This is a genomic window from Tissierella sp., assembly GCF_031460495.1.
In the GTDB taxonomy this organism is placed as follows: Bacteria; Bacillota; Clostridia; order Tissierellales; family Tissierellaceae; genus JAVKTS01.
Genome location: NZ_JAVKTS010000002.1, coordinates 346029 through 401911 on the forward strand (window position 1 = coordinate 346029; position 55883 = coordinate 401911).

Genomic DNA, 55883 nt, shown 5'->3' on the forward strand with positions numbered 1-55883 from the left:
TGCGAGACTAATATTTGAATGTGAAAAAGACGAAGAAATGAATTTAGAAATAAGAATTAGCAAATGGGAAAATAGCAAAGATGAGGGTTGGAATATTAGTTATGAAAACACTCATAATATTTCATCATTAAGACGATTAGATGCACTTGAAATATTCTTAATGAGATTAGATCAAGCAAGTACAAAGATAATTATTGATATGGTATATGAAAATGATGAAGTGGAAGTTGAAGCACAGCCAGAAGCATCATTTGATTAAAGGAGAGCGATATCGATGTTTGGTAGATATGTAACTATAAATTGCTTATATGTAGAAGACCCCATCAAGGTTTGGGTTATATGTACTCCTGATACACCTTTACACGAGTTGCAAAATAGGGCAAGAGAGATTGTTTTAAGAGAAATGGAAAAGCAGTTAAATGAGTGTAACCTTCAACCAAGTAAATAAAGGGGTGAGGACAATTAATAGAGATACCAAGTCTTATATTTTATATTTCTTAATATTAGTAATATCCATAGGAGCATTAAAAACAGTAATCAATGAGCATAAGGTGGAAATAGTAAAGATGGAGATTGAAATAGAAGAATTAAATGCACAAAAGGAAAACTTGTTAAGACAGAAACAACTATATGAAGAAATATTGGAACTAAAAGAAGAGTTAGAGTTAAACCTCACTCAGCAAATAGACATATTAGAGAAAGATACTCTAGAGCTTCAGGAAGAAAATGAGCAACTAAGAACTATTAGAGCCAAATTGACGGCTTATTCACCACTAGATAATAGAGATGGTCAACAAGCCGAAGGAAATCCGACTAGGACAAGTATAGGTCGTAGAGTGGGGAGAAATATTGCAGCTGCAGATCCTAAAAAACTTCCATATGGAACGAAGTTAGAAGTACCTGGATATGGAATTGTAGAGATAGGAGATACAGGCGGAGCATTAAGAAATGATGATAATAATATCAGGATTGACTTGTTTCACAACACATATCCTGAGGCTATGAATTTTGGGGTTAAGAATCAAGAAATCAAGATACTAGAATGGGGTGGTGATTAATGCCAAACCGAATACTTAAAGAATCTATTTGTACTAGCTCAACAATTGAAAGTTTATCTTCCAAAGAAGAAATCTTCTTTTATAGACTAATTGTAAACTGTGATGATTATGGAAGATTTGATGCTAGACCCACAATTTTAAGAGCCAAATGCTTTCCATTAAAAATTGATGAAGTGACTGATGATGAAATTAGCAATTGGTTAAAAAAATTGAGTCAATTACATTTAATAATTGTATATGAATTTGAAGGTTCTGAATACTTACAAATGAAAACATGGGAAAAACATCAGCAAGTAAGGTCAAAGAGAAGTAAGTTTCCTTCACTTGATGACAAAGGAGTTAAGATTATATCGTTTGACGAAAATGGAAATCAAATGATATCAGATGATATCAAGGGAAATCATTTGAAAGCAAATGTCCCCGTAATCCAATCCAATCCAATCCAATCCAATCCGAATCCGAATCCGAATCCGAATCCAATCCTAATCCAATAGGGGGAAATGAGGAGGAAGAAAACGAAGAAGAGTTAGAAGAAATTTTAGAAGAAAAAACACCTTCTATGCAAATTAGAAATTTGCGACTTAGGTATTCAGATTCACATTTAAAAATATTAGATGAATATTTTGACATCCTTAGATGGACTAGAAAAAACGGCAGAATCGCTGATAGTGTAATCCTAAAAATCTATACAGAGTGGGAGAAGTTCAAGCCAGATACAGTTATATATGGGTTAAATGTCTATATCAATAATCCTAAATATCACGATAAAAGAGAGAATTACTGTTATGGCATTATGAGAAATGCTAAGGATGAAGAAGTTTATAAAGGGGTGAATGAAAGTGGAGAGCATAAAGGACATAATGGGAAATCCGAAAAGTGCGGAGGACCTTCAGAAGAAAGTCTTAGACTTGAAAGAATCGCTAGAGAAGAAGGGCTTATTGGACCAGATGGAAGTGTCGGAACAATCGGAGAAGTTGACTTTTAATTGTCCTTATGAAAATTGTGATGGTTCTGGACTGATATTGAATATAGAACTAAACACAGCTACAATGTGTAAATGTTATTATGACCAGATTATGGATAAGAAACTTCAATTTGCTAATATTCCTGAGGAATTCAAAGAATTAACAGTAAATAGTTTTGAAATCGATTGCTATTCAACGGATGTAAATAGATCTAAAGCTGCAACAGCTAAAAAAGTAGCAGTCAATTTTATTAAAAACTATAACAGATTCAAAGATGAGGGCAAGGGCTTATACTTCTACAGTGAAATTAAGGGTAGTGGGAAAACAAGATTAATGGCAAGTATAGGAAATGCACTAATAAAGACAAAAAGAATAGGAGTTAAATATATCACAACAATAGATTTATTAAATGAAATCAAGAAAACATTTAATAAGGATAGCAAAATTACAGAAAGTGATTTAATAAATTCTATTAAAGAAGTTGAAGTTTTAATCCTAGATGATGTAGGGGTAGAGGACCCAAGTGCATGGGTAAAAACAACATTTTACTCTATCTTAAATGGCAGGATGATAGGTAAAAAAGTTACATTATTTACTTCTAACTCCACAATAGATGAATTAAGACATGACGACAGGATAAGAAATAGAATTGAGAAAATGGCAATACCAGTGCATTTCCCAGAGGAAAGCATAAGAACTAAGATAGCAAAGTCAGAAAATGAAGAATTACAAAGATTGTTATTAGAATAGGGGGTGACTTTGTGAAGAGCAGGAATAAAGCTCTTATAGAGCAAAGAGTAATAGATTCAGCAAATTACCTTATAGAAAATAATTCCACCGTAAGAGAAACGGCTAGAAAATTTGGAGTATCTAAATCAACAACTCATAAGGATTTAGTAGTTAGGCTTAAAGATATAAATCTCAACTTGTATGAGGATGTTAGTGTGATTTTAGAGGTAAATTGGGAGGAGAAAAACCTTAGGGGGGGATTAGCCACAAAGGAAAAATTTGAGAGCATGAAATGATAGGAGGGATGACTTGAAAGATTACCAAGTGATGAATTTCACTAAAACATTTAGTGGTATTAATTTAGCTCTAAAGAAATCAGATGAAAAAAGTTTTGACTATGCTGCTTTGTTAATCTATATAAATGAGTGTAATAAAGGTTTCAAGGTCAACAGAATTAATAAGACTACAAAAGGTGGAACATCAGTAGTGTATGAGTTAATTAAAGATGAAGCAGATATGAGTGAATATAAAAAACTTGTAGGTAATAAAGTTAAAGAATTTAATAACAAATGGAATGAAGAATTAACATTGATTTAATGATGTTTTACAGAGTAAAGGAGGGATTAATTGAAAACTAAAATTAGATTTGGATTTAAAGGAAAATATCAATTGCCACTGTTTATGATTTGGAGAGAGTACCAAGATGAAGATGGTGAAGTTGAATTTGCAGAAGTAATATTTTCAACTGATGACCTTTTCCGAAAATCCTGCTAGAGCAGGTTACGAGCCTAAGACTAGTATCATCATAGTCAATGGTGTTGGCAACATCTTAAAAGGCGTGTTTGCTGTAGAAACGAAGTATAAAATTTGCATATGACTTGCGTGAGTATTTAGCCAATACAAGCATGGGAAGGCTTTGCGAGTTCCTACTTGAAGATGAAATATATCTCAAGTAGGTGGAAAGGTTGAAGCACATATTAATGTTTAGTGGTGGAGCAAGCAGCTCATACCTAGCATATTTAGTAATAAAAGAATACGGAAAAGAGAACACAATTCTACTTCATACTCCAACATATGCAGAAGATCCAGATGCAGATAGATTTAGAAATGAAGTAGCCAAATATTTAGGAATGCAAATCTCAGTAGAAGAAGATGGCAGAGATTTATGGCAGCTGATAGAAGATAACAATTGTTTACCAAGTTTTCATATACAATTTTGCACAACAGATTTAAAGATAAAGCCAGGTAGAAAATACCTAAAGAGATTGGCAGAGCAAGGAATTGACTACACAGTTCACTATGGATATGGGATGGACGAATGGCGGAGAGTTCAAAAGCAATCTGTTAGATTTGAGAAAGAAGGAATCAAAAGCCAGTATCTCATTTTTGAAAGAAGAATACCAGATACAGAAATAAAAAGAATTATTCAAGAAGATTGGAAAATAGAATTGCCTAGTCCATACAAATACCTGAAACATAATAATTGCATACCGTGTTTTAAGGCAGGTAAGGGGCATTTTAAACAAGTAGCCATGTATTACCCTAAACAATTTGAAAAAGCAATGGAAATGGAAAGAGAAATAGGACATACAGTATTCAAAGATTGCACATTGCAAGATATCAAAGATGAAGTAATAGCAAATAAAAACCAACTCACATTTTTAGATGATGAATTTAATATACCTTGTGATTGTTGGGATTAAGAAAAGGAGTGAATCATGAAGTTAATAAATAAATTTTTATTAAAAATTATCAATTTCATCTTAAATAATTTCTATACTGAAGAAGAAATAAGACAGATAGAAAAAGAAATATTATAAATGGAGGAATGCAAAATGAATAATGTTGTATTGATTGGAAGATTAACGAGGGACCCAGAATTAAGATATTTACCAGCAGGAACCGCAGTTTGCAAATTTAGTTTAGCAGTAGAGAAAGGATTATCCAAAGAGAAAAAACAAGAGATGGAGAGCAGAAACCAGCCAACAGCGGACTTTATAAACATAGTTGTCTGGGGGAAAATGGGAGAGAATTGTGCAAACTTCTTAGCCAAAGGTAGATTAGTAGGAATTCAAGGTAGAATCCAATCAGGCTCATACGATAAAGATGGAGTTAAGTATTACACAACTGATGTTGTAGCTACTAATGTTGAGTTTCTGGAGTGGGGAGATAAGCAACAATCAAATAATGCACCAAGTACAGATTTTGGAGGAATAGAAGGGTTCAATCCAACGAGTAACGATGATATTCCTTTTTAGGTGGTGTGTAATTTGAATACTAAACTAAAACCAAAGGTTAAAGAATGGACATTTGAAGAAGATTCCTATATTTTAACCAAAAAGAACATAAATTTAATGGCTAAAAAACTAGACAGAATAAGTTCAACAGTGATTAAAAGACTTGAATATTTGAAAAAAAATGAAATAGATGAAGAACAGCTTAAACGCCATAAAAGATTTATACAAGAAGCGTATCACTATATGAGTGCAACTAAGATAGCAATATATTTAGAAGTTCCGTATCAATATGTTCATAAAAGAATCAAGACACTTTTGACACAAAATGACTTAGAAAAAACATACTTTAGCTACACAAGTGAAGAAGAAAAATATCTTCTTGAGAATAGAGATAAGCTAACAGTTATGGATTTTTCAAGAGATTTAAAGCTTTCCGAGGCACAAATATTTATCTGGCTAACGAGGATTAAAACCAAAGAAGAAAAAGATAAACCTAAGGAAGAAACAATAGAACCTATGCCTAAGGAAATGGAGATAGTTATTCCAGAAAATGCACTATTAGTTAGTAAGGTTAAAGGTCCTTCCAATTTAATTGAAGGTAAGATGTATGAAATAAAAATCTTACGATCAAATAATGAAAAAACGGATAGTTACTTTGTAGGAACATTCATTGAAGAAACGGACAATCATATTACATTTCAAAGCAAATCAGGATATAGGGAAAGTTTCTCAAAGGTCAATTTCAGCATAGGAGAATACAAAATTAGAGAAGTGGATTAACAGTTAAAAGAATAAAAAGCAAAAGAAAATGTATAGGGGGTACTTATGGAGGGAGTGGATAGAGACACTTTTATAAAGCAGAACATGGGGCTAGTAGGTATGGTAGTAAATAAACATGCAAATAGGATAGCAGAACATCCATCTATAGACAGGGAAGATTTGAAATCTATCGGTACCATAGGACTTATAAAAGCATATGACAAATTTGACCCATCTTATGAGGTGCAATTTTCAACCTATGCATTCCATATGATACAGGGAGAGATTAGAAGATTTCTGAGAGATAACCTAGATACAGTAAAATTTACAAGACAATCTAAAATAGACTATTACGCAATATCAGAAGCTAAACTTCTAAATGACAATCCAGAAACCATAGCAGAAATATTAGAAATGCCAATACAAAGAGTAAATAATGCACTAGAGTACTATAGGTGTAAAGGAATGGATTCATTAGATAGAGAGATAGTTGATGATGAAGGAAGTTCAACTACAATGGCAGATAAATTAGGCATGGAAGTGGATTACGACTCTAATTTAGAGATTGAAATGTTTCTGAGTCAACTAGACAATATGGAAGGTTTGAATAAAAGAACTAGAAAAATAGTTGAACTTAGATTACAGGAAAAAACTCAAGTAGAAATAGGACAAGAATTAGGGATTACTCAAGTCCAAGTAAGTAGAATCTTAGTAGCTTTACAAGAAAAATTAAAAGGAGGTAATGAGGTGACTGAAAAGAAAGAAATGGTTAGAGCAAAAGATGCTATTGAAATGGTGAAAAAACTAGCAATTGAAACAGTACTAACTCCAGCTCAAATACAAGAACAAACTGGAGTATCATATCCAACAGCTAAGAAATATATAGATGAACATAGGAAAATAGACCTATCAAAGACACCAAATTATATCTTAGCAAAGAAGTTATCAGAGGAAACTGAATTGAAAGCAAACCAAATAAGTAAGCAGACGGGAGTATCTTACACGACAGCACGCAACTATATAGAATATTACAGAGCTGCAAAGGGAGAAAAAATAATAGAAACTTCAGTAGAAAAAGTATCACCAGTAGAAAATGTAACTCCAGATCCAGTAATAAAAAATAGATTAGATGTTCCAGTAGAAGTAATAAATAAGCCTGAAATAAAACAAGCGGATGGATTCATGACAATGACATTTAAATTAACAGTGGAAAATGCTACAAGCCAATTAGAGAATATTTTAAACGCAATGAAGGTATTAGGGTTCAAGGACTTTAATCTGACGATACAGAGTCAACAGGTAGCTTAATAGATAGAAATTTGATGTATCTAGTAGAACAATGTAGAACTATTGTAATTTCCAAGGAAATCAAAGGAGGGGAAATTTGGAAGAGCAATTACTGAATAGAAAGATTTTCAAAGCAATTAAGAAGTATGATAGGCAGGAAATGGAGGATTTCTTTAGGACAATCTATGAAGAAGGCTTCAAAGATGGTTTTCAAGAAGGAGCAAAGACAGGGCAACAAGTAGATGTTCAGATAGAATTAGTACAGTTTTTAGAGGGATTAGAAATCAAAGGTGTAGGCGAAAAGACCAAAGAGAAGATATTGCAGGCATATAAGGAAAGGGGAGAAAATAATGAAAAATAAAAAAACAATATTAATCACATTATTAATTGTGTTGATGGTATCACTTGCAAGTTGTAGACAATCAGATAGAGTGTCTCATAACATATCAAAAGAAGCTGATAACTTTAATGTAGTAAGAAGATTGACAGTTATAAATGCAAGAACAGATAAACCTATGTTTGAATTAATTGGAGCCTTTTCATTTGAATTACAAAGCAGTCGAATTATAGCAACTGTACAAACAGGCAGAAATGAATATAAAAAGCACTCAGTAGGTCTAACAGACTGGACACTATGGGTTGTTGAAGATTTAGAAGGTGCAGATGTAGATAGTTTCAAATATGAAGTTAATTTCTTACCAGAGATGATACAACCAATAAAATTTACAAATAGTTATTAGGAGGGCCACCAATGAAAACCAACTATAAAATAGCTACAAGATTTAAATATATCGGAGAAAAGGAAGTAGTAAAACCTGGTGATGTTTTCAAGAAGGATTCAACTGTAGGATATGAATCTTTTGAAGGTGATGAAGTTACATTGGAGGATTTAGGGAAACTCTATGTTGCAGTAGATAAAATGCTATACGACTTTAGCAATCAATGGGAAAAAGGGATTGACCCATACGAGTTTATGAAGGATGTAGGAGATATTATGCACAATATAGCAAAAAATAACTTAGGGAAGGGAGATAAGTAGATGGAAATGAAAGTAGTATGTAATGGTGAAAAGCCTTCATATGCAAATGAACACGCAGCTGGATTAGATTTAAGGAGCAATAACGAAGTTACTATATATCCTAACACATTGAAAAATAAGATTAAAAGGTTAATAGATAGAAAAAACAAATATCCTTATATAGTTGATATAGACACTAGGCTATCAATGGAAATACCAAAAGGTTACTGTGGGTTCGTAATACCAAGAAGTGGGCTAGGGTTCAATCGTAGAATTACTCTTATTAATGATATCGGGTTGATAGATGAAGATTATAGAGGGAATATAGGGGTTAGATTACTAAATGAGGGAAAAGAGCCTTATACAATATGCCAAGGGGATAGAGTAGCACAAATGGTAATAGTACCTTACATTCAACCAAAACTATTATTTGTAGATGAATTAAGCGAAACACAGAGGGGCAAAGGTGGATTTGGACATACAGGAAGATAAAGGGGTGACTACATGGCAGTAGAATACATTAGTTATATTCAAACAGAGAATTTATTCAAATCATGGCCAACGATTCAAGGAATAAAAGAAAGTCTATCATTAGAGCTTAAAGCACTCGAAGTTAAAAGCTCAGAAGAAATAGATGATTACATTTATACACAAGTCGTAGGCAATAAAGTATTAAGTGACACACCACCATCTGGGAAAATATCCGATTCGACAGGGAATACATCTACAAGTTACCATCAAGTTGTAAATCGTGATTATTACAGTACATTAGAGGCTATCAAGAAGGAGAAGTTCTGTATAGAGCTAGTGGACGACAAGTTAGAAATAGCATATAGGAGATTAAACCTACTACAACAAAAGATATTGAGACTATTTTACCTAGAGAAAAAAGTCTGGGCAGAGGTAGTGGAAGAATTGAATAAAGAAAAATACTTTCTTAGTAAGCAACAAGCACAATGTCAAAGAAGAGAAAGCATCTACAAGATACAGAGCATATCTAAAATCACAGTTGAGACTTACATGCAAGTAATGAGATTGGTGGAGGTGGAGTAATGCAAAATAACAAGGTTATCCATCTAGATAACTATAAAAATAAAAAATTATTAGATGCATTAGGACAATTAAAGACCGACCATCGAGGAAAAATACTTACAGCAGAAGAAGTAAAAGAAGAGATGGAAGTCATATCGGAAATAATAGAAAATAAATTTACAAATCAATGGGAGGTGGAGTAGATGGATGATATATTCGATTTGCTTAATCTGTTACCAAGAAATATCCGAAGGAAACCAATGTGTAATACATGCAAATATCGGAAGTTAGGGTTATTAACTATATGTGAGGAATACAAAAGAATACCTTCAGATGTTCAGCATGGTAAGTATTGCAGAAAATATGTGAAAGATGAGGTGGAGTAGGTGAAAGAACAAGATGTCATAGAAGAATTAAAAAGAGATCCATCAAAAGTTTTTATTACAAAACGAGACTCTAATATTAAGCTAGAAGTCATAGACGGTCAAATAAATTTATCTAAATTAGCTTATACTTTCCCTGATGAAGAATGGGAAGAAGTAAATCAATATAGCGAGGTGGAGTAAATGTCAAAAGCAATAGAAGTCCAAATATGTAGAGTGAGTTTATTAAGTGATATGGTAGATGAAGAATTAACCAGACACCTTGAATTTCAGAGGAAAATGACTGAATGGGAGAAAGTTGAACCTTTAGATTGGAGAACTAGACCATACCCAGAAGTACCTAAATCAGAATTGAAAGACAGAATGAAACTCTTGCGACAAGAAATGATTAAGCTAGATAAAATGCTATAGGAGGTATTGGGAGGTGGAGTTAGACCAATGAGAGAGATTGAATTTAGAGCATGGATAAAAAAGTGTAGGAGAATGGAGAATTTATAGATGTAAATCCGTTTTATATAGGCGATTGTGATAGATTACACTGGAAACATGAAGAAGTTGAGCTAATGCAATACATCGGCATAAAAGATATTCACAAAAAGAAAGTATTCCAAGGGGATATCGTAAAAGTAAAAGTAATTGCATATACCGACTGTATCAAAGATGAAATACAAGAAATAAGAGAGTTCACAGGTGAAGTGATATGGCATCAATTTGCATGGTATGTAGCAGAAAAGTTAGAACATGGCATAAGATATCACTCATTATGGCTATGGAATGTCAAAGAAGATGAATTAGAGCTAGATACTCACTTCATGGATATTATTGGTAAAAGATGGGACAATCCTGAAATGAAGGTGATTCAATGAAAGCAGAATATAAAAACTCATTTTGCATGGATAGTAAGTGTATGAATTTCTTTGAAGATTCTTGTATGATTTGCCTTGAAGAAAGAGGAACAGAAATATCACCTTATAACCTTGAATATATTGAAAAGCATGGCAGGGGTAAAAGTAAAGATTGCCCAGAGTTTAGAGCAGGTACCCATATAGGATATGTTGTTCATTTAAAAGAAGGTGACCTTGAATGAAAGCACAATTTGACAACGCAACAATAAAAGTATGGTTCAATAGTCAGCATACATCAAGGAATTTTCATGATGTTAAAGAAATTCGCCAAGAGGGCAATTCGGCACTAATCAGAACATCAGATGGCGACCAACATTTAATAAATTTTGCAAATGTAAATTTAATATAGGAAATTGATACTAGCAAAAGACAATTGTGGTATGTTTGGAAATACCAAATTCGAGACATGTTGTATATTTTGTGAGATTAAAGATGATTGTGAAGGAGTCTGTTATAAGGTATCAAGCTTCACGGATGGGGAAGAGGTATTGGGTTATTGTGATAAGGTTGGAGTTAATGGATAAAGTGTTATTTGTGCGATGTAACTATTAAAACGAGGGTGCAAATATTGAACATTGAAAACAGAATAATATAGTATTAAAAAGTTAAATATTTCCATAAATATATTGGTGTTATATGATATGTATGCTACAATTATCATATGAGTAGATCGTAGTTGCATAAAAATGTGTAACCCAAACTTAGGCAAATAAATAGGAATTTCCAGTAGTAAAAGATTTTTCTCTAAGGAGTGATTATTATGGATAACAAAGAAATATATGAGAATTTAGCTTTTCAATTACTATCATCTCTATCAAAAGTATATTGGCAAAAAATGTATAGTTATATCAAAGAAAATAACATTAATCACAAAGATGTAAATTGTTTTTTACTTAATCCAGAATCCATGGTAATCTACTTTGGCCAAAAATTCATTGCTATCGAATACTGCGGGAATCCTTACAAAACAAGCTTTGAAACAGTTTTTCAATATGAAGTAATGGTTAGAGATTTCACAAGAGAAAAACTAACCACGAAACAATTTATTGAAAAGATTATAGGGTTTAGATATGATGGGACAAGCGACTTTAGCATTCCCTTGTTTTCTGATATTTATGAAGATCTTATTATTCCCACAAATGCTGGTATGGACAAATTAATTGACTTAAAATGGAATTTTACAGCTCAAAGTAGTGTAATGAGCCTTAATTCAACAGGTCTTGATATTACAGATAATCATTTTGTTCGTCTTATTAATTGTAGATTTTTTGATGAGCAAAAAGGAGATTTGAAAACTAGAATAATAAAGTGGATTGACTTTCTGCCATATTATTATAACGAACCAGATGAAGGCGAGTTTGATGAAATGATAATCAATTTAGATATATATGATAGATTGTGGTATCAAGATATATTTTATGAGTATCCAAAACCAAATGATTTTAAATTTAGCAAATTGCCGCAAATTAATAGGTTTATTGAGTTTTTCGGAGATTCAAATTATTCAGAGCCTGAAATTACATCCTTTTTAGCCCGTGATGAGAATAAGTTTATTTTGAATATGGGATTTATGGGAACAGGTATATATGACGAAGTTCTTTGTGAATGGCAAAGTGAGAAAAAAGATAATATTAAACCTGACTTTTTTATTCTGCGTGCGAATGGATATGCTGATATCATAGAATTTAAGCTCCCGCGTATGAAATCTAAGTTAATTGTAGGTAAGAATAATCGTGAGCATTTTAATTCTGAACTCAACACATATATAGCACAAACCAGAGTATATGCAACCTATTTTGATGACCCTAATAATAGAAAATGGTTTGAAGACAGATATGGTTTTAAAGTATATAAACCAAAACGATATTTAGTAATAGGTAGACGTAATGATTTTCAATCTGATGAATGGATAGAAATAAAGGCTGATTATAATAATTTAGAAATAATAACATACGATGACTTAGTTGATACTGTTATTTCACAATTTTATCAATAACCATTCTATCCAGTTTTGAAATTTAAAAAGCTTCGTATCCCATAATTTAGTGGAGAGTACTCCTTCAAATTCTAGAGCATAGGAAAGTGATAAAGTTAAGAAGATGCTAGGAGATATATGATAAGTATAAGGTTCACCTAATTATGGTGAGCCTTTATTTTTACATTCTGTGGACAAGTATGGTATAATTTGGGTAATGAAATAGATGGAGGGGGGTAACAATGAACAATGGATTTAATAATGATGACTTTAAGGAAGTGATTGCTAAGTTTAACGAAACAATGAATGGATTCTATAAAAACATAAATGAAAATATTGTAGAATCGATAAAGCCACTTCTTGAGTTGTCTAAAATTGAAATTCCTAATACTATTTTTTTAAATAACATTTCAGATATGCTTAAAGAGTTTGGTCGGAAAATTTCGGAAGGCTTAAAAGACACCATAGAATCAATAGAAGACTACAAACAACTATGTTTATTATTAGGCTATCCACCACATGAAGATATATCTATTCCTGATATAAAAGGGATAGTAGATCTTTATAATGAGTTAAATGGTGATATGGATAAAATTAAGCCAATAATAGATGAGTTTTATATAAGTACATTCGATGTTCAAGCTATTAGAGAAATTTTTATTGCAAAATGGTCTGATTCAGATTTATTAGATAAAAGGATAGAGCTTATAGAGGAATCTATAAGTTGCTTTGAACAAGGATTGTATTTTTCAGCTATACCAATTTTATTCTCTCAACTTGAGGGGATGGTCGCCGATGCCAATAATCATTGTGGACAAATGGGGGGCAAAAAATTAGGAAATTATATAAGTGAAATATTCAATAATGAAAATAAATATTCATTTGATAATGAGTTGCTTAAGTTTTATGGAAATGTTTTATTCGTACCATTTGAACATGGAAAAGAATTAGAATCATTTTTAAGCAGACATGCTATCATGCACGGTGGAGATGTTGAGTATGGGACTCAAGCGAATTATATTAAGTTAATTTTGTTTTTTGATTCTGTATATGAAGGATTAATCAAAAATCAAGAAGATAACGATTCAGAAACAGAGAATTAGAAGATTAGGAGCAAGTGGAAAAAAGGGATTGTCCCTTCTTTTTCTATGTGTTCATAAGAATATTGTCGAAATTTGCGATAAACAAAAGAAGGATTTTGAAGATTTGTGTAGAAGTATATAAAAGAAGGGAGGGGTATTTTGGATGAGCTAGAATTATACAAAGAGCTGTATTACCATGAATTACAAATCAGAGAAAACATTGATTCAAGATTCACAAACCCATTCAGTGTATATGTAATATTAATTGGAGGGATGGGTTATTTAATTGGACAAGTTAGCTCTCTGCCTGATGAAACAAAGACTGGAATAGTCATTATGATGTTATTAGCTTATGGGGTAAGTTTAGTATTTACAGGTTATTGGCTATACAGAGCATATCATAGACATACTTATGCATATGTAGAAAATCCTCTGTTGTTGAGAAAACTTAGATTAGAGTTAGAAGGTTATTATGAAGATAACTTTGAAAAGTATTTTTCTGAACAATCTTCAACAAAGGAAGAGTTAATAAAAAAAGACTTCGATAAAAATCTATTAGAGAAATTTGCAGTAGTATCTACTAAAAATCAAGATGCTAATCATCTTAAGTATCGCCTATTCCTTAAAGTAGGTAATAGTTTGGTATTAAACGCTATTTTATGGGCACTAAATTTTATTTTAATAACTATTTTATAAATATTAATGGAAAGGAGATTAATATGTCAGAAAATGAAAAAGAAAAAATAATTCCACCACCAAAACCTGAACCTGCACCAATAAAATTAGTACAAGGTAGCTATGACCCTACAAAAAAAAGCAAACCTAATAAAAAAAACTAATCCATTTAATTTAAATTAAAGAAGAATTTTTAAAACTTTTGTAGAATATATCCTTATGGGGTGTATCATAAATGGGGGATAAGCTATTAAAAGGTTATACTCTTATGAAAATTGATGGTCTACTATTATATAATAAGAAATAAGGCTGGTAATAATATGGTATATGAAGATAAGTCATTATTTAATACTAGAGATTATTGTAGAAAACAGATTTTGAGATATTTAGATTATTATAAAAAAGAGAATTTTAATGTAATAGGTGCATCTTTTACTAACTCAATAGCACAGTATGTTGGCAGAATTGTATACGATGTTCATGGACCACACTATTTTTGTGATGAAATAGATGTTGAAATTTTATTTGCTAAATATGTGGAATATAAGAATCTAGATTTGTCGCAGCATTCAGATGACTTTATAAAGATGTTAATGGGAGATATGTCAAAGAGATTACAAACTAGGGTTAATGGATTTTATAGAGATTTGAGAAATGGGAAGTCTACAATTAAAATTGCGAATGCCTCATCAGACAAGGATATAAAATTATTTATAAGAAGATGGAATAATCTATATGAAGAGAATCCTAAACTTATTAGAAAAGATAAAAGATTAGATTAGTATTATGGGTAATATGAAAATGAAACCCAAATTAAAAATATATTAATCCTGGTATTATTCTTCATAGTAGGATTTGGAGTAGGAATGACATTAACTTTTCAAACTGTTTTCAAGAAATTAGAAGCTTATGGGGTAAATCCATGGAAATAAAACCATCATAAATTGTAAAACTAATCTAAGGCTATTATTAGATGGATATAGCAATTTTACACTAGCCATATACCTATTATATTAATATGTGGCCAATAACCTCATACAAGCCAAAAGAAAAGCCAGTTTTTTACTGGTTTTTCTTTGTCTATATAAATGGAAATATTTGACAAGATTTGTTGATAAAACTTTATCGTTAGGATAGAATTATGGAAAAGGGGGACGGGTAATATGCATTGGGTAACACTAATTTCATTATGGGGATTGATTTATTTTTTACTTTCGGGAGTCAAAGACCAATCTCCATATTATAATATATTCTGGTATGGAATGGGAATCATTTTATTAGTTTGGGGAATCAAGATTGACCAAAGAAATCACGAAAGACAAAAGAATGCAGAAATAATAGAAAAGAAAAACAAAGAAATACTTATAGAAAAATAAAAAATTCCAGAGGAATATAATTCTTTTAGATATACTAAAGGATTAAGCACATTCAAAGAAAATACTAATATAGGTTTATGGATAGCGGTAGATGAATTGCATTTATTGTATATAGGGGAAACGGAACATAAGAAAACTATCCCAATAAAAGATATTCATTTTTATGCTATCAAGGGAGACTTAAAGCAAGAGATGGAAGATAGGAATAAACCTAAATCAAATATTGATACAATGATGGCTGAAAATTTATTAGGCACAGCTGCAGCAATGAAGCAAAATCAAGTATTGCAAAATATAAAAACCATAGATGAAAGGAAAGTTATAATCAAAGCTATGATTGGCAATAAAAATACTTATATATTTTTTGAAGGTGCAGGTCTATATAATTATCTCTTAGAGAATCTTCCAGAGAAGGAGCAATCATTTGTTGCTATGAATAGATAGACTAACAGTCTTAAAATTCATAGAAAATAAGGAACTGACTATGTCTTAAGAGCAAGAAAGAAGTTACAAGATTCTTTAATATTCAATTTAATAAAATAATATAATTACAGAAACTAAATGGAGGTTCATAAATGAAAATAATAGATTTCCTTTCTGGAAAGACGACACAACAAATTGAAGAATTGAATCAAAGGATAACCAGTATTTCACATGAGAAAGATATGCTTAATGATACTATATCTTCATTAAAGGCACAATATGACAATATTAAAACTCAAAAGCACCAACTGATAACTGAAAAAAGAAATATAGAAGGTGAATTGAAAGTTACTACGGAAGAATATGAGCAGTTACAGTTGACTATAAAGAATTTAAATAAAGAAATTGATAAGTATAAAAAAGCAAACAACCAATTATTAGAGAGATCTCATTTGCTCACAAATTATGAAGAAAGATTTGGAAATATAGCTATGCCAAACGAATCAAATGTGGATGGAGAAGTAACAGAGTATGATAGGGATAAAAGTTTTTTTGATATACTTGCAAAGCAGAAGGGAAATTCATTTAGCTCTGACCAAGTTAAGGCAATTAGATATCCATGTACCAAACATATGAGATTAATTGCTGGAGCTGGTAGCGGTAAAACTGAAACAATATGTGCAAAAGCAGCATATTTAGTAAATATGGATGGTGTTGATGAATCTAAAATATGCATGATTACTTTTACAAGAGATGCTGCAAAAGAAATGGGGGATCGAATTCATGAGTTCCTTGGTAAAGAAAAATCAAATATTATGATCGGTACTTTCCATAGCGTATTTATAAGATTGCTTAATACATTAACTAAACAATATCCTGCATTAAAGAGCTTTGGTATATATGGTGATAATCCTGTAGAAGGAGAAAAGAAATACAGTAGAACTCTTAGCAAACTAATTACTAAACACCAGTTGCATAATTTTAATAAATTCAATGATAAAAATATACAGGAGAGAATTTCATATTGGAAAAACATGAGTTATACCCAAGACGAAATGGTTGAATATGTTGCAAATCATTTTGACCAGATATTATCTGATAAAGAAATAAAGCTGAGTGAAAAGTTTCGTGCAATGATGAAAGAGTTCGAATCAATTAGAAAGGAAAATAACATAGCTGTTTATGATGATTATTTGTTGAACTTATATAATGTACTTAAAGAAAATGATGAAGCAAGAAATTATTTACAAGAAAAATTTGAGTATATCTTTATTGATGAATTCCAAGATACTAATTTACTTCAAGTTAATATTATGAAGCTTCTATGTCCACCAGATAACAGTACAAAGTGTAAGTTAATTATTGTAGGGGATGATGATCAGAGTATATATATGTTTAGAGCTTCTGATCCAATCTATATAAAGAATTTTAATAAAGAATATGAAACTGAAACTTTTGAGTTGATGACAAACTACCGCTCAAAGTCGGATATTGTAAAATCGGCAAATAGACTTATATCCCACAATAAGCACGACAGAATAGAAAAATCTATGACAGCTTTTCATGATAATGACGGAGAAACCTATATGGTAGTTATTGATGATAATTGTAAAGAAGCAGAATGGGTTATTGATAAAGCCCAAGAACTTGGAAAAGATAAGTATTTTGAATTCAAAGAAGATGATAAGGTAATAAGATCTGAATCTCCAAATTATACAATCAGTGTTGTAATATATCGGTCAGTTGGACAACTACAAGGTATGATTAGGACACTGGACTCAAGAGACATCCAGTATGTCATTGAGAATAAAGATGACATATTAGGTATCTTTAATATAAAAGGGTTTAGAAATGCTTTTGACACATGGCAAAAGCTAATTGATGAAATAGAGCCAGAGCAGGAGCTAAAGGCTTGGAAGTCAGTATTTTATAACATAGCATCCAATTATTATATTAAGTCTAATATAATAAATAATTATATAGAAGCAGATGAAATAACTGATTTGAATAGTCTTATTGACGGTTTCGGTAAGTTAATTGCTGAGAATGTAAAATCTTTCAATAATACAGATTGTATCAATCCTTATTTTAAATTTATACATCATATAAAGCAAAAGAAAACTGTTAAGATTACACACCTACTTAATAATTTATTTGAGTTTCCTAAAATAAAGTCCGAGTTATCAAAAGAAGATTTAGACTATATCTATAAAGAATGTGAAAGTTATAATGACATGGAAAAATTATGCGGTTACTACAGAAGGCTTGATGAAAAGAAAAAAGAGATGAGCAAGAAATTAGAACTATATAAAGAAAAAAAGTGGAATGCTTTATACCTTCTAACCATACATAGGAGTAAAGGTCTCGCCTTTGACAATGTATTTGTTATTGGATGCTATGATAAGGGCATTCCAGCATATCAAGCAGTTAATCTTAGTTCTATAAATAATATGGAAGAGTGTAAGCAAAAAGCAGAACCTCCGACAATTATTGAGGAAGAAAGAAGATTAATGTATGTTGCAGTGACAAGGGCGAGAAAAAACTTATATGTTACTTTGCCAGCAACACTGCAAGGGAAACCTTGTGCTCGATCACCATTTTTAAAAGAATTAGAACTACCTATTTTAAAAATAGATGAGTAATTACTATATTTAATAATCATATTGTTGAAACTAAAGATAAGGTTCACCTAGAATAACGGTGAGCCTTTATCATTATATTAGGTGGACATACATGGTATAATTTGGGTAAAAGATTGAGGCAATGCAAAATAGGGGGATATAAGAATGAATAATAATTTTAAAGAACTAATCTATCAGTTTAACGAAATTCTATTACCAAAGATTAATATTTACATTGAATATTTTAATGCTATTAATAAAATGAAAAAGATGGCAGAAGATATAAAATATGTTAGCGAATCTATAGAAAACTTTCAAACAACTTGCACCTTATTGGGATACCCTCCTCATTACAGCTTATTTATAACTAAAAGTCAATTATCTGCATTATTTGAAGACTTTCAAGGGAATGAAAATGAAGTTAAGCAGATAATAGATAATTTTTATATGACAAAGTTTGATGAGGTATATATAGATGAGAAGTTTCTAAAAAGGTGGGAACAAGCACACATATTAAATAAAAGGATAAAGATTATAAAGGAATCAGTATCATGTTTTAAGCAAGAATTATATTTTACAGCTATTCCAGTTTTATTCTCCCAACTTGAAGGAATGGTCGCCGATGGATATAACCATAGAGGTAGAATGAGTGGTAAGCAATTAAAGCAATATATATTGGATTTATTTAATGGAGAGAATTCTTCATTTGAAACACAATTAATCCAATTTTACACTAATATTATATTAGTAGGATTTGAACATAATGAGACTGTTGACTCATTTCTAAGCAGACATGCTATCATGCATGGTGGAGATGTTGAATATGGTACTCCACATAACTATATAAAATTAATTTTGTTCTTTGATTTAGTATATGATAAATTAGCAAAAAAGCAGGAAAGTATTGATTCAATAATAACGAATTAGAAGTTTAGAAATATCGGAAAGAAGAGATTGTCCCTTCTTTTCCAATATGGTATGGTAGAGATATAAAATAACAGGGGGAATTACCAATGGATAAATTTAATTTGGATAAATTGAGTGAGAGTATTGGTTTAGCGAGTAATAAAGTAAATACAATTCAGCAACATAATAAAGATACGGTAGAAGCAATAAGTAAAGCCAATAGAGAAAGAGTAGAACGAGAAAAAAGAAATATTGAATTACAAGAAACTATTGTAGATCAAAACAATCAAACTATTAGAATGAAAGAAATGGAGTTAGACTTCTTAAAAGGTATGAGTGAAGATACTAGTCAAATAGTAAATTTAATTAAAAACTTAGAAGCTATAAATTTAGAAAATGGAAAAATTTCAGAAGAAAATTTATTGGAGATTCAACAAAAATTAGAGAAGATAGTAAAAAATACTGATAGTGAAAGTATATATGAATTGTTTATTAATGAAGTAAAATCACAATTAGTAGAAAAAGGAGTAAATTATGGTTTACAGTTTATATTCACTGGATTAAAGACTATGTTTGTCAAAGAAGAATAACTTGTTAATCATATTTTGAAATTTATTCAAGAAATCGGGAGATTATGGATAAATCTATTATAGGAAAATGGCAACAAATGGAAAACCTAATTTAAGACATATGTTAGCCAATTATAGCTACTTCACGCACATAATAGACTATTAATATGAATACACATATAAAACCCTTACACAAGCCAAAATGAAAGCTAGTTTTATACTGGTTTTTTATTTACCCATTGTGATGGAAGAACTTGTCATAATTTATTGATAAAAACTTATTAATAGTGTAATATTATGACTAAGGGGGAAATCTTATGACAATGTTAGGGATATTATTTATATTAAGTTCAGTTGTGCCATTTTATTTAGGATTTGATAAGTTATTGAATTATTCCAATAACTACAATTCATCTTTAGATGCTAGCACAAGTTATTTAACAGCTGTGGAATCTGTAAATGCTTATGTAGGGGGAGACGCATACAATTATATAATTAATGCTAACTACTTCACGGGTTATATGGTATTGGGTTTGGCTTTAATTTTGATTGGTGGGATTATTTTAATTTGCAATCAAATTAAACAATCAAAAAATAATAACCATAATCACTATACTCCTGAAGGAACAAGAATAATAGAAGGAAGATCTATTCAAGAATAATCTGGAGAAAGGAGGAGATGCATTATAGTAGGAAGTAGAAAAAATATAAGATACAATGAAGAAGAGACTAAACAATGGTTAGAGGAAAAGGCAAAAAATAAATAAGACCGTTGCAAGTTTGGCGACTGTACGGACTTATTTATCACAACCCTTATTGTAGAGTTATATATGACACAATATATATGTTGTGTACTATAGTTTATATTGTAATACATATGATTGCAAATTGCAACGAATTTATGACAAAATGCATTTTTTTGTAATACAGTATAGATAATTCAATATAACTTCTTTCGATTAAGGGGATTTAAAATTGAAAGGAGATTTTTATGAACAATTTGATGAGAAAAGAATTAAATTTATATAGTCAAGAAGTGGCTAAAATGTTGAAAAGCAATCATTGTGAGATATTAAGAAAGTTAGAAGGTAGTAAAGATAGAACTAATAATATGAACTATCAAGAAAAAGCTAAAGAATTGGCTAGAATAACTAGTAAAACTTTAGTGGATGAGTTTGTGCATAGTGCGATAATAGCACTTGAGATTTTCTCAATAGAAATAGAAAAAACCGATGATATTACTTGTACATTAGCATTTATCTTTCAAGCGGGAAAAATTGAAGGCACAAGAAAAGAGCGTGCTAGGAGGAAAGTTAAAAAAGAGTGATAATAGGGTGAGATGCTCTTTATCTTCTCTCTAAAAACAAACTTATTTGTAAAAATATGGCATTGAGGTATAATATAAGTGAATACACTCGGGGAGGAGATATTATGTTTAAGAAACATAAGCAATTAATAATAGGATTCTTACTAGGAGCATTGGTATTTGGAATAGTTCCAGTAGGGGCAACAGTACAAGATTACTTACTAAAAAAATCAGAAGTTAAACTTATGGTAGATGGTCAAGAATTTACCAATAAAGATTTGCCAGTTTTATTAATGGAACCAGGATATAATTATATTCCTGCAGCAACTTTCAGGGAGATATGTGATAAATTAGGAGTAGGGTTTGAATATGTAGCAGATAAGAAAGAAATACAGATTATTACTACTACTACTGAGAAAACGGATGAGATTGAAGGGAAGGTCGATATCGTGGAAAATGTTGTAAGAGATGGATACAATATAGTAGTTGAAAATGGAATTGAATATGTACTACTAAGGGAAGTATTTGAAAAATTGTCTAAAGAGTATATGTTTCATGTTTTGTCGGACAAAACTATTAATTTTGAATATTTAGAAGAAATTTTAATTGAAAACATGCCATATAAAATAGTTGATAACAAAACATATGTGGAATATGAATATCTTACTAACAACATATTACCTTTAGTAAAATAAAATTAACGGGAGCGATTAGCTCCCATTTTTAATTAATTAGTGTTATAATACCACCCGATACATATACAATTTTCCCATCTGCGGTTTCAAAGGAATCATAAGCTGCACCACTAACCTCAAGTCCTCCCCTAACAAGTATTCCACCGTTAGGATCCAGTACAGTCAAACTTGTTTCATCCCATGTGTTAAAGAAAATTCCCTGGTCAAAAGTGGTTGCATTCATGTAAAGATTTTTTCCAATATTTGCATTAGTAGTAACATCAATAGTAGAATCAGAAATAATTCTACCTCCAGTAATTGTTCCACCAATAATATTAGGACTTTCAATCCTAGTAGAATCAATATAAGTAGATTTAATATATCCAGGTACATAAGGGATATCATCTAAATAAGCTAAGTCATTAGGCTTTCCATTAACATTACCCCAACTAATGTAAGCATTAGGCCCCATAGTAACATTAGTGCCTACAATTAATTCTTCTATTTTAGCGGTAGTAATCGTAGCATTCGCAATCTTACCACCAGTGATAGTCAAGTTAGCAATATGACTATTGGTAATAGCAAGGTTATCAATTTTTGCACCACTAATAGCTAGGTTGGCAATCTTATCTGAAGTTATGGACAAATTTTCAATGTGATTGCTCTTAATAGCTAAATTAGCAATCTTATCAGAAGTTATAGAAAGCTTTTGAATATGATTGGTACCAATAGTTAAATCCTCAATACTGTGTCCACTGAACTTACCGTTGCCATTGAATTTCCCATCAATAAATTGGGTAGTACCAAACGAAGCTTTCAATTGTTCAATTAATCTTTCCTCAGGATCCCCAATATCTAGTTCGCATTCCCAAGGCTTAAACAAGTTATATTTATGTCTAATAATACGAGGTCTAGGGCTATCAGGAGCAATATCTGGGTCAATAATATCAATCATATCCCCAAGGGAGTAATTCTCATGAGAATATTCAGGAAGAACACGAATATCAACTAACTGTACCTTGTATAAATATCTAGGTCTACAAATTAATGATAATTCAGCTTGGGCCTTTTCCAACAGTTCAGATTGATTGTATATATCTTGATTCTTATAGATTCCTACATATTCCCTAGATGTATAACTATTGTTGGTTATATATTTAATACCACCATTTACTGCAGCTATATCCAAATCATCATGACCAAAGGAGTAGAGTTTAGTTACAATCTTATTTGATTGAGTTCTGGTAATATGCTTTAAGTTCTTTTTATATCTAACTTGGAATCCAGTATAATTTTGCCACTTGCCAGCATCCCTCAAATGGACAATTTTATTTACACTATCAAATAGAAGATAGCCACCCCATATCTCTTGTACCTTTTTAATAAGTCCTAATCGGCTTTCTTTTTCAGATTCAATATCTCTTATACCATCTACATCAACAGTACCCAAAGTCCATCCAGTACCTTGTAGAATTGCGTATAAAGCATGGGCAGCAGTCCCAACAGGGTAACGACCACCAGATAAGTTAGAGCCGCCACCAACGATTATTACAGCCAAATCAGCAGGAGGGCGTGCGGTAGGGTCATTGGATATAGAAGGTTCAACATAATCTGTGTCAAGTTCATACCATTTCTCAACTGCCATAACTTTAGTCCAGAGTGTATTTTTATCATCCCTAACAATATCCATAGCTTCATCTTTACGAATGATATAAACTTTATTACCAGCATGTATTTCACATTCAGGAGTAATTTCATTTATTTTTTCAGAAGTAGCAGGCAAGGAAAATTCAAGAGTAGATTCTCCATTAAGTCTAACATCAGGATAAACATCTTTAAGGCCGTCAGCTTTAGGCGATAAAAAAGCTACTGTTTTGCCAGTAACATTAGTTATTTTTATATTTTTAGGTATTTGCATAAAATCACCTTCTTTATATCCATTTGTCACGCCATTTTATCGTTACATTACTAGGTGCAGTTACAGAAGTTTCTCCAGGAAAGAGTAGGGGAAAAGCTTCATTATAATTAGCCATAGCATTAGTAGAGCCAATCTTTGCAGTTTGTTTTTCGGTATCAATGATTAATTTCTGCCCACTAGGAATAGTTCCAGTATAGGATAAAGATTTACCACCAATAGTTAGTGTAGGGTTAGTAGTAGGGCCTGATATTTCAATAATTAATCCAGTTTCAAAAGTACCTTCATTGATAAGGGAACCACTACCAATTAAAGATTTTTCAAAACTTCCAATAATAAATGGATTACTCATTTTGAATGGTAATACAAATTGGAACCAAGTAGGATGATTAGTTATATCAATTTTGCCTGAATACTTTACCATATAGGTTTTTTCTACATCATCAGAAAATATTAGTGTTTTATAACCTTTAGTAGGATTGAGGTAATTAGCGAATAACCGTTGTAGATGTGACTTTTCAAGCGGGGAATAACCCTCTTTTGTAACAACATGAAGTTCCAATGGTCTAGCCTTGAATTCAGTTCCAAAATCTAACTCCCCATGTCTACCAGGTATTTCTTCTGTATTATCTCTAGTAGAAGGAAGGAGTTCGAATCTGCTATCATTAGTGACCAATACACCTAACGGATGGAGTATATTGTTTGAATCAATAACAAAGAAAGCACCAGCAATACTAATATCAGAATCATTACCAATACCAGAATCTGAAACATTCAAATTTGCCATTATAGATAATAATTCATTTCCTATAGCAGAATCTGATACATTTAGATTGTTTATAATTGAAATTGCATCATCTGATGAGGTAGAGTTGTCTAATATATCGATAGTAGCGACTAAGGATATTAATTCATCAGAGATAGCGGTATCTAAAATATCAATATTTGCTAATATATCTTTAATATCATCAATCCCAGAGCCATTGTCTAAAATAATAATCGTAAAAGGCCCAGAATTATAATTTGCTCCACCATCAGTAAGTTTTTTATTGTATATTCGATTTGAATTGTAATTTGCCATTTTATCACCTTCAATTTTACTTTAATTTTAAGCTATGAATATTATGTCGAATATTGCGGTCAAAAGATAAAGATTCACATGATTTTTTGTAGTAATATAGATATCAAGGGGGTGAAATTATGAGTAAAGGGAATAATCTTAAACCAGGTCAAAAAGTTCCAGCCTCAGGACAGTATGAGGTAGTAGGACCTCGTGGAGGGAAAACAGGAAAAGAAGTTACTTCTGTAAAAGGTGAATCATTGCCTCCAACACAAAAGCCAGGCCAAAAATACAATTTGGTTGACCCTACTAAAAATAAGTCTGGAAAACTTTAATGCCTAACAAATAGCCCTATTAGTAAATCTGGGCTATTTGTTTATGGTATATAGAATCTCCTAATATTTTGTATTAAAAAGAACCTACCTTAAGTAAGCTCTTTCTTTTAATTTTTAATGTTCTTGACTCTAACATTTTATCCATTTGATTCTTGACATGAGTTCTTTTTTACGCTTATTAGCAACCTCATTATCAGTACGCCTTAAACAAATAATATTTTTAGCTTCCAAACATTCATCTTTCTGATTTGTCGAGCTTGCTTGAAGAGCAGAATTTATTGTGCAGTAATTTATATTGTAATCTTTAAAATTAATGTCACCTCTTACCCTGCAACTTAAAGTAAGTTTTAATGATTCCTCCAATGATGGATTATCAATGTCTTTAAACCCATCAGTTTCTCCCCAATGTTTTAAAACATATTCTATTTCATCATAATCTGGTTCTAATTTTGATTCTCCTATATCTATACAGAAAACAATCAACCTTTCAGTTTCATCAGTTAATACTGCTGTTTTATTGCCATAATATACTGCTCGAACAAAATCATTTGTTAAATAAACATATCCTTCTGTTGTTGGAAACATGTGCTCTGAATCATATACTTTATCTGCATATCTGCTAATATTTAGACCCTTTAAAATTTCCAAACCTCTTTTCTCCGAAGTTCCATGGTACAATATCATATTTTCTCCCCCTATTGATAACAATTATATATATAACTACTATCGGAGATTATTGTAATTAAAATAGATTAATAAAGTAAATATTATAATTTTACCTAAAGGGAATAGAAAACATACCCTTTAGGTGTTAGTGTAAAGCTATTTAGTTCGCATAAGAAACCTTATCTTCATTAAACTGTCGGATTCCACTTCTCTAATAATGCCGCTAATTTGCCTCTTTTTTCTAACTCTGCTTCTGTTTTCTGTCTTAACTCAAATACATCAGGAACTAACTTTATTCCTAGTATATTCTCTCTAGTTGCTCTTTCTCCCATTTCACATAAATCTGCATATAATATATCCATTTACATTCCTCCTAAAAGTTCTAATATAGCTTCAAACTGTTCTGCTTGTGATATTTTGAGTTTATCTACTTCACTTAATGACGGAACCCATCCCACTTCTCGCCATCCATGGTCTTCACTATACTCAAATTCACGATCTTCAATTATTGCTCCATCAGGAATTGGGTTTTTAGATACTTGTTCACCATTGATCTCAATATATTGATACTCCCATTCTCCAATATTAATTACATTGCCATTTAGCACAACGCAAGGCTTCATCATACTATTTGCACCGCCTTCCAACCTGTATTACCATTTCCCATTGTTTTAAGATATAATTCACCAGTGTCAATTCTACACCTTGTAGAGCCTATCTTAGCAGCAACAGCTCCTTCAGGGCTTCCACTCACTTCTCCATGAGTAGTGCCTGTGAGTAGGGTATATACCCCGGTAGCCATATCATATTGATAAACTTGCGTCAAAGCTTCATTATAAATCCTCACTAATGTACTAGCAGTTCCTAAATAAAATACCCCTGGAGATGTTGTTGTTCTTTCTATTTTTAATTGGGTAGTCCCGCTAGATTGCTGGATAGCAAGTTGACCAGAAAGAGTACCGCCTTGAAGACTTAATCTGCTGGCAATACGCGTCTTCAAAGTATCAGGAGAAATCGCCTTAGTCGTTTCAATTCCTTCTACAACCTCAGTAGTTGTTGCGAATTGAACATGCCCTATGTCATCCTGTGTCGCCATATCTGCCTCATGCGTCGTTAAATTATTATATACTTCATTCAAAGCTAGTACTAAATCGGTTTTTTCTTCAGTATCTAAATTTTCTGTATTACCTACTTTAGATATTAAGTTTAATATGCTATCTGCATTTCCTTTTACAGTTTCATAAATTCGACCTACACCAGCTAGGCTTTCAATTGACTCTTTATTGTTTTGGTTTTTTAGTTTTTCTTCATCTGTATAATCGTTAGTAGATAACTGCTTTCCTTCAATCTTTTTAGTGTAAGTTGCATCAGCAGTTAATACATCAGTTTCTAAAATAGGAGTAGTGAATATGACAGCTCCACCACCATAGTCAATCTCAAAATCATTTGTAATGATAATCCCATTTTTCTTTACAATTGGAGTAGGTGAGAGAAGCCAATTTCTTTTTCCCTCTTGAGCTTGATATATCCTACACCTATCATCGTTTGATATAAAAACTTCTAATAAAGGTATATCCGATTCAGCAAGATACTCCATTCCAATAGATTCTTCAAGTTTCCTAACAGCTTCTTGCAATCCAGAAATATGAGGGGAGATTATCTCCCCAGTTTTAGGGTCTTGCCAATTTGTTTTAGCCAATTAAATCACCACCATTACGATATAGTTACTTGTAATTGAATTACCCATGTATCAGGACTACCCTTTGTCCTTAGTGCAGATTCAACTTTACGATTAAGGTTTTTAGCAGAATCAAAAACTCCATTAGCAACAGTAAATTCTCTCCAATTATGATTACCATCATCTGGACCAAAAGTAGAACGGAAGGTAATCACATTTCCAGATACTTGAGGGTAAGTAGCATCCATAGGAGCATAACTCTTGTTTGTACCTAATAATCCGGTTTGAGTATTAACAGCAGCGGTAGTACCATCTCCAACTCCAATATGAGCATTAGCATTGTTAAAAGGTGTTTCAGAGCCACCAATCAATAGAGTGAGTAGGGAAGTGATACCTTCATTTAAAAGTAGATTTCCTTCAATTTTTTCAATATCATATAAATTCATATCTTTATCATATTTTTCAATAGTCCATTTGGGTTGCCATTTAGCATTTTCACCAATAGCCATACCAACATTTAAAGCTATAGAATCCGTTCCAAAACCTTTATCTTGCATATAATCAGCTCCTTTAATTTAGTCAAATAAAAAAGCCACTCAATTAAGAATGGCTCATAATCTATTTAGTTTTATTCTTATTTAATTCAAATACAGCAGCTTCAATCAAAGCATCAAGTTGTATCAAATCAATATCTATGCTTTTTCCATTTAAAAACTCTATTACATATTCTTTCTTAGGGATATTTAAAATCCCTGCATTTTTCATTTGTTCGGCCGCACTAACTCCAACTTTAACCCAAAAAACAACATTATCCCTTTGTTTTTCAGTAGTATTAGCGTTGATATAAGGCCTTACAGTATAAGTTATGAAAGCACCTATTAAAGCAAATACAATAGTTCCTATACTTACAATAGCTTCACCATTCATTTGAATTCCTCCTTATTTAGAAATCCTATCTATGATAGACCAGAACAACCAACCAGGTATATTCTCGCCTAGTTTCTTTTTCCAATCATCAGGACTATTAACAATTAAATTTCCATTATTGTCTTTTTTCTTATTCAAAGAATCCAAGGCTTTCTCTCCTTGAACCTTTTGCCATTCTAGTAATTCAGCCACAACTAACACCTCAACTTTCGCATAATACCTCTTAGTTATATCAGCAACCAGCTTATCCCATGCACTCGGATTCACCATGTAATACTTAGGACAATCCTTTCCAGTTACATCAAAATGTCGCCATAGAGTGTCTTTGGATGGTCTCAAATCGAACTCTATCAATAAATCTGCAACTCTATTTATCAAAGTATTATAAGTTTTATCATTGAACTTACCACTCCAATCAGGGTGACATGCCTCAATGCCATATAAGTATCTATTAGGGGAATTAGCTAGTAATTGCTTTGCCCTAGCTTTATATGACTTTGCACCTACATGATAAGCGACTTCGGTCTTAGGTAGACAAATTATAACTTCGCCATCTAGTCCAATGACCTCATGAGAACTAGCATATCTCTTAGGAGTAGCAGTTTGATTTTTAAGGTTTTCAAAGTAATTTCTATTATTAATAGCCTTCGAATTTGCATTACCCACCCAATGAATACCAATCCCTTTAATGCCTAGCATTTTAGATTGAGGTCTTGAATAAATATTAGGGGATAGGAGGGAGGTAATAATTTCATATTCTTTTGCCATTATTTTTCACCGCCTTTGCAATAGGTATAAGAAGAAAGAAGGTAATTAGAGTATATCTAACAATGCGATAACTACATAACCATAGCATAAAAGCCCGATATGTAGAATAGAACGAATACGCTTGCTCAAATACGCTCTTCATAATCCTTCACCTCATTTTCTTTAGGTGTTTTCTTTTCCTCTTCTTCATAAGGTTTCATTAATTCTTTGTTCTTCTTTCGTGCAAATAAAAGAAGCCAGTCTAATTTAGCACCAGCTTCAATTAAATTTTCTATATTAGATTGAAATTCCCTCATGAACATGACAGAGTAGACGAAGGAGGCAATAAATATTCCTAGACCTTCTAAATAAACTACTCTATACGATAAACCTGTGAGTACACTTATCATAAGATAGGACACAAATTTAACTTCTGTACCTTTCCACAAGGTTTTGCTAAATACTTTTTTCTTTTTAACAGAATTTTTATAGCCACCATTTTTCTTGCAAATAGAATAGATCTTTGTAATAGCATCTATAATAGCAGCCGCAAAGACAGCTAAAAAAGAAGTCCTATAAAATTGTACAGGAAACATCACGAACCCAGCAAATGTAACAATTGCACCTAATACAGGCTTTGCACCAGTGAAAGCCCTATCAATATAACCCCCGATGTCTTTTAATGTATTCACATCCATATTACACCCCCACGATTAAGCCATATTAGAAATGGCTCTTTGTAATTCTCTTGCAAAACTTCTTTCGTCAGAATCATCTTCAAATACGGTTCGTTCAGAGTTATAAAGTGGAGCATGGAAATTCTGTATAACTCTCCTATCGGTCATGTTGGAAACAGAAGATTGCCCTGAAGGTTTTTGATACAACGCACTTATCAATCCTTCTAATTTAATAGATAAATCAGGAGGAAATACCAACTCACCAGGTTTAAACATTGCCATACCATAAGATAAGGTCTTAGCACCAGTATGAAATTCTGGATATTCACCTAAGTCAGGATTTCGACCATATTTAATCCTAAGGGCGTTATTTTCATCATTAAGTTTTTTCATTTCAGTGTTAATACTTTGACTAAATCCCTGAGATTGGAGTTGTTTCCACTTATCACCATTTGCAACAAACTTAAGATAATCAGCATCTGTCATTCCCCAGTCATGTTTAGAATATTCATTATTAGAATATTTATCACCATAACCAGAAAGACTATTACCGTAATCATTAATACCATCTACAATACCACCGATAGATCCATAATCCCCAGAACTTAAAGCCTGTTCAATTTTATCCAAATAATTCTCTTTAAACTTATCAAACATTACTTCGGACATGGTGGAGGCTAATGCAATCATATCAATGCTATGTTCATCAAAAGCTATTTCAATTTGATTATAGGATTTTTCCCATTTCTCTTTTTCTTGATTTGCAGTATCTTCTATAGCTTTAACTTCATCCTGAGCAATTTTCTTTTTATTTTCAAGACCTTGCTTTTTAAGTTCAATTTCTCTATCATGTTCATCTTCATCTATTTGCTTTAATAAATCTGCTACTTTTTTACGAGCATCTTCAGATGTTCTAACTTGCCAATATGCCAATTCCTCACGAAATTTTGCCATTTTCTTTTCATGGTCAGATTCATCTTCTTGACGATCTAAAAGCTCAAGTTCTTTTTCAATGCCTTTAATAATGTCTTCTTGAGCAGATTTTTTCTTTTTAGATTCATCTTCAATCTGTTGGATTCTATCATCATAAGCATCTTTAACAGTTTTTTGTTGGTCAGAAATCAGATTTTTATATAAATCAAATAAATTCTCAACCCTTGCTTGTTCTTCAGATAGAGAAGATGCTTTAACTTTATACAACTCTCTATATTTTTTAATTTGTTCCTCAATTCCTAATACACCAAGCCTAGCTAAATGCTTAATTGAATTTTCTTCATTATTGAGAGATTCAGTCATAATTTGATTTCTTAGTTTGTATAGATTTTGGTTAGCTTGTTTTACAGCTTCTATATTATTTAATTGATTTGTTTTAACTCTTTCCCAAGCTGCAATTTCTTCTTCTACGGTCAACTCATTAAGGCTTTTCTTCTCACTAATCCAATTAACAGATTTTTTAAGATTATCATCCATTAGAGATTTTTCAGCAGAATACAACCTTTTATTAATATCCATGAGTTCATCAGCAGTTTTTACATGTTTAGACTTTATTTGATTTAAAGTATTTATTTCATCTTCTGTGGTAATTTCATTAATATATTTTTTATAATCAAGTATTTTTAATGCATTGTCTAAAGCTTCATTTTTGTAAGCAGATGTTTTAGTTTTGGAAGGTTTGGCTTCTCCAACTTTTGGAACATATTGGTTTATAGTATTAGAATTAGGGTCATTAGTAGAAGTAGCTTTATCTGCCCAACTACTTAATTCTGCATCTAACTCATTTAATAACTTTTCTTGTGTACTTGCTAATCCTGATAATGCTTTAATGCTATTTTCTCGATTTCGAATTTCTTGTTCAACATTAGTAAGACCATATTGTTTATTTATATCTGCTATTTCTCTATTTAATTTACCAGTTCTTTTATCATAATATGGAACATTAGTACGAGCTTTTTCTATAGCTTCTAGAGCTTCTTTGTTTTCCAACTTTAATGAATTTAATTCAGACCTTGCAATATCTAACTCATTTCTGGTCTGTCCCAATAATAATTCTTGGTCAACATACGAAGATGCAGTAGCAGACATTTTAGCTTGATAACCTTGGGCTATGGCTTGTTGTTTTAAAGCTTCAATATTGTCATATATAGCAGTTGTATTGCCTATAACTTTGCCAGTTTGTTCATCGATAACTAAACTCAAATTAGGGAACGACTGATTAAGCTGGTCTACAATAGCCTTCATTTGAGCCTTTTCAGATATATTTAATTCTTCTTTTTTAGTTAATTCATCTAGTTTATTTGCTAAAGTTTCAGACTTTTTAGCTTGTTCAAGTAAACTATTGCTAGTTTCATCTGCAGCTTGTAATTGGCTATTATAAGACTTTGTTAATTCTTCTTGTTTCTGTTTAAGGCCATCAGATGAATCATGAGCACTATCTAAATTAGATTTATATAAACCTATGGCACCAACAACAGCGGGTATAATTGCCAGCAATTTAGTCCAACCAGGTAAAGATAAAGCAGCACCTAAAGTAGCATCTACACCAAACATTCCACCAACAGATTTAATAGCCTTAGAAATAGCGAGAAGTTCCAACGCAGTAAGCAACAATGCCTTTCCTTCATCATCCATGCTTGCAATTCCATTTGTAACATCTATGGCAGTATCTGTTATGCCTTTTAATACATCAAGAAGCCCAGCATCACCTAAAGCAACAGCTAATTGTTCAGCAGAAGTCTTAAGTGATTGGTATTTCTTTTCAAGAGTATCCATAGTTCTAGCATTTTCTGATTGTGAATATCCAGCAGCATCCATCATTCCATTAAGTACATTTTGAGCACCAAATAATCTTTCAATCATTCCTATAAAATAATTTCTACGATAAACACCGGCTGAAGCCTGAGAAATATCTCTTGTTTGAAGGTCATTCCATTCTTCTTGCATACCTAAAGCGTTTGCCATCTCTTCACTAAATAAGTTTGCATCGTCAGCAGATTCCATAAATCCATCTTTAATTGAATTGCTTGCAGTATCCCATTTAGAAGCAATATCTTGAAAAATTTCCATAACATTTCTAAATTGAGTTTTGGCATTATCAGCAAACATATTTATTCCCATATCTTCAAGTGTATCAATGGATTTAGGTCTTTGAATATATGATAAAATTGAGTTAAGAGCATTTCCAACTTCTTGGCCAGTTCGACCACTTGCTTCACGCATTACAGTTAAAAGTGCAATGGTTTCATCAATCGATAAGTTCATTATCCTAGCAGCACCAGACGACCTTAATAATCCATCAACTAAATCTTGAGATGTAACAGTAAAATCATCACCAGTTTTATTAATTTTATCTAACAATACTGGAAGTTCAGCAGAAGTCATTTTCCATTGAGCCATAATACCTATTAGTGATTCTGTAGAGTTCTTAGCATCCAATTCAGCAGTATTTAAAGCGAGTAGGGAAGTCTTAGTATTATCTAAACTATCTTGCACACCATAGCCAGCTTGTGCCCATCTTAATGCTATATCCTGGACTATTTCAAACGATTGTCCATAGTCTACCCCGAGTTGTAATAGTTCATCTCTATAATTATTGAATACAAAGGTACTATCTTCCATAACCCTTGAGATTTCAACCATACCCATTTCAACTTCTGCAATAGTAGATATAGCTTCTTTAGCACCTTTCATTGCACCATAGAATAGTGAACCACTAAGGAACCATGAGCTTCTTCTTTGCCATTCTGAACTAAAGACATTATATTGGTTACCTACTTCCTCAACAGATTGCTTGTGTTGTTTAGCAGCCTTCGTAGCAGATACAAATCCATCAGAAATATCCTTGCTTGACTTCTTAGCGATAGTTTGTACAGTTTGCAAAGGCTGTCCGAATTGGTCTAATATGGTTTTTTGTCCACCCATACTACCTAACTGACTAGAAAATGTGTTATTAATATCTTTGGCACCTTGCATAGCCAACATTTTCATTTGAGCCAATTCTTTGTTCAGATTGCTTATTCTATTTTCAAATCTCTCTGTAGCACTTATAGCAGGGGAATAATCAAGTCCCAGAGATTGCATAATTTTTACTACACTATCATCATTCATATAGTCACCACACTTTCAAAAGTGCATTAAAAACTACCAAAGAAAGATTCAACATCTTCTTGAGAAGATTCTTCCAAGGTAGTAGGGGAGAGGGTAGGAGTACCACCAAATATATTAGGCATTCCCATTTTGATTGATATGTTTTCTTTGGCTCCATCCAAAATAGTCATAATTTGAGGGATTGTCCTACGAGAAATTTCCTCATAAGCCATTCCTGTATGATATAGCACTCTGGAATAGATTTGTCCCCAATCAGGGTGCTTGTTGTCATCCTTAATAAGAAGTTTTAATAATTCTCCAATACTATCAGTTTCCTTAAGTTTAAGTTTTCGCTTACCAAGTTCAGCCTTGATTTCATCTAAGGATAAAGATTCGTATTTATTTTCTTTCTCCTTATCATCAGATGGAGCCCAAACTATCCCAAGAAATCACACAACTTTCTAAAAAACTCTTTTAGATCCACAACATCCCAATCATTCTCCATTGCTTTTTCAAGAGTTACTGGATTACCTTCTTCGTCAAAGCAATAATGAGTTAGCCAATTGTCAACTTTAACACTGGATTTTTTATCTGTTATATTAAATAGTTGAGTACCTAAACTCAAATTATCCTTCATAAATCTTTCAATATCCCTTAAGACAATAGGCTTAATGGTATAATGCTTTTCTTTTACAATAAAAGAACCACCATCACCAAGCATTACTGATAATGGAGTAGGTTTCTTATCTTCGTTCATGCTAATTACCTCCTATAAAAAGATAATCCCACTAATTAAAGTGGGATTTCAGTTTTCTTATTCATAACAACATTTACACCTGCAGGCTTAATTGCAGCAAAGTTTAATGTAGATGGAGCGTGTTGTTTTGCTAAATTTTCATCAATACTGCCTGTTAATTGAGCTCTTGAGATAGTAGAGTTGTTCTTATACCTCTTAGTTTTATCCTTAGCCAATGTTTCGTGGATAATTTCAATTTGAATGGTAGGATTGATATGATTTTCGTTGATATCATAAGCTTCAACTTCATCAGCTTCAAATACATATTCTATAGTAATTTCTTTACCAGCATCAGTAGAAGCAAATACTAATTTATCAGGAGCATCAGCGGCACCAACTTCAACATCAAACTCTCCTGCTATAGGAGCATCTGGAGCAACAGCTTTTGTCATTGGTTTACTTTCACTATCTAGTACAGTAGGAGTGCCATCAACAGTACCAAGCAACTCAATTTCATAAGGAGCTTCTAAAGGAATTGCAGTTGTAATAACTTCTTTAACCTTTCCAGCTGCTTTACTAATCTTCGCATTTTGCAAGAATGCCAAAGTTGCACTATTAAGAGTAGTCAAGTTAATCCCAATAGTATAAGCAACGCCTGTTTCGTAAACCCCAGCAGGGTAGTTAGAGTTACCATCTGGAATTTCATAAGTGTTCATAGTCTTTTGTCTAGTAATTCCATCGCAAGTTTCAGTTAAAATTCTTTTATCTTCAGGTTTTGTTGATAATGCACCAGTCATAGGGTCAACCTTTGTAAGAATAACCCGACCAGCATTAACCGCTAAATAATCTTTACTCATTTTTCATCATTCCTTTCATATTAAACTGGACTAAAATATCCAAAATGGACACCAAAACAATAAAAGCCAGTAGCGGTTGGTAATTCGCCTAACTGACCTTTGAAAGTAAGATATCTTCCGTTTATTCTTTTATTATTTAAAACATCAACAACTTTACCCATAATTTGCCTAGCTTGAAAGTCTTGCACGGAAGGGACATGACAATCAATTGCAATAATCTCCTCGAACAAAATTGAACTTCTAGTACCCCTAGAACGGAGAGGGTAGAGGCACAACCTTTTATCACTTGAAAGAAGGTCACTCCATTGACTCTTTTTAGTAATCCTCTTACCAATTTCAGAGTTAGACTTACCTGTCAAGTCAAGGAGTCTCATTATTTCTTTATCAGCTATTAATAATTTTTGTATCGTGTTTAGATCTTTATCAAAGTCATACAAAATACCACCACCTTAATGGCATAAAAATAACCCCATGGAGGGGTTTAAGTTTTCTCCGTTATAATGAACTTACTAAACGGAAATTCTTTAATTGTTCGCTTAATTCTCTCTTTAAATCTATAACTTTTCATCCATCTCATAGCGGTTTCCATAGCATGAGAGGGTGGAGTGGGAGTAGCCCATCCAGAAGCCTCAAGGTCATATCCACCTTTGACATATCCATTGATAGGATTTCCTAATATATCGACTTGACCTGGAGCATTAGGGCGGCTTCTAATTTTATTATCATTTCTAGCAGGATTCCATAAAGGACTATTTTTATAATCGTCCAAAGCAGGGTTTGAAGTATCCATTAATGAACCAGTACCATACTCATCCATAATAGCCCATGCACCACCAGCAATAGATGCAGTAATAACATTGGCGATATCAGTTATTTCTTCATCATGTAAACTTTCTCTACCTTCAGGAGTTTGCATACCTTGTTTAGCTTCATTGAGAAGTTCTTGTTGCAAATCCCTCATAGCATCAATTAAACTTTTGTGAAAGGCAGTAATACAGCCTTGACTATCAAATCTTACTGACATTTGATATCAACCTTTTTAGATTTCTTTTCAATATAAATTACAGGCAATCTAAACTTATTTTTATATCTTTTAACCAATGCAATTTTACCAATTCGAAGTAAACCATATCCATATTGGAATAATCTATCAATTCTTTCTTCACTAGCTAATTTCATCTCACCATCAGTCCTTGCATTAACTTATTGCCTTTCTCCATATATCCCTTTTGCTTCTTATCCCAGTTTTTCTTATACTTTGGAATATTGAAGGGTGGAGCAGAGGTACGACTTTTCATGGCCATACACAAAATTCCACAAAGGTAGTATACAGCCACTTGAGATAACTGATTGAATTTTTCTTTTGAATTAATTGGATTTCCAAACATATTCATCTTTTCAAGAGCAGGGGAGAGTAATTGCTTCATTCCACCAATATTTAAAGGAGCATCAATAATTCTATTTGGTAACAATTCATCATTACATGTTAGCATTTTTCTAATTTTATCATGATATCCTTCACCTAAATACTCTTCATACATAAAATTACCTCCATAATTTTATTTTAAGGTCTAAAATCTAATTCTAATTGTACTTGCAAAATTCCACTCATTCCTATGTCGTTGATGGAACTAGCTTGATAATTCTTCCCATCAAATACAATTCTATCCAATTCCTTTACACCTAAGATTTTAGGTATTTGAAGTATATAGATTGTGCTTTCCAATAGTCCTGGATTCTCTTGTCTTAATCTTTGGTTAATAGCCTCGCCATAGCAATCAATGTTTACATTATCAGGGTCAACATCTTGCCATTGTTGAATTGGATTATAATCATCATCCACATTATCTACAAATCTCATATGTCTCATAGTAACATTACATTTAGCAGAGAAAAATGCAGTTTGCATAGATTGAGGGTCATAATTAGTAGATTGAACTAGATATTTTGCATCTCTTTTATTATCTTTAATGGTAATTATTTCACCACTTAGTAAATCCACTTCATTGGGAATTAAACCTTCCCAATAACCTTCTCTAATACCTAAATCTCTACTAGCCTTAGTTGACCTTTTTTTAGATACTTTAGTTTCTACATTAGGTTCTCTATGGATTACGCAATCTTGGCCTTTTGAATATATGAATTTTTCAGCATAACTCATATTACCAACCCCTTTTCGGATAGGTAACTCTAAAATTATTTGATTGAGATGATAGGGTAGGGGAGACTTGATCTAATATCTTTCCGACTAGATTATTTCTATCATCAATAAATTCTAATTTCTTATTATCCCAATTAACATATAACTCATGTCCAGCATGAGGACCTGATTCCTTTTTAGGCAATCTAGCCGACATGGAAGGGCATAGAAGTATACAACATTCCAATACCACCGCGATAATATCTTTTTGTTCAATTGTAGAATCGGGAAGATAGGCGATGTCAACGCCCATCTTATCCCTAATTCTTGTTTGCCAATTTTCAGCAATTAATATTCTATTACTCATAGGGTTCACCCCTTATTTCTTACTCAATGGTAAGGATTCTAGCACCATCAGCAAATATCTTTCTGAATCCACTGTTTTCAGATACAGTTAAGATTTCAGTTTGGTTCTTAATGAACTTGTCAGCTTCACTAATTGAAGAACCAACTTCAAATAATTCTTCGATAGTGTTATTTCTGTTAAGTCCATAAACAGCTTCTTTCCCACCTATTTTTTCAATAGTAGGGCTATAAAGTAAAGTAGTATTAGCAATCAAACCTTGTGGTAAAGTAGTCTTAACATTTAAGCCATTTGCTATAAGTTCATCCATTTTACTAGCAACTTCAAACTTAGGATATAATACTTCTAATATTTGAAGTAAGCCATCTTCATTTGCAACGATAGTGTCGCAGTTATATGGATAGAACTTCAATAAGAATTTTATCCATGCAGTTCTAGTGATAGTAGTTGCAGCAGCGTCGAAATCTTTTACTTTGTGAGCAGGAGCAGCATTGTTGTTTCCATCTCCATCTTTTACAACATCTAGTATTTCAGCTATCTTGTTGTTAGCAGCTTCAACACCGATTCTATCTATATGTCTCTTGAACATTTCAATATCCATTCTTCTTAATGCTTCATATGAAGCTTCAACAGCACGACCATATTTGTAGAAGGATATAGCAGTTCCACCAATTCTAAGTTTAGCAACTGGCAAATCAGCAGCCTCAGTAACTCTTCTCATTTCAGTAGCTTTCTTATTCTTAGGGTCACTAAAGTCTAAGTAAGAAGCCTTATAAACATTACTATCAATAGGAGTTCTTTGAGCCACTAGATATTGATAAAGTGGGAACTCTTGCATTGATTGTACTAAAGTTCTTGCTACGAACTCTGGGAATAAAACCTTATTCTCGTTTGCTCTGTAGAAAGCTTCAACCTTTGATGCAAAAAGATTTTTCTCTGGGATAGATTGAGTTAATATTCCAGCTTCTTTCATAAGTCTTTCAAAGGCATCAAGTTTTCCGCCTTCTTGTGTTGGATCTAAGCTTTCTAAATAAGATGAAAAAGTCATCTCTTTAGAGTGAGCTTGATTGTATAATTCGCTTGATAAAGTATTTAATGCAATTTTCATATATTTACACTTCCTTTCTAATTTTTAAATTATCCTAAGAATACTGTACAAGTTTCAGCAGTCGCATCAACTTCTACAACAACAGGACATCTTAACTTTGCAGTTTCGGCACTGCTTATAACGGCACCAGCACCATCAGTAGCAGCAATCTTACCAACAGTAGGGGCAACGGCACCTATAGGAACATCAGTTACAAATCCTCTAAATGAAACTCCTACATGACCATCATTTTCGTAAACATCAATGAATCCAAATACAGTCGCACCACTAACACCTAAATCTACTGTTTGAGCTGCGCTTATAACTACAGGCAATCCAACAACAGCATCTCTATTAGCAGCAGCAACTAAAGCTTTAATTCCAGCACCTGCTTTAAATGTAGCCTGTTGTAAACCTATACCTTCAAATCCGATTCCACCTCTTGACATAAATCACACATCCTTTCTAAATTTGGGCAATAAAATAACCACTATTTTTAGTGGTTTGCCAGTTAGTTATTTACTTGTCTCCAGTTTAAATCTGTTTCTAATGCTTCAATTATTTCAACTATCTCATTTTTTCTCTGCTTATCTTCGGATAGACGATTCTCCAATTGGTTAATATTCATATCTAATTCAAGCAGATTTCTTCTTTCAAACGATAGTCTATCTTCTAACATTTTTCTAGTAATCTCATTCACAATATTACCTCCTAGAATTTAATTTTACTTTCCTACTTTAAATGCATCATCTGGAATTGACAACTTTTGTCCTTGTTCAGCTTCTGGGTCAGTAAGTCTACCATTAGGAATAGCATTTTTAGCTTGAAGTTCCCAAGTTTTCATAATATCCTTGATAGAATTAGTACCCATAGAAGTAAAGCTATTTTCCCAAGTTTCTTTAGGGAAGTCATTACCCATAGCACGAACTCCCATAGCTATAGCATCATCTGATAAGGACTTATGGTATTCTTGACCTTCTTTAGCCAATTTTAAAACTTCATCTGCAGATAGTTCAGCACCTAACTTTTCAGTTACAGTTTCTTTGGACAAGAATTCATCCGTAGGTTTTAATGGTTCTACTGATGCTTTTATTGTTTCAACCGTTGCATCCCACTTTTCAGCGACTTTCTCAAGAATGTCAATCTCTTTCATTCCTTCTACATACTCAATCCCTAGTGACTCAAGTGCTTTTAATACCTTTTCATTCATACTTCCTTCAACTCCTTCCAAATTATCATTTTCATCTTCATTTTTTGCACCTTTAAATACTTTCTTATGGTCTGATTTCTTAACCATAGTAAGCATATTGCCATTACTGTATTTGCTTATAAATACTGTCTTGTCAGGTAATTCTTCTTTTTCTCCAAGTACAGCAAAGTTGCCTGTAGGTAATTCAATAATATCTCCATCACTAGCTTGTGATATCATTGCACCTGGATAAGCACCATCCCACACAATGGATTCCTCATACAAAGCATTATTGTTATAAGGAATTATGATAGAAGGGGGCATTGCAGTTAATGTACATTGCTTTTTAGTTCCATCTGCCATATCATAAGTTCTACCTCGCCAATGGCTACATTCTCCACCATAGTAGTTCATTCCGCATATAGAACAAACCATCGTGTCAGTGCTAAAACTAATTGATGTATCGGATAATACACCTGATTCAATTTTCTTAATCAATGAATTAGCAGACATTCCATCAACAACTTCATCATCTCTAACAATGAATTTTGATAAATGCAATTCAATTGTTTCATCATTTACAAGACTAGGTTTTAATTCACCATCAAATACCTTGCCATATGGCACGCCTTGAAGCCCTTGCCAGCTATTCCAATTATGGTTATACATAAAAGAAACGCCCTTTTGAGCATCTTCAACCATTACTTGTAATAGTTCTTTACTAATTCTTGTATATCTATTTGGGATTAACATATCACCAGCAGATTTCCCAGAGAAAACAAATACTTCATCAGCAGTTAATGGTCTTTTAGCTAATTTGTTTATTTTAGCCAACTGTTCATCCGTTGGTACTCCAAATTTACTCATTCTTTTTCACCTTCTTTCCAAATTCATCTTCTTCATACTTATTGCATAGATCTTCACATAAACAACCTTCACAATCAAAACAATCTTTTAATTCCTTAGGTAATTCATCAAATGGAATCTTATTCAAGTTTGGGTTCTTCCCCCGAATGTTTGTCATTATTTTCAACACTTACACCCCCCGAACTCAAGGATATTTTCATTTCGACTAAAGGTCTATCAGATACAGCCTTTTTAACTCCCATAGCCTCTCGAGCAGCAGTATCGTTGTCAACCCAGCCCATAGCTACAGTATAAATGTATCTACTCATTTTAGAGGTAGCAACTTCTTCTTTATCAAGCTCTGATTGCCAATCGACTACATTATGAGTGAAAACTGGAATAGCTTGAATACCTTTAACTCTTAGCCATAGCCTAGCTATTTCTTCCATCAACCTTTTACTACCTCTTTGGAGCGAGAGGATGCCTTGTACAAATATCTTCATTTCAACACTTGAATAAGTTTCAGTTTTTCCAGTATGCCTATTCATGAAGGTACTCAACTGTTTCAAACCATTGTTAGTTTGATAATCAGTCATTTCATTAATTGCCCTAAAGTCAACACTTCTAGTAGCATTTCCTTGACCTTGATTTCTTGAAACATCATCATATGTCACAATATCTGAATCAGGGTCAACACTTTCAAGGTTACTAGCGATATTATCGAGATAATCATTTATCCATTTAGTTAATTCTTTAGGGTCATTCTTAATATGCTGAGGGCATATGCTTAATGCTCTTTCCATATTGATAGAGTAGAAGTCCCTAGCATAGCCTTGGTGATGAAGCACAGCATGAACATCATCAAATACTTGTAGCTGAGAATCAATAGCACGCAAAGCAGGGGACATAATCAAAGTTCCCTTAGGGTCATTGCCATCAGGGTCAAGAGGCACATAAAACACATTAGCTTTACTTAAATCAACCTTTTGTCCTTTATCATTATATTGATAAGGGATGATAAGCTTCTTACCATTTCTTTCTTCCCATTCCCAATGGATTGTCCTCGGGTCAATGGGGTGTACTTCTATAATATCTGTCCTATCAGAATTAACTTCAACTTCTAACATCTGAACACCATACAGAACCGCATTTTTATGCAATATGTCCATAATTCCATCAAGTCCGGCATTACTTATTGAATTTATCCTAGATGCAAAATCTCGCCATTCATCTTCGATATCAGTTAAAGAAACTTCTGTATTTTTATATCCAACAGGATAAAACTTCATCTTATGACCTTGATTGGCATATCTAACAAAGTTCCATAAAGCCATGGAACCATCTGGAGTTTTCTTGGTCATAAACTCAATAGCATTAGCTTCATCAGGAATTCCTCTTAGCTCCTTTAATAAATCTCTACTTCTACCACGATAGAATGAGGAACCATAAGGTTGACTAGCAGAAGATACTCGACCAGTAGGAATAGAAGTAGTCGGTTCAGCTCTTGTTTTCCTACCAAGCCCATTTTTAAAAAATCCCATATACATCACCTACCTTCTAAAATACCAATTTTTCTATTTCATCCAGCAATTGAGCCTTAGCCAAATTAACATATTGCTGATTATCGGTTATCAGTTCAATTAGGAATCTAGCATCATCTTTATCTATTTCAATCTCGCCATTATTAGTAAGATTTACAGCCCATGTTATCATCTTAGCGGGTTTACCGACAGTAGACATAGCTAGCATATTAGCAAGTATATCATTTAGATTTTCGCCTGTAGGTTCTCCTTTTAAGGTTATTAGGTTTTTATCAAGATTAAGTTTCATAATTTTCCACCAACAAATCATATTCTTTAATCAGTTCATTAACAACATGGGTTACAATTTCCTTTGTCATTTCTTCAATGCTAATATTGAGATTAGTTTTAAACTTCTCAACTATAGACTCAGATAAATCATCTACACTATTTTCCATAATGTATTGAAATTGTTGAGCAAATAATATTACAGCAGTAGAAAATTTTGTTTCAAATTGCTTTTCTTGTTTTTCGTTCATTTGATTTCCTCCTAATTGAATTATTTACATTGACTCTTTGGCTTTTTACATCTGCAACACCTATATCCAAATCCTTCATAAAATTTGATTTTATGTTTGAACCACCAAAAACATTTTTTCATGTAATCGCCTCAAATTTAATTAGAATGTTTTAAACTATTTATTGAATGAGTTACGCTTATAATTGAATGAGAAATCTCTAATGCCTTTTGATTATCATTTTCCTCAATTGCCTTTTCTTGAATTTTCTCCAATACTTCAATTTGTTTTTCTAGGCTTGCTCTAATGTCTGCCATTATACACACCTCCAAATTATATTTTATGTAGTCACTGCATCAAGGAAGGACGGGGAGGAGGTACCCCAGACCCTAGTATTCCTTGATTATTGACAGTGAAATATATAATAAATGAGCCAAACAGTGAAGCTCATTAGATATATCTAAGATGACTTACTAATTCCCCTTACAATTCCAGCGAATGGAATTATTAAAGTAGGGGATTGAAAATCCTTAAAACAGAAATATAAAGCAGATACAATATCGTCATGGCCACTATCAGTAGCATTATGATATTGAGTAGACCTTCCATCTCTATCTACAGATACATAATCCTGTAATTGTTTTTCAACTTCACTAGACCAAGGAATTTTACACCATTGTTGTTCAACTACTAATGCAAAATCCTCAACTAATTTGCCCTTGTTTCCACCTTGTTCATTGATAGGTACATTTGGTATTCCTCTTTTATTAAGTTGAGAGCCTATAGCTTCACCTAGTCCTGTTTGACCAAAGTTTACAGTTGCCCCATGATACAATCTTGAGTACATTTCCAAAGTGTCCCATTGAGCATCCCAACCAAGCCTTGTCATAAGGTCAATCTTCACAACCTTGCCTTTACTATCTCTAATAACGCAAGGATGACCATCTCCCTTACTAGCAGGGTCATATCCTATAGTATAAGTTTCAAATGGGTCAGGCTTTTCCCATTCTTTCCAGAATTCAGCTATTTCATCTTCTTTTCTACTAGGAGGTCTAACAAGTACTCTTTCATAGTGAGGGAATACAGAGTTAATCTCCATGATGAATTCTGCAAGATAATCTTGTCTGTACCTAGTTTCCGTCATACCCATCTTAATTTCATCTTCAAAGGTAACAGGGTCACCCATTGAATCTTCGCCGACTATGTTGTATCTTTTTTCGCCCATAAATGGGTTATCCCAAGTTGAGAAGTGAAATGTTTCATACGATGGGGAATAGAGGGACGAACCTTTATCACCCATTAAAGATAATTTGTAAAAGTAAGTTCTACCTTTAGGAGTACTATTAATTAATGCAATTCCACCTTTACCATTAGGACCACGACCAGGAGAGTCAAGTCTTTGTCTTAAGTTTGCCCATACTGTATCTAGCTCCTTTACTCTAGCAGCTTCTGTTATTGTGACAATATCAAGCCCAACACCGACAAGAGTTTCAGGATCGTCAGCAGAGTGGACTTCTATAATTCCACCATTTATAGTTTCTATAGTTAAATTTGATAGCGATATATCATATACTAATTCTTTAGGTAATAGTTTCTTTAAGTCACGCCAGTTTTGTCTTGCTAAACGCATATTAGGAGCTACAATCCACCATAAAACAGGAGGATTGACATCGATGGAGCGTTCCTCATTTTCCATTTGAAGGAACTTCATAACACCTTCACCGATGGAACCTAAGTCCTTTCCAAAACGGTTCCCACAAACAAGTATCTTAAATCTTGCTTCACTGTCATGTATTATCTGTTGAGCAGAGTGTGGGGTATAGGGAATAGTAACTTTCCTATATCCATTAGCATTAGCCATTCTGCAGCTTCCACAAGTTTTGAATGAAGTGTATTGCCCAACTCCTTCCTTACCTTTAGAAGGTCGCCATGCTTGTTCAAAGTGAGTTCCACATTCTTCACAGATACCAATTCTATCTGATTTAGTAGAGTGTTCTATATATTTTTCATTAATCCTTGCTACTCGACCTATTGAGCCAACTTTTCTAGGCATAAACATCACCAACTTTCAAGCATAGAAAAACCACCCTATAAAGAGTGGTTGATAATTTATATTTAATTTGGCGGGAAGTGATGGAATCGAACCAACAATCAAGTACCTTTATCGTACTAAGCAGAACCACATTTTCTTATTATCTTACTTCCCATATATTTTAAAAAGAAAAAGCACCCTTGTAAGAGTGCTTTATGTTGGTTGCATTTTACAACCCTATAGTCTTTTTTGCAGTTTCAGATGCTATTTCAACAATAATTCCTTTTGCTACTTCCCATATTTCATTAGTAACTTTTTGACCTATCATTTTTATTTTTAAAGCTGCAACTTTTGTACGAGGTGTTTCTGAAACAATATCATTTAGGTTTTTATCAAAATCATCTTTATCTTCTTTTGTTAGATTGCCTAAACTCATAACCTCTTGTATAGCCTTTAGTTTTTCTTCTGTCCATGGATAAGCATTCCCACATTCATGACAATATGCTGGAGCAGTTTCCATTCCGCCGCCCAAAAAGGCAATACCTGGCATATTGTAATCTCCTCTTATTGGTGTGTTGCACTTTTGGCATGAATAGATTGTAATAGACCCACATTCTTTGCAAAATTTAGTGTTTAATTCAGGGTATTCCTTAAAACTATCATTAATTACATGCCCATTTTTACATATCAATGCTATATCATAATATCCCATTAAGCATTACCCCCTTTTACTAGATATTTTACCATAAGAGGGGAGATATTGCATTAATTAGAATTTATTTATTTATTTAATTCATTCGCCTAAGATTTTCCTTTTAATTCTATTTTTGAATGAGAAAATTTACTTAACATACATCATTATTATACTGACAATTAACGTCTTTGCAATTTTACTTAGTGTAATCATTGTTAAGAATTAGAGGCTTGCCACAGAAAGGGCATTTATTTGTCTTTGGATTTTTGTTTTCTAATTTCATTTCCTATTCACCTACATTTTTATCTTCTACAGTATAAACTTTTTTAGTAGCCTTAGTTTTATTAACCTCTTTTGGCTTCTTAACCTCATGAACAATATCTTTGCCTAGATCCTTGTAGAACTCAAAATTCTCTTTTACAAAATCTCTCATCCCTTTACCTGGATTATAGTTAGGATATAGTTTTAAAAATTCCACTTCGCAATCTTCCAAAGTATCACCCTTGATATATCCGTTTTTTATAAGGTAGAGTAGGGAGATAGAAGGGGAGCGACTAGCACCTTCATTACAATGTACTAGAACTTTTAAACCTTCATCTAGTTTTTTCTCCATAAAATCAATAGCCTTATCAATCATAGTTTTATCAAAGAATAAAGATTTAGGAGCATCAACTATATTCATAAAAAGCCTGTTACCTCTTTCTGCAAATAAATACCCTGGATGGTCTTTAGGAGCACCTCTACCAGTATATTGAAGTAGTTGCCTATGGTATGGTTCTTTACAAGCATGAACTACTGCAAAGTTATCGCATGGTTGATCAACTTCTCTTCCTGGAATATGTTCCTTTTTTAGATTGAAATAATGTTCTTCATTTCCAACAAATAAATTTTTAATGATTTCTAACATTTACATTACCTCCATTTTTATTTGTAATTTTAATTTTAAAGTAATCATTAAAGCCTTAAAATTAAAAAGCAATCCTAAATCTTTAAGATAACTATAAGATAATTTTAAATTTATTTTACGAATTATTATCCATTCTAAAAAATCAAGAATATCAAATTTAGTAGTATCTTGTAAGTAGCTTAATATTGACGATACCTCTATATCAGATAAATCCTTAAACTTTACTCTAAACCAAAACCATTCAAAGACTTCAATAGTTTCAAATCCTGCTAAATGTAAATTATCTATTTTATTATTTAAATCATCAACCCATTTCATTGGCAACACCTCGTAATTTGACATCATAAATTAAACCTTTGTCATGATTTTCTTGGTAAAAATAAAAGAACTCTTTAAATGAGTTCAATTCAATAATCTTTACATTGTTCCAGTCGAATTCTTTGCAAAACTTTAGAGTAATCATAGTTCATCATCTACCATTTCCACAGTCTGCCCAGCAAGTTCATGAGTACAATCATTTAGATATTGTATCTTGCCATCTTTTACAAATAAATGACATTTCCTATCATCACCCCATGTAACCAGTATAGAAGGGGAGAAGGTAGGATTATCATAATCTCCATTAAAACTCCATGACTTATTGAGCCCGTGATATTCTTTACAAGCAGGGCAGTAAAACAATAACATATTACCATGTGCAGTTCTTAATTTTCCTTTTTTCATAAAATCACCTACTTATACCAATCTACAATTATCGGCTCTATTATAAAGAATTTCTTCTTGTGCAAAATGTATCATATTCCTATCGCTATCTAAGTTACTCTTAAAATACATATCTATTATAAGTTTCCAATCGTTAACTTTGCATAAATCATATTCATCTCCAAAGTCATCTATAGCCTTTACTATTTGAGATATATATTTATTTGACAATATTGGGTGTTGTTTTTTCATATACAATTCATACTTAGTTAGGTAATAGTTGAATACATCTAAAAAAAACGAATCGTCATTGCGATTAGCAATTACAACATTAAGTCTTTGTATTATTTCTTTAGTATTATTCTTAGTATTATTTCCACTTCCTTTGGCGGTATCTAGTTCCTTCCTTGGTCGTTTCAAGTTACCCCCTATGGAAGTATCTGCACTATTTGCAAGGGATTCAAGCCTTTTCTTGCCTTCTTTTAATAGTAAAGTTATTTTATTTTCATCTTGAATTATCTTGAAATACCTTTTAGCAGGCATTCCTTTTCTTTTTACTTCAATCAATCCTAAACTTTTCAAATTATTTATGGCAGTTCTTTGAGCCTTTTCTCCTAATCCTGTGCCAGCTTGCAAATCATATTGAGTGTTATAAAAGCAACCTTCATCGTCTAATAGTTGTCTAGCTTCAAAGTAAAAGTATCTCGATAATAATTCACAATATAATACAGCTTCATTCAATCCTATAGCTTGTATGAGATTTTTATTGACTGTTATGCTGCCATCTGAACGCAATAAATCTAGTATCATCATATCAATACCGTCCTTTCGTATTTGTCCTATTATAATTAAAAGCCTTGAAGGTGATTAGGACTTATCACTTTTCGACCCGTCGGTCTATCAAGGCAATATTTCATTAAAATAGCACTCCTGTTGAGTGCCTAAATAACTACTTATTCAATAAATAATTCCTAACTGCATATTTAAAAGTCATATAAATAAAATATCCAGAGTACTTATTATCCTTCATGTAAGTAATCGGAATATTATATCTGTCGCTAAATGAATGTAAACTTGCTAGAAATGATACAGGTTTGTATTCTGTTTTATAATTATGATTAATTACATCCTCGTAAGATGCCTTTTCAATAAGAAGATGGACATTTCCTTTACTGCGGATAAATTCTCCTTCAAAAGCCGTTCTAGTGGTTGTAAAGCACGAAGAAATTTCCTCAAGTGAATTTTTCCTCTCCACCGATACAATATCATTAAAATACAAATCTTTAATTATACCAAGTTCAGGATTGGAAGGTATCATACAAGTATAATCCGCAAAATCCAACTTTTTCACTATATAAGGGAATTTCTTGCTATCCCAATATTGAGTTAAATGTTGATTGACTTGTTCTCGTGTGTCGACTAAAATAACCATGCTTTTAAGTAGTACATCTATTTCTTTATCTGTATATTTATACATTTGAATCATATTATCACATCATTTCTTTTTAACAGTCGTCTTAATTTCTTACGATTAGCTTTTTTCATCTTACTGGTGAACCTATATGACTTACAATAATATTTCCTAGAAAATCTATCTTCAAAAGTTAATCTTTTACGGATTCCACGCAAACTATCACCTAATCATCATTATCTATCGAAACACCGATAGAAGCTTTTTCGCCTGATTGTGTCTGGAATTGAGCCACTATCTTAGTACGCTTTCTATTGCCATATTCATCTTGTACTGAAGGTTTCATCAAGGATTTCAATGTATTAGCCATTTTATCCATAGATTCAGCCATGAACTTTAGATCCATTGGATTTAAATCTTCTTTAGTAAGAATCTTAGTCAATGTTTCTTCACTTAAAGCCTTATCAGCAACAGCATTAATGCCATCAATTAATTTTTTAGCAGCATCTAGCTTTTTATTATCAACTATAAGTTCAGTTTCCCTTTGTTTAGCTTCCAGTACTTGCTTATTTAGGACAGCTAAGCTCTCTTGTTTTTGAATGAGTTCATATTTCTGCTCATCTTCATCATCAGGAGATATTGCAATAGAACCCATAAGGGGATTGAAGGGGAGTAGACCTTGTTCTACGATTTCATCTTCTAAAACCTCTATATCTTCAGTTGTCTTTTTATTTTTAGACATATTTATCACCTACTTTAAATTCGGTCTACGATCTACAAATTCTCGAACTGCAACATAAATCATATCTCTATAAGTTACCTTTATCATAGACATTTCATTAGCCTTATCAACTACACCTTGAAATTCCTCATATAAATCTTTTGGAAATGGAATGTTTATATTAACTACATTAGGATTATCTTTCCATCTTGGCGGTCTGCCCGGACTTTGTTTTCTAGTGCGACCGTTTTCCTTCCAAAAATCGTAATTGCTTTTCAATATCCCGTATTGATTTCTAAGATATCCGTTTTCATATTTAGGGAATTCTTTAAATTGATGAGCTATAGGTTTTAATGCGTCAATGCTTGAAACACCTTCAAGCCCACTTCTACCAATAACACTTTTAGCGGTATTAGTATTTATTCCTTCCCATTTACATATATCAAAGTAGTTATAGTAGTTTTTAGGCATCTTTTTATAAATTTTCTTATTTTCCACTTCTATCAACTCCATTAAAATTCCCAAGGTTGGGAATGCATCTAGGCAACATACAGAAATATTTTATTCCTGTAAATGTACTCCACTTACAACCTTCACATTTATGACTTTTGCGTTGTTCTTCTTTGATTTTATAAATGCATTTATTATATTTCTCATATTTACAATCAACTTTTACTCCATCATAATTATCATGTAGTAAAGCAAAATTACATTCACAAGTATTACATTTCATTTTTTCACACCCTTTTGAGGATTAAAGTATTGTTGTTTATTTTTATCTTTATCAATTTTGTTTTTTACTTTTGCGATGTATTTTTCATCAAGAGATATTCTTAAGACTGTCCCTCTGAGATATGGGCTATCTGGCACCACTTGTCTTTTCATTAGCTTTAACAGATTCTTGCAGCTATTAAGATACCTTACATGCCCATGATTTTCATATTTTCCTTTGGTATTTATAATTATATGACCTTTCCTATGGTCATCTTCAATTACAATGTATTCATTAAACCTATACACAAGCTTTCCCATGGAATCAGCTCCAGTATTTGATATGTAGGAGATAGCTAAAAGGGGTTAAGGCTATCTCAATTCTATTTAGCTGCAGAATATTATTTAACTTGGTAGTCTGCATTACCAACTATGGAGGAAGGTAAGAGATTTGAACTCTTGAGGGTTTTATCCCTGCTTGTTTAGCAAACAAGTACCATAAACCTAACTCGGCCAACCTTCCGTATTTATTTACTTTTGCCTTTTTTTATATATTTGGATGAAATAAAATAACCTTCATCAGTATAATAGAGAAGGTCATGTTCTTTCATGAGATTTATCATTTTATTAAGTTTAGGTTTGCTACATCCATATATTTCTAACAAGTCCTTGTATTGAATAGGTTTCTTGCTTCTCTTGTGAATCAATCTACCAGTATGCCATTCGATAAATTCTCCTAAACAAACAACATATCCGATTAATTCCTCGATATTTTTAACACCTGATTTCTTTAACTCTTTAATTTCATCCACCATAAGCATTAGATAAGGTTTTTTTCCGCCAGTGCTTTTTGGTTTTTTATCTTCAAGAGTAGGGGTTTCGCCGATTTTTCTCCAATGAGCATCAAACAACATTCCATCATAGGCTCCACCAATGATTTTGTAAATAATTCTTTCATAGCCATTAGGAGTTTTTTCCCTTGATACAACAAAGGTTCCTTGAAATGCATTTGTTTCTCTATCTATGAATTTAGAAATTTCTTTATCCAATTTAATCGCCCCATTCATGGGGTATTCTAGGTAAAAAGTTTTTACCTTACCAAATTCCCTTCAATTGTTGTAAAATCAATGCGTATATGGATTTCATAATGTTCGTGCTTTAAGTAATAAGTTTCTGGAATTTAAAAACACCCCTTTTTCAAGAGATGTTTTCAAAAGACTTTTAAATTTTTATATAACTCTACATAATAATTATAGCATAGCCTCCCATATAAGATGTGATTAAAATCATATAGAAATCGTATAAGAAGTGTATAGGAAATGCATAGAAAATGAATAAGTAAACGGATAGTTAGTACATCACTTTTAGAAATTAAGTCATAGCGAAAATATATCAAAATTATTTTAAATAAGTATTCACATAAAATTATGAGGAGTTAACTATTATAAAAATGGTGTTTTTATGATTTTTTTATTAATTTTTGCCCAGTTTTGGCCTTATAGAAATGGGATATTTTTTCGAGGGGTAACTCTCCCGCCCCAGCTGACCAGTCCCCCCCCAGGTGCCTTAAAAAAATATGCTAAATATGGCAGATACAGTGAGCAAAATGGATAAGAAAGGTATAAATATGCGGTCTATAAGCATTGGAAACAGTGGGGTGTGTGATATAATACCGAAATTGTATAGTTTCGGTATTATATTTGATTAAAATAAGGCTATTTTGAGTGGAAAAAAGGTGATTGATAGATACAAATGGCAAAAAATACATGTATAAAATTGATATAATCTAGTAATAGAAATAGGTCAAATGTGTTCAAAACGGGTTCGTTGCTACATTAAGAGAAGGGTTTATTAGGGTGCCATCATACTGTACCCATACGCATCACTCAACTAAATCAAATATATTGAAATGGCTATATCTTCACACATAAAGCAATAAGAACATAATAATGCATAAAGTAATACGATACACATATGCAAATACTACAAATACTACAAATACTGTACCAATACACTTATAGAGTACAGGTAGAAATATGCTTCTATAGATACATCAATAGTATCAAGTCCACATCTAAGCTGTAGATCTATTTACTAATAATAGCTTCAGCATAGCTCCGCTTTATCCAGTCTAGTTCCGTTCGCTGCACCTAAACAGTTGGATTGGGTTATGAAATGTATCTGGCCGTCAGTCTATAATTCCCCTAAAAGATTCTCAATAATAAATGTAAATATTATGCAATGAGATGGAAAATTATGTATAATGGATATAATAGGAATATAAAACAAGGGGGATAAATATGAGTTTAATGAGAAGTCAAAAAAATTCATTATTAGAAGAAATAAAAGAGTCAGTATTTGATCCTTTTAATTTTGAATGGGATACTAGCATAGGCAAAGATGAAGATGAATTGATTGAAATCTTGCGGTATAAAGGAACGGACTATAAATTCTTAATACTTTTAGAAGAAGATAATATTAGATTTGGACTTTCTCCAGGCCAGAATATACCATTTGAACAGAGTTATTCATATGAATGGGATGAGGTGCTAGAATTTTTCAGACTTTGGCTTCAATACTTAGAAAGAGAAATATCTCAGCCAGATTTATGGGGAGAACTAGAAAAAATAAGAGCATTTGATGATATTGAATATGAAATAGAAAATACTATGCAACAATTTACTTATAATGAAATTAAGCAAATTCAAAGAGGAATTGGAGAGATAAGAAGGTATCTATTAAATGTGGTCGACAATGATGAAGAAGATTCTAAAACCATCAATGAAAAGCTTGATTATCTGATTGAATCATCAGAGAGAATGGGTAAAAAAGACTGGCTTAATATATTTTATGGTTCAATGTTTAGCTTATCTATTAGCTTAGCTTTGAATCCAGAACAAGGGCAAACCATGATTAATCTATTCAAAAGTGCAGTTTTAGGAATTGTAAAGTTTCTTAGTGTCAGTGGAGCATAATAGCTAGTTCATAATAATAGAAAAGGACCATTAAGGTCCTTTTTATCTAGTTAATAATAATGTGAACTGAAAATAAAAAGTTGTACAATAAATCTGGTAAATTATGTATAATAGGTTTAATAAGGGAATATGGGAAAAGGGGGTTAATTATGGACCAAGGATTTAACTTTACAATAGCAGTAGCACCTAATGATTCATTTAAATTAGAAAGAGAAATGAGATATATGAAAACAGCATTACTATATGCAGATGAAATAACTTTAATAAGTCCAGTTGTTCATACTTTTTTTGAATTAACAAATAAAAAATATGTAAATAATGAAAGAAAAGGATTGATTTTGTTAGATAAAATCGCTAGCCTTATTAAGTTATGTGATTATAGTGAATATCAACATTATAGTGAAGTTATAGAACCAATGAAGGATAAAATTAATTCTAAGCAATATAAGCATGCTCCTTATTATTTGAAATTTCAATTTATGCAAACACTGATTACATTATCTAAAAACATAGATGTGAAGTTAAGAGAATATCTTGGGAATGATTCTTGTAATGATATAGCTTATTTAATGAATAACAAAATAATTAAGCTAGAAACTTTTGAATCAAATTTAGACGATATAGATCAATATGTTTTTGAATACTTTAGCAAATTAGGAAACCATCTTTCTAATAGTTATGCTCTATTTGATGAGGAATCTAATAACTTAATGAGTGCTGCTATAAGTGATGGAATAATAAATATGAGCAAGATAGCAAAATATAAAACAACTCAAGCAAGCTTGACAGAAAATTTATTTTTGAAATTACCATCATTTGAATTTGCTCAAATAGATGAAATATTAGACATTAGAAAAGAGTTAGAAAAATCTTTAATAAGATTTAGATCAAAAACATCAGAGTATTCTAAAAACATTCAAACATTACCTTGGGATAAAGACTTTGAAGATGAATGCTATATTCTGTATAATAAAGAAATAGTTCCTTCGATATTAGAGATTCAGGAAATGATAGAAGATAATAATATAATAAAAAATTTGGGAATTACAATATTGACAGATCAGTCAATGTTAAGTAGTATGGGTGGTTTAGTTGCTGGTGTTGCAGCAACTGGAGCAATTACTTCACTTAACAACGCTATTGCTTCGGATAAAGCAATGTTAGCAGTTGGTGGAGCTTGGGCTGTATCTAAAGTAGCAAGTGCATATAATGAATATAGAAAGAAAGCTAAGGAAATAGAGAGAAAAGATTTATATTTTTATTATAAAGCTGGGACAACTTTAATTGATGAAAAATATAAAATGCAATAATGAAGTAAAGGACCATTAAGGTCCTTATTTTTATGCCTATTCAATTGGGTCTACTTCATCTGGAATAAACTTAATAATATCATCTGCGGCAACAGTCCTGCCTATTTTCTGCGACAACCATTACGCCTTTCAAAAGTTATCTTTGCATGTTTTAACATTATTAAATAATTATTGAGTTCATTTTTCTTCTGAATTTCATCGTGTATAGATTCATCATACAAATCCTTATACATATCATTTAATATTTTTACAGTTGAGGGAATTTCCCAACCTAGCAAATCAGCTTTTCGATAAATTGAGTTAATTTCTTTCTCAAATTCATTTTGTTCTGGTTCGTATATTTCCACATAATCACCTATCGCATTGAATTTGTTTCTATTGTTTCATCTGGTATAATCTCTACTATTTCTTCTATCTTAATAGCTCTACCAAGTTCCCTGCTTAGATAATTAGCTATCTTATCTATAGTTGATAGCGATACATTTCCAGTATCATTGTTAAGCGTAACAGATATATTAGGTGTAATTATTTTATGCTCTATTAGACGCTTCATATTCAATCCATTTGGTTTTTCTCTTCCTAATAACTCTCTTAAGGGCCCATAACTAATCATCTATATCACTCCAGTATTTTTTTATTCATTATATATTAATATTATCATTTTGTCAAAAATAATTAACGAAATAGTGAATTATATTAATAAAAAGGGTTGATTTAATCGGTATTGTATTATATAATTAAGTTATCGAAAAGGTTAACTAAATTATCTAAAAAATGAATAAAACATAATAAAAAGGGTATTGAATAAATAAGAAAATAGAGGAGCTAGAACGATGAAAAAGAATGAAATCTTTATAAAAAATACTTTAGATGTAGAGGTTGATGCCCTTAAAGCAAGAAACAGATACAAGGTAAAAGCAATGTACGATATAGAACAAGAAGGAGGTTATTACAAAATAGAGCATAGACTTATAGAGGATTTAACACTGACATGGGATGAAATCGAAGAAATGGGCGGAATTGCAGAGGTCAATAGAGAGTTTAGAGAATGTTATGGACTTGAAAAATAAATTGTCTTAGATGATAAAAATATAA

84 protein-coding genes and 1 tRNA gene (1 of these 85 only partly in view) are annotated in these 55883 nt (G+C 32.2%); 40 read left to right on the top strand and 45 right to left on the bottom strand.

Annotated features, from left to right (window positions below; genetic code table 11):
• The 36 genes from RIN63_RS05430 to RIN63_RS05605 all read left to right on the top strand — a co-directional run.
• Positions 1-259, top strand: partial view of a hypothetical protein gene (locus tag RIN63_RS05430; RefSeq protein ID WP_310443677.1) — the final stretch only. It extends 485 nt beyond the left edge of the window; the window shows 259 of its 744 coding nt (coding positions 486-744); the start codon falls outside the window, past its left edge; its stop codon occupies positions 257-259.
• A 15-nt stretch (positions 260-274) separates the two neighbouring features.
• Complete coding sequence (locus RIN63_RS05435; RefSeq protein WP_310443678.1) at positions 275-448, top strand: hypothetical protein; 174 nt, start codon at positions 275-277, stop codon at positions 446-448.
• On the top strand, positions 420-1058 hold the full coding sequence (locus RIN63_RS05440; RefSeq protein ID WP_310443680.1) for a 3D domain-containing protein: 639 nt from the start codon (positions 420-422) through the stop codon (positions 1056-1058). Before RIN63_RS05435 ends, RIN63_RS05440 begins: the two co-directional genes overlap by 29 nt.
• Positions 1058-1552, top strand: coding sequence for a hypothetical protein (locus tag RIN63_RS05445; RefSeq protein WP_310443681.1), 495 nt, complete (start codon positions 1058-1060; stop codon positions 1550-1552). Before RIN63_RS05440 ends, RIN63_RS05445 begins: the two co-directional genes overlap by 1 nt.
• 65 nt (positions 1553-1617) lie before the next feature.
• Entirely contained in the window at positions 1618-2043 is a 426-nt protein-coding gene (locus RIN63_RS05450; protein ID WP_310443682.1) for a hypothetical protein, read from the top strand.
• Positions 2006-2773 (top strand): DnaA ATPase domain-containing protein, encoded by a 768-nt coding sequence (locus RIN63_RS05455; RefSeq protein ID WP_310443683.1) that lies wholly within the window; start codon positions 2006-2008, stop codon positions 2771-2773. The genes RIN63_RS05450 and RIN63_RS05455 overlap by 38 nt, the downstream gene beginning before the upstream one ends.
• Positions 2774-2784: 11 nt before the next feature.
• The gene (locus RIN63_RS05460; RefSeq protein ID WP_310443684.1) at positions 2785-3048 is read left to right on the top strand and encodes a sporulation transcriptional regulator SpoIIID; all 264 of its coding nucleotides are present in this window, start codon (positions 2785-2787) and stop codon (positions 3046-3048) included.
• Positions 3049-3061: 13 nt separating this feature from the next.
• Positions 3062-3349 carry a hypothetical protein gene (locus tag RIN63_RS05465; RefSeq protein WP_310443685.1) on the top strand — a complete coding sequence of 96 codons (288 nt, stop codon included), beginning with the start codon at positions 3062-3064 and terminating at the stop codon, positions 3347-3349.
• Positions 3350-3379: 30 nt separating this feature from the next.
• Positions 3380-3526, top strand: a complete 147-nt coding sequence (locus RIN63_RS05470) for a hypothetical protein (RefSeq protein WP_310443687.1) — start codon at positions 3380-3382, stop codon at positions 3524-3526.
• 191 nt (positions 3527-3717) lie between these two features.
• The gene (locus RIN63_RS05475) at positions 3718-4455 is read left to right on the top strand and encodes a phosphoadenosine phosphosulfate reductase family protein (RefSeq protein ID WP_310443688.1); all 738 of its coding nucleotides are present in this window, start codon (positions 3718-3720) and stop codon (positions 4453-4455) included.
• Positions 4456-4587: 132 nt separating this feature from the next.
• Positions 4588-5010, top strand: coding sequence for a single-stranded DNA-binding protein (locus RIN63_RS05480; RefSeq protein ID WP_310443689.1), 423 nt, complete (start codon positions 4588-4590; stop codon positions 5008-5010).
• Between the two features lie 12 nt (positions 5011-5022).
• A complete protein-coding gene (locus tag RIN63_RS05485) occupies positions 5023-5769 on the top strand; it encodes a hypothetical protein (RefSeq protein WP_310443690.1) in 747 nt (248 codons plus the stop codon).
• 45 nt (positions 5770-5814) lie between these two features.
• Positions 5815-7056 carry a sigma-70 family RNA polymerase sigma factor gene (locus tag RIN63_RS05490; RefSeq protein WP_310443691.1) on the top strand — a complete coding sequence of 414 codons (1242 nt, stop codon included), beginning with the start codon at positions 5815-5817 and terminating at the stop codon, positions 7054-7056.
• A 76-nt stretch (positions 7057-7132) separates the two neighbouring features.
• Complete coding sequence (locus tag RIN63_RS05495) at positions 7133-7396, top strand: hypothetical protein (protein WP_310443692.1); 264 nt, start codon at positions 7133-7135, stop codon at positions 7394-7396.
• Entirely contained in the window at positions 7386-7775 is a 390-nt protein-coding gene (locus RIN63_RS05500; protein ID WP_310443693.1) for a hypothetical protein, read from the top strand. Before RIN63_RS05495 ends, RIN63_RS05500 begins: the two co-directional genes overlap by 11 nt.
• Positions 7776-7786: 11 nt before the next feature.
• Entirely contained in the window at positions 7787-8074 is a 288-nt protein-coding gene (locus RIN63_RS05505; RefSeq protein WP_310443694.1) for a hypothetical protein, read from the top strand.
• On the top strand, positions 8075-8545 hold the full coding sequence (gene dut / locus RIN63_RS05510; protein ID WP_310443696.1) for a dUTP diphosphatase: 471 nt from the start codon (positions 8075-8077) through the stop codon (positions 8543-8545).
• Between the two features lie 12 nt (positions 8546-8557).
• On the top strand, positions 8558-9106 hold the full coding sequence (locus tag RIN63_RS05515) for a hypothetical protein (RefSeq protein WP_310443697.1): 549 nt from the start codon (positions 8558-8560) through the stop codon (positions 9104-9106).
• Complete coding sequence (locus RIN63_RS05520) at positions 9106-9288, top strand: hypothetical protein (protein ID WP_310443698.1); 183 nt, start codon at positions 9106-9108, stop codon at positions 9286-9288. The genes RIN63_RS05515 and RIN63_RS05520 overlap by 1 nt, the downstream gene beginning before the upstream one ends.
• Complete coding sequence (locus RIN63_RS05525) at positions 9289-9471, top strand: hypothetical protein (RefSeq protein ID WP_310443699.1); 183 nt, start codon at positions 9289-9291, stop codon at positions 9469-9471.
• Positions 9472-9651, top strand: a complete 180-nt coding sequence (locus RIN63_RS05530; RefSeq protein WP_310443700.1) for a hypothetical protein — start codon at positions 9472-9474, stop codon at positions 9649-9651.
• The gene (locus RIN63_RS05535) at positions 9652-9879 is read left to right on the top strand and encodes a hypothetical protein (RefSeq protein ID WP_310443701.1); all 228 of its coding nucleotides are present in this window, start codon (positions 9652-9654) and stop codon (positions 9877-9879) included.
• A 104-nt stretch (positions 9880-9983) separates the two neighbouring features.
• A complete protein-coding gene (locus RIN63_RS05540; protein WP_310444102.1) occupies positions 9984-10334 on the top strand; it encodes a YopX family protein in 351 nt (116 codons plus the stop codon).
• Entirely contained in the window at positions 10331-10555 is a 225-nt protein-coding gene (locus tag RIN63_RS05545) for a hypothetical protein (protein WP_310443702.1), read from the top strand. The genes RIN63_RS05540 and RIN63_RS05545 overlap by 4 nt, the downstream gene beginning before the upstream one ends.
• A gap of 578 nt (positions 10556-11133) precedes the next feature.
• Positions 11134-12369, top strand: a complete 1236-nt coding sequence (locus RIN63_RS05550) for a Shedu anti-phage system protein SduA domain-containing protein (protein ID WP_310443703.1) — start codon at positions 11134-11136, stop codon at positions 12367-12369.
• Positions 12370-12590: 221 nt separating this feature from the next.
• Positions 12591-13451, top strand: a complete 861-nt coding sequence (locus RIN63_RS05555; protein ID WP_310443704.1) for a hypothetical protein — start codon at positions 12591-12593, stop codon at positions 13449-13451.
• A 138-nt stretch (positions 13452-13589) separates the two neighbouring features.
• Positions 13590-14126, top strand: coding sequence for a hypothetical protein (locus RIN63_RS05560; protein ID WP_310443705.1), 537 nt, complete (start codon positions 13590-13592; stop codon positions 14124-14126).
• Between the two features lie 257 nt (positions 14127-14383).
• On the top strand, positions 14384-14887 hold the full coding sequence (locus RIN63_RS05565) for a hypothetical protein (protein WP_310443706.1): 504 nt from the start codon (positions 14384-14386) through the stop codon (positions 14885-14887).
• 381 nt (positions 14888-15268) lie between these two features.
• Positions 15269-15481 carry a hypothetical protein gene (locus tag RIN63_RS05570; protein WP_310443707.1) on the top strand — a complete coding sequence of 71 codons (213 nt, stop codon included), beginning with the start codon at positions 15269-15271 and terminating at the stop codon, positions 15479-15481.
• A gap of 96 nt (positions 15482-15577) precedes the next feature.
• Positions 15578-15925 carry a hypothetical protein gene (locus tag RIN63_RS05575; RefSeq protein WP_310443708.1) on the top strand — a complete coding sequence of 116 codons (348 nt, stop codon included), beginning with the start codon at positions 15578-15580 and terminating at the stop codon, positions 15923-15925.
• Between the two features lie 131 nt (positions 15926-16056).
• Positions 16057-18546, top strand: a complete 2490-nt coding sequence (locus tag RIN63_RS05580) for a UvrD-helicase domain-containing protein (RefSeq protein WP_310443709.1) — start codon at positions 16057-16059, stop codon at positions 18544-18546.
• 144 nt (positions 18547-18690) lie between these two features.
• Positions 18691-19452, top strand: a complete 762-nt coding sequence (locus tag RIN63_RS05585) for a hypothetical protein (RefSeq protein ID WP_310443710.1) — start codon at positions 18691-18693, stop codon at positions 19450-19452.
• 86 nt (positions 19453-19538) lie between these two features.
• Positions 19539-20021, top strand: coding sequence for a hypothetical protein (locus RIN63_RS05590; RefSeq protein WP_310443711.1), 483 nt, complete (start codon positions 19539-19541; stop codon positions 20019-20021).
• Between the two features lie 296 nt (positions 20022-20317).
• Positions 20318-20662 (top strand): hypothetical protein, encoded by a 345-nt coding sequence (locus RIN63_RS05595; RefSeq protein ID WP_310443712.1) that lies wholly within the window; start codon positions 20318-20320, stop codon positions 20660-20662.
• Between the two features lie 329 nt (positions 20663-20991).
• On the top strand, positions 20992-21327 hold the full coding sequence (locus RIN63_RS05600; protein ID WP_310443713.1) for a hypothetical protein: 336 nt from the start codon (positions 20992-20994) through the stop codon (positions 21325-21327).
• 104 nt (positions 21328-21431) lie between these two features.
• A complete protein-coding gene (locus tag RIN63_RS05605) occupies positions 21432-22001 on the top strand; it encodes a hypothetical protein (protein ID WP_310443714.1) in 570 nt (189 codons plus the stop codon).
• Between the two features lie 28 nt (positions 22002-22029).
• Here the strand turns inward: RIN63_RS05605 and RIN63_RS05610 are convergent, their stop codons facing one another.
• Positions 22030-23898 carry a phage tail spike protein gene (locus RIN63_RS05610; protein WP_310443715.1) on the bottom strand — a complete coding sequence of 623 codons (1869 nt, stop codon included), beginning with the start codon at positions 23896-23898 and terminating at the stop codon, positions 22030-22032.
• Between the two features lie 13 nt (positions 23899-23911).
• Positions 23912-24976, bottom strand: coding sequence for a distal tail protein Dit (locus RIN63_RS05615; protein ID WP_310443716.1), 1065 nt, complete (start codon positions 24974-24976; stop codon positions 23912-23914).
• A gap of 119 nt (positions 24977-25095) precedes the next feature.
• On the opposite strand from RIN63_RS05615, the gene RIN63_RS05620 reads away from it, so the two are divergent.
• Positions 25096-25290: a YjzC family protein gene (locus tag RIN63_RS05620; RefSeq protein ID WP_310443717.1), complete on the top strand. Its 195-nt coding sequence runs from the start codon at positions 25096-25098 to the stop codon at positions 25288-25290.
• A 129-nt stretch (positions 25291-25419) separates the two neighbouring features.
• On the opposite strand, the gene RIN63_RS05625 is transcribed toward RIN63_RS05620, so the two are convergent.
• From RIN63_RS05625 to RIN63_RS05825, 41 genes are all read right to left on the bottom strand, one after another.
• Positions 25420-25974, bottom strand: a complete 555-nt coding sequence (locus tag RIN63_RS05625) for a hypothetical protein (RefSeq protein WP_310443718.1) — start codon at positions 25972-25974, stop codon at positions 25420-25422.
• Between the two features lie 170 nt (positions 25975-26144).
• Positions 26145-26318 carry a hypothetical protein gene (locus tag RIN63_RS05630; protein ID WP_310443719.1) on the bottom strand — a complete coding sequence of 58 codons (174 nt, stop codon included), beginning with the start codon at positions 26316-26318 and terminating at the stop codon, positions 26145-26147.
• On the bottom strand, positions 26319-26582 hold the full coding sequence (locus RIN63_RS05635; protein ID WP_310443720.1) for a hypothetical protein: 264 nt from the start codon (positions 26580-26582) through the stop codon (positions 26319-26321).
• Entirely contained in the window at positions 26579-27655 is a 1077-nt protein-coding gene (locus tag RIN63_RS05640; protein ID WP_310443721.1) for a hypothetical protein, read from the bottom strand. Before RIN63_RS05640 ends, RIN63_RS05635 begins: the two co-directional genes overlap by 4 nt.
• 14 nt (positions 27656-27669) lie before the next feature.
• Complete coding sequence (locus tag RIN63_RS05645) at positions 27670-28191, bottom strand: hypothetical protein (protein ID WP_310443722.1); 522 nt, start codon at positions 28189-28191, stop codon at positions 27670-27672.
• Between the two features lie 61 nt (positions 28192-28252).
• The gene (locus RIN63_RS05650) at positions 28253-28561 is read right to left on the bottom strand and encodes a phage holin, LLH family (protein ID WP_310443723.1); all 309 of its coding nucleotides are present in this window, start codon (positions 28559-28561) and stop codon (positions 28253-28255) included.
• 12 nt (positions 28562-28573) lie between these two features.
• A complete protein-coding gene (locus RIN63_RS05655; protein WP_310443724.1) occupies positions 28574-29329 on the bottom strand; it encodes a peptidoglycan recognition family protein in 756 nt (251 codons plus the stop codon).
• A gap of 125 nt (positions 29330-29454) precedes the next feature.
• Entirely contained in the window at positions 29455-30006 is a 552-nt protein-coding gene (locus RIN63_RS05660; RefSeq protein ID WP_310443725.1) for a hypothetical protein, read from the bottom strand.
• 15 nt (positions 30007-30021) lie between these two features.
• Complete coding sequence (locus RIN63_RS05665) at positions 30022-34089, bottom strand: phage tail tape measure protein (protein ID WP_310443726.1); 4068 nt, start codon at positions 34087-34089, stop codon at positions 30022-30024.
• A 26-nt stretch (positions 34090-34115) separates the two neighbouring features.
• Positions 34116-34301, bottom strand: coding sequence for a hypothetical protein (locus RIN63_RS05670; protein ID WP_310443727.1), 186 nt, complete (start codon positions 34299-34301; stop codon positions 34116-34118).
• 203 nt (positions 34302-34504) lie between these two features.
• Entirely contained in the window at positions 34505-34825 is a 321-nt protein-coding gene (locus tag RIN63_RS05675) for a hypothetical protein (RefSeq protein ID WP_310443728.1), read from the bottom strand.
• A 35-nt stretch (positions 34826-34860) separates the two neighbouring features.
• The gene (locus tag RIN63_RS05680) at positions 34861-35661 is read right to left on the bottom strand and encodes a hypothetical protein (RefSeq protein WP_310443729.1); all 801 of its coding nucleotides are present in this window, start codon (positions 35659-35661) and stop codon (positions 34861-34863) included.
• A gap of 20 nt (positions 35662-35681) precedes the next feature.
• Complete coding sequence (locus RIN63_RS05685) at positions 35682-36098, bottom strand: hypothetical protein (RefSeq protein WP_310443730.1); 417 nt, start codon at positions 36096-36098, stop codon at positions 35682-35684.
• A gap of 44 nt (positions 36099-36142) precedes the next feature.
• Positions 36143-36685: a hypothetical protein gene (locus RIN63_RS05690; protein WP_310443731.1), complete on the bottom strand. Its 543-nt coding sequence runs from the start codon at positions 36683-36685 to the stop codon at positions 36143-36145.
• Complete coding sequence (locus RIN63_RS05695; RefSeq protein WP_310443732.1) at positions 36676-36840, bottom strand: hypothetical protein; 165 nt, start codon at positions 36838-36840, stop codon at positions 36676-36678. The genes RIN63_RS05690 and RIN63_RS05695 overlap by 10 nt, the downstream gene beginning before the upstream one ends.
• Positions 36837-37202 carry a hypothetical protein gene (locus tag RIN63_RS05700; protein WP_310443734.1) on the bottom strand — a complete coding sequence of 122 codons (366 nt, stop codon included), beginning with the start codon at positions 37200-37202 and terminating at the stop codon, positions 36837-36839. The genes RIN63_RS05695 and RIN63_RS05700 overlap by 4 nt, the downstream gene beginning before the upstream one ends.
• Positions 37203-37225: 23 nt before the next feature.
• The gene (locus RIN63_RS05705; RefSeq protein WP_310443735.1) at positions 37226-37822 is read right to left on the bottom strand and encodes a hypothetical protein; all 597 of its coding nucleotides are present in this window, start codon (positions 37820-37822) and stop codon (positions 37226-37228) included.
• A 1-nt stretch (position 37823) separates the two neighbouring features.
• Positions 37824-38168, bottom strand: a complete 345-nt coding sequence (locus tag RIN63_RS05710; RefSeq protein WP_310443736.1) for a hypothetical protein — start codon at positions 38166-38168, stop codon at positions 37824-37826.
• A 19-nt stretch (positions 38169-38187) separates the two neighbouring features.
• The gene (locus tag RIN63_RS05715; protein ID WP_310443737.1) at positions 38188-39273 is read right to left on the bottom strand and encodes a hypothetical protein; all 1086 of its coding nucleotides are present in this window, start codon (positions 39271-39273) and stop codon (positions 38188-38190) included.
• A gap of 29 nt (positions 39274-39302) precedes the next feature.
• On the bottom strand, positions 39303-39701 hold the full coding sequence (locus RIN63_RS05720; protein ID WP_310443738.1) for a hypothetical protein: 399 nt from the start codon (positions 39699-39701) through the stop codon (positions 39303-39305).
• A gap of 62 nt (positions 39702-39763) precedes the next feature.
• Positions 39764-39952 (bottom strand): hypothetical protein, encoded by a 189-nt coding sequence (locus tag RIN63_RS05725; protein ID WP_310443739.1) that lies wholly within the window; start codon positions 39950-39952, stop codon positions 39764-39766.
• 24 nt (positions 39953-39976) lie between these two features.
• The gene (locus tag RIN63_RS05730) at positions 39977-41308 is read right to left on the bottom strand and encodes a hypothetical protein (protein ID WP_310443740.1); all 1332 of its coding nucleotides are present in this window, start codon (positions 41306-41308) and stop codon (positions 39977-39979) included.
• Positions 41301-41435, bottom strand: coding sequence for a hypothetical protein (locus RIN63_RS05735; RefSeq protein ID WP_310443741.1), 135 nt, complete (start codon positions 41433-41435; stop codon positions 41301-41303). The genes RIN63_RS05730 and RIN63_RS05735 overlap by 8 nt, the downstream gene beginning before the upstream one ends.
• Positions 41428-42828, bottom strand: a complete 1401-nt coding sequence (locus RIN63_RS05740; RefSeq protein ID WP_310443742.1) for a hypothetical protein — start codon at positions 42826-42828, stop codon at positions 41428-41430. The genes RIN63_RS05735 and RIN63_RS05740 overlap by 8 nt, the downstream gene beginning before the upstream one ends.
• Before the next feature lie 16 nt (positions 42829-42844).
• On the bottom strand, positions 42845-43117 hold the full coding sequence (locus tag RIN63_RS05745) for a hypothetical protein (protein WP_310443743.1): 273 nt from the start codon (positions 43115-43117) through the stop codon (positions 42845-42847).
• Positions 43107-43346: a hypothetical protein gene (locus RIN63_RS05750; RefSeq protein ID WP_310443744.1), complete on the bottom strand. Its 240-nt coding sequence runs from the start codon at positions 43344-43346 to the stop codon at positions 43107-43109. The genes RIN63_RS05745 and RIN63_RS05750 overlap by 11 nt, the downstream gene beginning before the upstream one ends.
• A gap of 137 nt (positions 43347-43483) precedes the next feature.
• The gene (locus tag RIN63_RS05755; protein WP_310443745.1) at positions 43484-43642 is read right to left on the bottom strand and encodes a hypothetical protein; all 159 of its coding nucleotides are present in this window, start codon (positions 43640-43642) and stop codon (positions 43484-43486) included.
• Positions 43643-43785: 143 nt separating this feature from the next.
• Positions 43786-45378, bottom strand: coding sequence for a hypothetical protein (locus RIN63_RS05760; RefSeq protein ID WP_310443746.1), 1593 nt, complete (start codon positions 45376-45378; stop codon positions 43786-43788).
• A 208-nt stretch (positions 45379-45586) separates the two neighbouring features.
• Positions 45587-46069 (bottom strand): DUF2321 domain-containing protein, encoded by a 483-nt coding sequence (locus RIN63_RS05765; protein ID WP_310443747.1) that lies wholly within the window; start codon positions 46067-46069, stop codon positions 45587-45589.
• 268 nt (positions 46070-46337) lie between these two features.
• On the bottom strand, positions 46338-46958 hold the full coding sequence (locus RIN63_RS05770; RefSeq protein WP_310443748.1) for a dual specificity protein phosphatase: 621 nt from the start codon (positions 46956-46958) through the stop codon (positions 46338-46340).
• Complete coding sequence (locus tag RIN63_RS05775; protein WP_310443749.1) at positions 46959-47276, bottom strand: hypothetical protein; 318 nt, start codon at positions 47274-47276, stop codon at positions 46959-46961.
• Positions 47263-47421 (bottom strand): hypothetical protein, encoded by a 159-nt coding sequence (locus RIN63_RS05780; protein WP_310443750.1) that lies wholly within the window; start codon positions 47419-47421, stop codon positions 47263-47265. The genes RIN63_RS05775 and RIN63_RS05780 overlap by 14 nt, the downstream gene beginning before the upstream one ends.
• Entirely contained in the window at positions 47418-47681 is a 264-nt protein-coding gene (locus tag RIN63_RS05785) for a DUF6527 family protein (RefSeq protein WP_310443751.1), read from the bottom strand. Before RIN63_RS05785 ends, RIN63_RS05780 begins: the two co-directional genes overlap by 4 nt.
• A 12-nt stretch (positions 47682-47693) precedes the next feature.
• Positions 47694-48473, bottom strand: coding sequence for a hypothetical protein (locus RIN63_RS05790; RefSeq protein ID WP_310443752.1), 780 nt, complete (start codon positions 48471-48473; stop codon positions 47694-47696).
• Between the two features lie 136 nt (positions 48474-48609).
• Positions 48610-49146: an ERCC4 domain-containing protein gene (locus tag RIN63_RS05795; protein ID WP_310443753.1), complete on the bottom strand. Its 537-nt coding sequence runs from the start codon at positions 49144-49146 to the stop codon at positions 48610-48612.
• A 151-nt stretch (positions 49147-49297) separates the two neighbouring features.
• Positions 49298-49813, bottom strand: a complete 516-nt coding sequence (locus tag RIN63_RS05800) for a hypothetical protein (RefSeq protein WP_310443754.1) — start codon at positions 49811-49813, stop codon at positions 49298-49300.
• Positions 49814-49822: 9 nt separating this feature from the next.
• Positions 49823-50290: a hypothetical protein gene (locus RIN63_RS05805; RefSeq protein WP_310443755.1), complete on the bottom strand. Its 468-nt coding sequence runs from the start codon at positions 50288-50290 to the stop codon at positions 49823-49825.
• Entirely contained in the window at positions 50280-50525 is a 246-nt protein-coding gene (locus tag RIN63_RS05810) for a hypothetical protein (protein ID WP_310443756.1), read from the bottom strand. Before RIN63_RS05810 ends, RIN63_RS05805 begins: the two co-directional genes overlap by 11 nt.
• Positions 50522-50824, bottom strand: a complete 303-nt coding sequence (locus tag RIN63_RS05815; protein WP_310443757.1) for a hypothetical protein — start codon at positions 50822-50824, stop codon at positions 50522-50524. The genes RIN63_RS05810 and RIN63_RS05815 overlap by 4 nt, the downstream gene beginning before the upstream one ends.
• Positions 50825-50936: 112 nt before the next feature.
• Positions 50937-51026: transfer RNA gene (locus RIN63_RS05820), tRNA-Ser, on the bottom strand.
• Between the two features lie 4 nt (positions 51027-51030).
• Positions 51031-51552, bottom strand: coding sequence for a hypothetical protein (locus RIN63_RS05825; RefSeq protein WP_310443758.1), 522 nt, complete (start codon positions 51550-51552; stop codon positions 51031-51033).
• Positions 51553-52803: 1251 nt separating this feature from the next.
• Here RIN63_RS05825 and RIN63_RS05830 point away from each other — a divergent pair.
• Together RIN63_RS05830 and RIN63_RS05835 are read left to right on the top strand one after the other, a co-directional pair.
• Positions 52804-53478, top strand: coding sequence for a hypothetical protein (locus RIN63_RS05830; RefSeq protein WP_310443759.1), 675 nt, complete (start codon positions 52804-52806; stop codon positions 53476-53478).
• 149 nt (positions 53479-53627) lie between these two features.
• A complete protein-coding gene (locus tag RIN63_RS05835; protein ID WP_310443760.1) occupies positions 53628-54788 on the top strand; it encodes a hypothetical protein in 1161 nt (386 codons plus the stop codon).
• Positions 54789-54889: 101 nt separating this feature from the next.
• Here RIN63_RS05835 and RIN63_RS05840 read toward each other — a convergent pair whose 3' ends face one another.
• Both RIN63_RS05840 and RIN63_RS05845 read right to left on the bottom strand, forming a co-directional pair.
• Positions 54890-55135 (bottom strand): hypothetical protein, encoded by a 246-nt coding sequence (locus RIN63_RS05840; protein WP_310443762.1) that lies wholly within the window; start codon positions 55133-55135, stop codon positions 54890-54892.
• 8 nt (positions 55136-55143) lie between these two features.
• On the bottom strand, positions 55144-55401 hold the full coding sequence (locus RIN63_RS05845) for a hypothetical protein (protein ID WP_310443763.1): 258 nt from the start codon (positions 55399-55401) through the stop codon (positions 55144-55146).
• 220 nt (positions 55402-55621) lie between these two features.
• On the opposite strand from RIN63_RS05845, the gene RIN63_RS05850 reads away from it, so the two are divergent.
• Entirely contained in the window at positions 55622-55858 is a 237-nt protein-coding gene (locus tag RIN63_RS05850) for a hypothetical protein (RefSeq protein WP_310443764.1), read from the top strand.
• The last annotated feature ends 25 nt before the right edge of the window (positions 55859-55883 follow it).

Bases quoted from the DNA above. Each gene is read 5' to 3' on its own strand.
- RIN63_RS05435 (WP_310443678.1), top strand. From the start codon at position 275: ATGTTTGGTAGATATGTAACTATAAATTGCTTATATGTAGAAGACCCC.
- RIN63_RS05440 (WP_310443680.1), top strand. From the start codon at position 420: ATGAGTGTAACCTTCAACCAAGTAAATAAAGGGGTGAGGACAATTAAT.
- RIN63_RS05445 (WP_310443681.1), top strand. From the start codon at position 1,058: ATGCCAAACCGAATACTTAAAGAATCTATTTGTACTAGCTCAACAATT.
- RIN63_RS05450 (WP_310443682.1), top strand. From the start codon at position 1,618: ATGCAAATTAGAAATTTGCGACTTAGGTATTCAGATTCACATTTAAAA.
- RIN63_RS05455 (WP_310443683.1), top strand. From the start codon at position 2,006: ATGGAAGTGTCGGAACAATCGGAGAAGTTGACTTTTAATTGTCCTTAT.
- RIN63_RS05480 (WP_310443689.1), top strand. From the start codon at position 4,588: ATGAATAATGTTGTATTGATTGGAAGATTAACGAGGGACCCAGAATTA.
- RIN63_RS05490 (WP_310443691.1), top strand. From the start codon at position 5,815: ATGGAGGGAGTGGATAGAGACACTTTTATAAAGCAGAACATGGGGCTA.
- RIN63_RS05500 (WP_310443693.1), top strand. From the start codon at position 7,386: ATGAAAAATAAAAAAACAATATTAATCACATTATTAATTGTGTTGATG.
- RIN63_RS05505 (WP_310443694.1), top strand. From the start codon at position 7,787: ATGAAAACCAACTATAAAATAGCTACAAGATTTAAATATATCGGAGAA.
- dut (WP_310443696.1), top strand. From the start codon at position 8,075: ATGGAAATGAAAGTAGTATGTAATGGTGAAAAGCCTTCATATGCAAAT.
- RIN63_RS05515 (WP_310443697.1), top strand. From the start codon at position 8,558: ATGGCAGTAGAATACATTAGTTATATTCAAACAGAGAATTTATTCAAA.
- RIN63_RS05520 (WP_310443698.1), top strand. From the start codon at position 9,106: ATGCAAAATAACAAGGTTATCCATCTAGATAACTATAAAAATAAAAAA.
- RIN63_RS05525 (WP_310443699.1), top strand. From the start codon at position 9,289: ATGGATGATATATTCGATTTGCTTAATCTGTTACCAAGAAATATCCGA.
- RIN63_RS05535 (WP_310443701.1), top strand. From the start codon at position 9,652: ATGTCAAAAGCAATAGAAGTCCAAATATGTAGAGTGAGTTTATTAAGT.
- RIN63_RS05545 (WP_310443702.1), top strand. From the start codon at position 10,331: ATGAAAGCAGAATATAAAAACTCATTTTGCATGGATAGTAAGTGTATG.
- RIN63_RS05550 (WP_310443703.1), top strand. From the start codon at position 11,134: ATGGATAACAAAGAAATATATGAGAATTTAGCTTTTCAATTACTATCA.
- RIN63_RS05555 (WP_310443704.1), top strand. From the start codon at position 12,591: ATGAACAATGGATTTAATAATGATGACTTTAAGGAAGTGATTGCTAAG.
- RIN63_RS05565 (WP_310443706.1), top strand. From the start codon at position 14,384: ATGGTCTACTATTATATAATAAGAAATAAGGCTGGTAATAATATGGTA.
- RIN63_RS05570 (WP_310443707.1), top strand. From the start codon at position 15,269: ATGCATTGGGTAACACTAATTTCATTATGGGGATTGATTTATTTTTTA.
- RIN63_RS05580 (WP_310443709.1), top strand. From the start codon at position 16,057: ATGAAAATAATAGATTTCCTTTCTGGAAAGACGACACAACAAATTGAA.
- RIN63_RS05585 (WP_310443710.1), top strand. From the start codon at position 18,691: ATGAATAATAATTTTAAAGAACTAATCTATCAGTTTAACGAAATTCTA.
- RIN63_RS05590 (WP_310443711.1), top strand. From the start codon at position 19,539: ATGGATAAATTTAATTTGGATAAATTGAGTGAGAGTATTGGTTTAGCG.
- RIN63_RS05595 (WP_310443712.1), top strand. From the start codon at position 20,318: ATGACAATGTTAGGGATATTATTTATATTAAGTTCAGTTGTGCCATTT.
- RIN63_RS05600 (WP_310443713.1), top strand. From the start codon at position 20,992: ATGAACAATTTGATGAGAAAAGAATTAAATTTATATAGTCAAGAAGTG.
- RIN63_RS05605 (WP_310443714.1), top strand. From the start codon at position 21,432: ATGTTTAAGAAACATAAGCAATTAATAATAGGATTCTTACTAGGAGCA.
- RIN63_RS05610 (WP_310443715.1), bottom strand. From the start codon at position 23,898: ATGCAAATACCTAAAAATATAAAAATAACTAATGTTACTGGCAAAACA.
- RIN63_RS05615 (WP_310443716.1), bottom strand. From the start codon at position 24,976: ATGGCAAATTACAATTCAAATCGAATATACAATAAAAAACTTACTGAT.
- RIN63_RS05620 (WP_310443717.1), top strand. From the start codon at position 25,096: ATGAGTAAAGGGAATAATCTTAAACCAGGTCAAAAAGTTCCAGCCTCA.
- RIN63_RS05625 (WP_310443718.1), bottom strand. From the start codon at position 25,974: ATGATATTGTACCATGGAACTTCGGAGAAAAGAGGTTTGGAAATTTTA.
- RIN63_RS05630 (WP_310443719.1), bottom strand. From the start codon at position 26,318: ATGGATATATTATATGCAGATTTATGTGAAATGGGAGAAAGAGCAACT.
- RIN63_RS05635 (WP_310443720.1), bottom strand. From the start codon at position 26,582: ATGATGAAGCCTTGCGTTGTGCTAAATGGCAATGTAATTAATATTGGA.
- RIN63_RS05645 (WP_310443722.1), bottom strand. From the start codon at position 28,191: ATGCAAGATAAAGGTTTTGGAACGGATTCTATAGCTTTAAATGTTGGT.
- RIN63_RS05650 (WP_310443723.1), bottom strand. From the start codon at position 28,561: ATGAATGGTGAAGCTATTGTAAGTATAGGAACTATTGTATTTGCTTTA.
- RIN63_RS05655 (WP_310443724.1), bottom strand. From the start codon at position 29,329: ATGGCAAAAGAATATGAAATTATTACCTCCCTCCTATCCCCTAATATT.
- RIN63_RS05660 (WP_310443725.1), bottom strand. From the start codon at position 30,006: ATGGATGTGAATACATTAAAAGACATCGGGGGTTATATTGATAGGGCT.
- RIN63_RS05665 (WP_310443726.1), bottom strand. From the start codon at position 34,089: ATGAATGATGATAGTGTAGTAAAAATTATGCAATCTCTGGGACTTGAT.
- RIN63_RS05670 (WP_310443727.1), bottom strand. From the start codon at position 34,301: ATGGCTTATGAGGAAATTTCTCGTAGGACAATCCCTCAAATTATGACT.
- RIN63_RS05675 (WP_310443728.1), bottom strand. From the start codon at position 34,825: ATGAACGAAGATAAGAAACCTACTCCATTATCAGTAATGCTTGGTGAT.
- RIN63_RS05680 (WP_310443729.1), bottom strand. From the start codon at position 35,661: ATGAGTAAAGATTATTTAGCGGTTAATGCTGGTCGGGTTATTCTTACA.
- RIN63_RS05690 (WP_310443731.1), bottom strand. From the start codon at position 36,685: ATGTCAGTAAGATTTGATAGTCAAGGCTGTATTACTGCCTTTCACAAA.
- RIN63_RS05695 (WP_310443732.1), bottom strand. From the start codon at position 36,840: ATGAAATTAGCTAGTGAAGAAAGAATTGATAGATTATTCCAATATGGA.
- RIN63_RS05700 (WP_310443734.1), bottom strand. From the start codon at position 37,202: ATGTATGAAGAGTATTTAGGTGAAGGATATCATGATAAAATTAGAAAA.
- RIN63_RS05705 (WP_310443735.1), bottom strand. From the start codon at position 37,822: ATGAGTTATGCTGAAAAATTCATATATTCAAAAGGCCAAGATTGCGTA.
- RIN63_RS05710 (WP_310443736.1), bottom strand. From the start codon at position 38,168: ATGAGTAATAGAATATTAATTGCTGAAAATTGGCAAACAAGAATTAGG.
- RIN63_RS05715 (WP_310443737.1), bottom strand. From the start codon at position 39,273: ATGAAAATTGCATTAAATACTTTATCAAGCGAATTATACAATCAAGCT.
- RIN63_RS05720 (WP_310443738.1), bottom strand. From the start codon at position 39,701: ATGTCAAGAGGTGGAATCGGATTTGAAGGTATAGGTTTACAACAGGCT.
- RIN63_RS05730 (WP_310443740.1), bottom strand. From the start codon at position 41,308: ATGAGTAAATTTGGAGTACCAACGGATGAACAGTTGGCTAAAATAAAC.
- RIN63_RS05740 (WP_310443742.1), bottom strand. From the start codon at position 42,828: ATGGGATTTTTTAAAAATGGGCTTGGTAGGAAAACAAGAGCTGAACCG.
- RIN63_RS05745 (WP_310443743.1), bottom strand. From the start codon at position 43,117: ATGAAACTTAATCTTGATAAAAACCTAATAACCTTAAAAGGAGAACCT.
- RIN63_RS05750 (WP_310443744.1), bottom strand. From the start codon at position 43,346: ATGAACGAAAAACAAGAAAAGCAATTTGAAACAAAATTTTCTACTGCT.
- RIN63_RS05755 (WP_310443745.1), bottom strand. From the start codon at position 43,642: ATGGCAGACATTAGAGCAAGCCTAGAAAAACAAATTGAAGTATTGGAG.
- RIN63_RS05760 (WP_310443746.1), bottom strand. From the start codon at position 45,378: ATGCCTAGAAAAGTTGGCTCAATAGGTCGAGTAGCAAGGATTAATGAA.
- RIN63_RS05765 (WP_310443747.1), bottom strand. From the start codon at position 46,069: ATGGGATATTATGATATAGCATTGATATGTAAAAATGGGCATGTAATT.
- RIN63_RS05770 (WP_310443748.1), bottom strand. From the start codon at position 46,958: ATGTTAGAAATCATTAAAAATTTATTTGTTGGAAATGAAGAACATTAT.
- RIN63_RS05775 (WP_310443749.1), bottom strand. From the start codon at position 47,276: ATGAAATGGGTTGATGATTTAAATAATAAAATAGATAATTTACATTTA.
- RIN63_RS05780 (WP_310443750.1), bottom strand. From the start codon at position 47,421: ATGATTACTCTAAAGTTTTGCAAAGAATTCGACTGGAACAATGTAAAG.
- RIN63_RS05785 (WP_310443751.1), bottom strand. From the start codon at position 47,681: ATGAAAAAAGGAAAATTAAGAACTGCACATGGTAATATGTTATTGTTT.
- RIN63_RS05790 (WP_310443752.1), bottom strand. From the start codon at position 48,473: ATGATGATACTAGATTTATTGCGTTCAGATGGCAGCATAACAGTCAAT.
- RIN63_RS05795 (WP_310443753.1), bottom strand. From the start codon at position 49,146: ATGATTCAAATGTATAAATATACAGATAAAGAAATAGATGTACTACTT.
- RIN63_RS05800 (WP_310443754.1), bottom strand. From the start codon at position 49,813: ATGTCTAAAAATAAAAAGACAACTGAAGATATAGAGGTTTTAGAAGAT.
- RIN63_RS05810 (WP_310443756.1), bottom strand. From the start codon at position 50,525: ATGAAATGTAATACTTGTGAATGTAATTTTGCTTTACTACATGATAAT.
- RIN63_RS05815 (WP_310443757.1), bottom strand. From the start codon at position 50,824: ATGGGAAAGCTTGTGTATAGGTTTAATGAATACATTGTAATTGAAGAT.
- RIN63_RS05830 (WP_310443759.1), top strand. From the start codon at position 52,804: ATGAGTTTAATGAGAAGTCAAAAAAATTCATTATTAGAAGAAATAAAA.
- RIN63_RS05835 (WP_310443760.1), top strand. From the start codon at position 53,628: ATGGACCAAGGATTTAACTTTACAATAGCAGTAGCACCTAATGATTCA.
- RIN63_RS05845 (WP_310443763.1), bottom strand. From the start codon at position 55,401: ATGATTAGTTATGGGCCCTTAAGAGAGTTATTAGGAAGAGAAAAACCA.
- RIN63_RS05850 (WP_310443764.1), top strand. From the start codon at position 55,622: ATGAAAAAGAATGAAATCTTTATAAAAAATACTTTAGATGTAGAGGTT.